The following is a 54,947-nucleotide window of genomic DNA, read 5'->3' as shown; positions in this document are numbered from 1 at the left end:
CAGCCAGAACGGCTGCAAATCCAACGGCATACATACCCAGAATATTCCAGAGATGCTGGGAGTGCGCGATCGGCTGACCGGAAAAGCTCAAATGGAAATTGCCAGTTGCAAGGTTAAAAATCAGCATGACTGCAAACAGTGCGCCGATAATGCTGAGCAGATCAAAGTTTTTCATCAGAATCACATCACGGATGCTACCTGCAAAACACATACGGCTCTTCTGTGCCAATGCACCAATCAGGAGAGCCGCAACCAGGGAAATCAGAACCGGTGCGTGCTTGCTTCCCGGTCCTTCCGTGCTGGCTGCGTATACGCCTGTTACTGCTCCAATGATAAAAAGCGCCAGAAGGAGCACCGGAAGCACATATCCGCTTGATTTCTGCGTCTCATACGCTCTGCCCAGCGAAAATCCCTTTTTCAGGAAGAACGAACCAGTTGCAATACCGCCTGCAAATCCAACCAGCGCTACATACGCATTCAGGTCACCGGCTGCCATACGCAGAACCATACGCAGCGGACACCCTAAGAATACCAGCGCGCCGATTACCATGATCGCACCCAGAACAAAGCGGATCATCGGTGAAGAACCTGCTGTCGCCTTATACTCGTTCGTCACCAGTGAGATTGCAAATGCTCCCACTGCAAATCCTACAATCTCCGGACGGAAATACTGAACCGGTGCTGCTGAGTGAAGTTTCAGCGCGCCCACCGTATCACGTACGAAGCACGCAATACAGATCGCCATATTGGCCGGATTTCCAAAATACGCCAGCAATGCTGCCAGCACACCCACAAGCGCGCCTGCCACTGCCAGCTTCCATGTCTTGTCAAATACTTTCATACCTGCCTCCTTTTTTATTTCATGTACTCTTAAAGTTTTTCTCACACTCGTCATTGTGGGTGATTTCACGCACCACACTCGCATTTCATCAATACATATCAGAAATTTGAGTGCATCTGGCAAAAAAATCATCTCACAAAATCAAACAAGAAAAATTTCAAGCGCGTACATTTCATGGATCTATCCATACTTTCCGCAGACAAGTATAACATCCTGTATTTTTATGGTAAAATCGTTTATATTGATATTTGCTATAAACTTATTGATATTTTCAATAAATAAAGCTACACTCTTCTTTAGAGATTGTTTTCACCTGTCTACTATTCATTTTAATTTTGGATTTTATCACAGAATCATTAAAAATTGATTTTATCTATAGAAAGGATTTTAAATATATGGACATCCGCCAATTAGAAGCTTTCGTGTACACCGTCAAATATCAGAGTTTTTCGCTTGCCGCCCAGAAGCTGTACATCTCACAGCCGACTGTCAGCGCCCACATCCGCAGTCTGGAGGAGGAATTTCACACCCAGCTTTTAAAGCGCACCACCAAATCGCTCTCCCTGACTCCTGCCGGGACAAAATTATATTCCTATGCCACGGAGATTCTGACCCTGCAGCAGAAAGCAATCGTGGAACTCGCCAACGAGACGAAACCGCAGCTTCGGATCGGCGCATCCTCCGTTCCGTCCCTTTATTTTCTGCCGGAACTTTTAAGCGCTTATCACGCAGTTCATCCTGATATCCGTGTCTATGCCTCCTGCTCAGACAGCCTGGACGTTGTACATAAGGTGGATGACGGCATCTGCGACATCGGTCTGGTCGGAACTACTACCTCGGACACCTCCTGCGAATTTCTCCCCTTTGCCTCCGATGAGCTTGTGATCGCCGCCCCCGCCACGCCACATTATCAGGCTTACCAGACTATGCCATCACCGCTGGATGCCCTCTTAAAAGAACCGTTTCTGCTCCGGGAAGATAATTCCGGCACAAAGCAGGAAACCCTTCATTTCCTAAAAAATAAAGGGCTTTCACTCGATGATTTAAATGTTATTGCCGTGATGGACGATGCCGCCGCCCTCAAGCAATGTATCATGCTGGGAATGGGCATCTCCATTCTCTCAAAAGCAACTGTGCAGGCAGATGCACGGCAGGGGAAACTGCTTCTCTTTCCGCTTGGGGAAGCTGCCTTTCTCCGGAAACTCTATCTGGTGTATTCGCCGGTTAAGTATATGGCAGAGGAAGGCGGGGTGTTTTTGGAATTTGCGAAGAGGTTTTATCAGCTATAACTGTCCAGCATTATCAACCCCCATAAAAGTGCTTTCTAAATTTCCTACACCTCTTCCCCCACCAACAATCCATACAATGTCGGCTTCACATGCAATTCCTTCATCATTGCCTCTAATGCCGCCCCGTCTGCTTTCTTGCCCTGGCGGATCGCACGGATCATGATGTTTTTCGGTGTGTGTTCCATGTCGATGAATTCGAGAATCTGCGTCCGGTAGCCGGACATTTCGAGGAGCTGCCCACGGATTCCGTCGGTCAGAAGCGCCGACATACGCTCTTTCAGAAGGCCGTACTGTAAAACCGGCGACAGAAGATCGTTCTGAATCTGCTTGTTAATCTCATGCTGACAGCATGGAACGGAAAGAATGACTTTTGCGCCCCATTTGACCGCTTTTGCCAGCGCATAATCGGTCGCTGTATCACAGGCGTGCAGCGTCACGACCATATCGACCTGATCGACGCCCTCATATCCGGCGATGTCGCCGTGCAGGAAGGTCAGGTTCTCAAATCCAAACTTCTTGCTCAGGCGGTTGCAGAGCGCAATGACATCTTTTTTCAGATCCAGACCGATGACACGGATCGAGATTCGGAAGTACATCCTCAATAAATTCCAGGAAACGGTTGATCTGGCGAAATTTGTCGTAGCGGGATTTCACAACTTTGCCTTCTGCCGTCATGACACCGAGATCTACCAGAAATGGGACTGGGACGCCTTCCTGAAGGACGTATTTTTTAGTACGGTTATGGGATAACGACGCCAGACGTTCTGAAAACGCTGCGGCATCCATGCCAGCCGACAGTCCTGTTCCGGCATTTTTCTGCTGTTTCGCATTGCTCTGCAGTTTACCATTTCCCTGTATTTTAGCACTTCTCTGCATCTTTCCGTTTTCGTGACTTGACTGACTCTGACCCGATTTTTCGAGCGAATTTTCTTTCACATCTGCATGACTCTTCGCCGGCATCTGCTTTCCAGCTTTCTGCACATCACCTGCTGCCACCGATACCGTCCGATTCTCTGCCCTTTTAACCCCCACCTTCTTCTCTTTGATCGTCACCGTCCCCTTCTTACTGATCAGAATATTGACAATCCCGTGAAGCGACGCGATCTCCGCATTGCGGTAACGGTTTTCCAGCTCTCCGAGCAGATACTCGGCGGTCTTTTCTGCGTTCTGATTTTTCTGAAATGCCTGTTTTTCCGTAAATTCTTCCGTCTGAAAAGCAAGCGCCCCCCGCAGAAGCAGAGGACGCACAGTTAATTTCAGATAGGATTCACGGGTTCTCGGGTTGCTGAAAATGATTCGCTCCAGATCGGCATCGAGATACCGCAGAAGCACCTCTCTCAGTTCCTGTGATTTATCCATATGAAACTCCTATTAGTTCTTAAAGCTGTGTACTGGTGCCGGGATACGTCCGGTACGTTTGACAAAGTTGTCGCAGGAGAAACGGTTGACCGGAATGATCGGCGCATAGCCAAGCAGACCGCCGAACTCTGCCGTATCGCCCACTGTTTTTCCGATGACGGGAATCAGGCGGACTGCCGTTGTCTTCTGGTTGATCATGCCGATTGCCGCCTCGTCCGCGATGATACCGGCGATCGTGGTCGCTTTCGTATCGCCTGGGATCGCAATCATATCAAGACCTACAGAGCAGACACAGGTCATTGCTTCCAGCTTCTCAATCGTAAGCGCACCCTCAGAAACTGCATCGATCATGCCCTGATCCTCGCTGACCGGAATAAACGCACCGCTGAGTCCGCCAACATAGGAGGACGCCATAATGCCGCCCTTCTTAACCTGATCATTTAACATTGCCAGCGCTGCTGTTGTACCCGGTGCACCACTGCGCTCTAAGCCGATCTCTTCCAGAATCTCCGCCACACTGTCTCCGACTGCCGGAGTCGGTGCCAGCGACAGATCAATGATGCCAAACGGAACGCCCAGACGTTTGGATGCCTCCTGTGCTACCAGCTGTCCAACACGGGTGATCTTGAACGCCGTCTTCTTGATCGTCTCACACAGCACCTCAAAGTTCTCGCCACGTACCTTTTCCAGAGCTGTCTTTACAACTCCCGGACCGCTGACGCCGACGTTGATGATCGCATCCGCCTCAGTCACGCCATGGAATGCACCTGCCATGAACGGGTTATCATCCGGCGCGTTGCAGAATACAACCAGCTTCGCACAGCCGAGGGAATCATTGTCCTTCGTTGCCTCTGCGGTTGCCACAACCATCTCGCCCATCAGACGGACTGCATCCATGTTAAGACCTGTCTTGGTAGAACCGACATTGATGGAGCTGCACACACGGTCGGTGCAGGCAAGTGCCTGCGGGATCGAGCGGATCAGAAGCTCTTCCGCCGGTGTCATTCCCTTGGAAACCAATGCGGAATAGCCGCCGATAAAGTTGACGCCTACTTCTTTCGCTGCCTTATCAAGTGTTTTCGCAATCTCTACAAAATCCTCGCTCTTCTTACAGGCGCTTCCACCTACCAGCGCGATCGGAGTAACCGAGATACGTTTATTGACGATCGGAACCCCAAATTCACGTCCGATGGCATCGCCGGTCGATACAAGATCTTTCGCATAAGTTGTAATCTTATTGTAGATCTTCTCATTCATCTTCGCCAGATCACTGTCCACACAGTCTAAGAGGCTGATACCCATCGTGATCGTCCGCACATCCAGTTTTTCATGCGCGATCATGTTATTAGTTTCCAGAACTTCCTGCATGTTAATCATTGGTTTTACGTCCTTTCTGAAAATATTTGCTTAGATTCTGTGCATACTGGTAAAAATCTCTTCTCTCTGACAGAGAATCTTTACGCCGATCTCCTGTCCCAGCTTGTCCAGCTCATGCGCCATATCATCAAAGGATGTCTTGGAACCGGAAATATCCACGATCATCATCATATTGAAATATTCCTGCAGGATCGTCTGCGTGATGTCAAGAATGTTCATGTTGTGGTCAGCCAGATAATTACACGTTTTTGCAACGATACCGACGCGGTCCTGTCCAACGATAGTAATAATAATCTTACTCATAGCTTTCATCCTCCTGTGTGCTCTCCGTCCTATGGCGGAAATATTTTTATGACTTACTAATTTCTATAAAAATTCAACTTCCATCCGGCTGCTGACTTTTATACCTAAAATGACATTTCGTTACTGTACACGGGTAGGCACTTTTGGAACCGAAAGTGCCGTAAGAAAACGTGGTGCCAGCAGGAATTTGCCGTATTTAAATGCGAAGCCACGGCAAATTCCGTTACTGGACACGTATGCGTGTACAGTAACGATATTTCTGTCAACCCCACACGTTTGTCCATGCCTCCAAGCCATAACCCCAAATATATCTTCTGGCTTGTTTTCAGACTTTGTATAACCAATTTTAATACTTTTACGCCTTCTACACCGTCACAATCTGCGACACTGCATCGCGTTTTGCCACTGTGATCGGGAAATCATTCGCCTTATACGGCGTATCTCCCTCTGTGATCTCCAGACGCACCGTCTCATATGCCAGCTCTTCGTAATTATTTTCCTTACTCAGATGCCCCAGGAAAATATGCTTCAAATTGTCATGCAGAATGGAACTTAAAAGCCGTCCCGCATTTTCATTGGAAAGGTGTCCGTAATCGCCTAAGATACGACGCTTCAGGTAATACGGATACGGTCCTGCCTCCAGCATTTTGACATCGTGGTTGGCTTCCAGCAAAATCGCATCCAGCCCCTGCAGATGGTCAATGATGTACTGGGAATAATGCCCCATATCCGTCGCCACCGCCACCGATCTTTTTTCATTCTGAACCCGGTAGGCAACAGGATTCGCTGCATCATGGTCGATCCGGAACGGTTTGACTTCCAGATCTCCTACCATAAAATCAACATCCGGCGTAATCGGGTGCATCAGATCTTCCGGAATCTCGCCAAGACTCTTGGAATCCTGAATTTCCTCTAATGTCTCTTTTGTGCTGTAAATAGGTGTGCCATATTTGCGCGCCAGCACGCCGAGCCCTTTGATATGGTCGGAATGTTCATGCGTGATGAGAATTCCATCCAGTTCCCGCGCATTCAGCCCCAGGTCATTTAACCCCATCTCAATACGCTTGTTGCTGATCCCCGCATCCACCAGAACGTGGGTGTTGTCGCTTCCTATATAAATACAATTCCCGCTGCTGCCGCTGGCAATACTAACCATCCGCATATGTATCCTAATCCTCTTTTCCTAAAAATGACGCTATCTGCTTCCGAATATCCTCAATCCCGCCGTTGTTGTCCAGCACACGCGTCGCAAAACTCCGGTAATCGTCCTCGGATGCCTGATTTGCCATGATGTCCCGGCATTTTTCCTCGCTGTAGCCGCGGCTTGCCATCAGACGCTTGATGCGGTTTTCCACCGATGTGTATACATACCAGATTTCATCAAACATCGCATTGTGGTCGTCATCATAGAGAGCTGCCTCCACAACGATGATCTCCTTGTCGGAATGGTTGATCGCATAGCGGATCTCCTCCCACGCCATCGGGTGGATGATGGCGTTCATCGTCTCCACCGCCTCTTTATTCTGGAAAATAAGCGCCGCCAGCTTTTTGCGGTCAATGCTGCCGTCCTTATTTAAAAAGGAATCACCCAACGCCTCTACCACATGCTGATAGCCTTTCTTACCCGGCTCCATGAGCTGGTGAGCCACTTCATCTGCCTTAATAATTTCCGCGTCAAATTCCTCCTGCAGCACACGCAGGACCTCACTCTTACCGGAACCAACGCCTCCGGTAATACTGATTATCTTCATGTTTATCTGTACCTTTCCATTATTTCGTTTCAAACCACGAATTTCCCATCTTCATATCGATTTCCAGCTCCACCTGCAGCTGCGCCGCACGTTTCATCTCCGTCGCCAGAATCGACTGCACCTGTTCCAGCTCTTCTTTCCAGGTTTCAATCAGGAGTTCATCGTGCACTTGGAGGACAATGCGGGAACGCAGTCCTTCGCGGCGCAGGCGTTGATCGACGCGGATCATCGCAATCTTGATAATGTCGGCTGCAGTTCCCTGAATCGGGGAATTCATCGCCACACGCTCACCGAACGAACGCTGCATAAAATTGCCGGATTTCAGCTCCGGAATCGGTCTCACACGCCCATACATAGTCTTGACCTCGCCGTATTTCCTGCCCGTTTTTACCAGACCATCGAGAAAACGTTTGACATCCGGGTAGGTTTCAAAGTAGCGCTCAATGTACTCGGTCGCTTCCTTGCGGGAAATACCGAGATCTTCGCCCAGCCCAAACGCGCTGATACCATATACGATACCGAAATTGACTGCTTTTGCATTGCGGCGAAGCTGCGGTGTCACTTCCTCAAGCGGCACATGGAATACCTGCGACGCCGTGATCGCGTGGATGTCCTCCGCCTGCCGGTATGCCTGGATGAGGTTCTTGTCATTCGACATATGCGCCAGCACACGCAGCTCAATCTGGGAATAATCAGCGTCAACCAGCACACAGCCCTCGCGCGGTACAAACAGCTTCCGGATCTCGCGTCCCAGCTCCATACGCACCGGAATGTTCTGCAGGTTCGGCTCTGTACTGCTGATACGTCCTGTCGCTGTGATCGTCTGGTTAAAGGTTCCGTGGATTCGTCCGTCCTCCCGGATAAATGCCCCCAGCCCGTCCGCATAGGTCGATTTGAGTTTCGCCACCTGGCGATAGTCTAATACTTTCCGCACAACCGGATACTCCGGCGCCAGTTTTTCCAGCACATCCGCCGCCGTCGAATAGCCGGTCTTCGTCTTTTTGCCGCCCGGCAGGGACATTTTTTCAAATAAAACCTCACCCAGCTGCTTCGGGGAATTAATATTAAATTCACAGCCCGTCTCGGCGTAAATCTCCTGCTCCAGTTTCTCTACCTGCGTCTGGAGGCGTTCGCCGTAGGCTTTCAATTCCTCCCGGCGCACCTGAATACCTTCCTCTTCCATATGGTAGAGGCTGTAAATAACCGGCATCTCTATCTCATAAAAGAGATGCAGCATTCCATGTCTTCGAAGCCGCCCCAGCAGGATTTCCCGCGATTTCCACGCCGTATATGCCATGTAGCAGACACAATTCAACGCTTTCTCCGGCATTGTCTCAAATGCATCCGACAGCGCCGTTTTTCCAAGCAAATCGACCTGTGACGGCACGGTCATATCCAGGTAATCGCGCGCCAGATCATCATATCCATAGGTATCCTTGAGCGGATTTAACAGATACGCCGCCACGCCTGCGTCCATAACCGCACGGTTTCCTTCTGCATTCCGGATGCCGTCCACGATCCGGCGGCTGTGATTTTTAAGAAATGGAAGCTGGATCTTGAGATCCAGAACCGTCACAGACGGAACCACCTCCATCAGGCGTTCCAGCTCCTCCGCCAGATACTGTCCGGTCAGGAACCCAACCGCCGGGATCGCATAGATCGATGTCCCGTCCAGGCAGAGTGCCAGTGCCACAACCTCTCCTTTTTCAATCACCAGCTGCGCGCCGATCTCCTCCGCCCGCTGTGCACGGTCAAAAATCACCTGTGCCTCGCCAAAATCATTTACCAGACGGAAAGATTTTTCCATTTCTGATGACGCAAAGGCGTCCTCACCAAATTTCTGCAGAATGGACTTAAATTCCAGCTGCTTCATATACTGATATGCCTCCGGCGTATAAAGCGAATCCAGCTTCGCCTCCTCCAGCGAAAAACCAATCTCGCAATTGATGCGGATCGTTGCCAGATCCTTGCTCATCTGCGCCATGTCATAATGCTCCCGAAGCGCTTTCTGTGCGCGCGGCGGCTTTACCTCATCAATGTGTGCATACGCATTCTCAATGCTTCCGTAGGTGGTAATCAGGCTGGTTGCCGTCTTTTCACCGATCGATGGCACGCCCGGAATATTATCCGAAGTATCGCCCATCAGCGCCTTTACATCAATAAATTCGATCGGCGTTACCTGATACTCCGCCTTCACATCCTCCGGGTAATAGTCGCGTATCTCCGTCGTACCTTTCGAAGTACGCGGCATCCGAATCTTAATGTGCGTATCTGCAAGCTGCAGCAGGTCACGATCTCCTGATACGATAGAAACCTCCACGCCCTCCGCCGCACAGCGTTTTGCGATCGTTCCCAGAATATCGTCTGCCTCATACCCCGCCTTGGTAAGAATCGGCACGCCCATCGCTGTCAGCACTTCCTTCATCACCGGAACCTGCTCATGCAGCTCCTGCGGCATCGGTTTTCTCGTTCCCTTGTATGCCGCATACATTTTGTGACGGAATGTCGGCTCTTTCAAGTCAAATGCCACTGCCAGATAGTCTGCCCCCTCATCTTCGATCACCCGGAACATGATATTTAAAAATCCGTACACTGCATTGGTGTGGAGTCCCTTCGAATTTGTCAACTCCGGCACCCCGTAAAATGCCCGGTTGAGTATACTATGACCATCTATCAGCACTAATTTGCCCATCTGTTTCCGTCTCCTGTTCTATCACTTGTTGCTTTTTTCTATGGTGCCAGCCAAATCCTGACCTGCAGCATCACCGTCACCAATACCGCCATCACGCCCAGCGTATTGACCGCATACTCCATTTTCCGGAAGCGCCACATCCGGCGCACACGGGCATATGACTCAGCGATCCGCTTCTGCAGTGCGCCCATGATATCAAAAGTACCCGATCCGGTGTCCAGCTGTTTCAGTCCGACATCCACCATAAAATAAATTTCCAATTCTTCCTGACAGTTGCGGCAATGTTCCAGATGCTCCAGAAACGCTTCCAGCTCATCCCCGCTCAGTTTATCCTGGATATACGGCGTCACAAGACGCTCCGCTTCCCGACAGGTCACAGACGCCACCTCCTTTTCCAGTCTGTCATTCCATATGAATTATCATTCACGCATGACGCGTTCATAAACCCATTTGAACCTAATCATACCTTATTTTAATGAAACACGCAAGCCCCTGCGAATGCTTCGCTTCTTAATTTCAAAACAAACAAAAAAACAGTTGCAATCTGTCTCCAATTTTGGTAAGATAAAAAGCGTCGATAGACAGCCGGCTTGTCGGAATGGCAGACGAGGTGGACTCAAAATCCATTGGTGGCAACACCGTGCGGGTTCAAGTCCCGCAGCCGGCAGATTTGAAAGCCCTTGAAAATATTGGATTTTTCCTTTATTTTCAAGGGCTTTTGGTGTTTTAGAGGTAAAACATGTAAATGTAAAAACAGGCTTTTTAAAGGTATTATGCAACACGAATGCAACACGAAAAAAGGACTATTTTTACATCACTTCACACATTCTGGATATGTCCGTCCTCTGCTATCCGATCTGCTGTAATCATCCAGCCGTCAGAATCAAACGCATACGCCTGTCCGTCAATCTGGCAGACTGTATCATGCAGATACGTGTAGTCGTTTGTCAGATACCACCAGCGTCCGTCCTGGCACACCCAGCCAGTAAGATACTTGCCAGACACCCAGCCGTCCGCAGTCTGGATCCACGGATCGCCGTCGGCAAAGCATTTATTAATTGGCTGCACACGCTGATCCTTGGTGTAGCGCTTGCCTGTGTCTGTACCTTTTGGAGTTGTTCGTATGATAAGTGAGGACGCAGTGACTCTCAACCCGCGTATGCCGCTCTTAATTTCTTTAAGATCGATGATCACCGTTTTTGGCTGTTCTGGTACCGTGTTGTTCTCCGCCGCCCAGGTCTTTTTAAACGCCTCAAATGTCCCATATTTCTGTTTCAAAATCCCAGTACCGCTGCCCCAATCCGGCAAATATACGTGTGGCTTGTCTACGATGCTTTTCCAATCGCCGCCCCATCCAAGCCCCAGCTTTTTGGCAAGCTCTCCGACTTTCTTAAAATAATCTCCTGATTCATTATAGGCGCCTTTTCCATCTGCCCGGTAGAAATCCGCTGCAATGCCCCATTGATGCTGGCTGCTATAGCTGCTGCCCCTAGCATTCGTGACAATACTGCCCGGCTGAGTCCTGCCCTGTGCGTACAGTGCATCCTGCTCGGTCACGCTCCGAAACGATTCTCCGATCTTGATCGGCAGTCCGGCATTCGCGCATTCGCTTGTAAGCTGTGCGATAAGTTTCTGGAGGCGCGGGTGGCATAACGTGATATCTCTCATGGTTTTGTCCTCTTTTCTTTAATAATATGAAAAAATATGAAATTTTGTCTTCCGAGGTATCTTGCAAAGAATTTTCGCATATGCTATAATGCCAATAGGCTAAGAGAAATAATTGCATCCAAGTTATGCAAAACGAAAACCCCAAGGAGTCGCAATCCTTGGGGTTTTCTATTCCATTCTTGCATGGTGGCTTATACCATAGGCTGGTTACCGACTACTTATTTCTATCCAGCCATTTGCAAATGAGATGGCTAATCACACCTGCCGCGATAGAAATAATAAGAGAAATAACTGCATCTTCCAAGCTATGCACCTCCTTTCCGTACCGGTATAGGAGGCGGTAACTTTGACATTATAGCATAGAAATCTTTTTCATTCTATCGATATTCGCTGATTTTCCCCGTTTGTTTCGCGATGGCAGCCATAACCCGGACTGCCGGCGGGAGATAGTTGGATCACCTCCTCCTATTCTTCTTTATTTGATTGTTTTAAAAGCTGATTTACGTAAGTGGATAATCCGGCTACAAGAACGCCCTGCGTCAGTGCCGTAAACACAGCCAGAGCAATATCCTGACCATTGGAACACCCGCAGGTGGCGAAGACATAGATCGCGCAAATCAGCACGCCGATACCGCCATTTATTAATGGGATATACTTGTCTTTTACCGTTTCGCTCTGTTTCAGCCACATTCCAATAAAATACAGCACGAGCGCCACCACCAGTAATTCCGGTTTTACATAATCTTTTATCTGCATACCTTAACCCTCCTTTCCATTTTCCAGATCCGCAATCCGATGATTCGCAACTTTGATCTGCTCTTCCATTACTGCCTGGTTCTCTTCTAATTTATATGTACGCTCAATCACCGTGTTGTGCTTTTCCACCTTTTTCTCGAGCTGCTGAATGCGATAGGTGGTCAGCTGCGCTGATGCAATCACACCAACAAAGGCTCCCAGGATACCACCGGCGGACGCTATCAGGGCTACTATAATCTCTGTATTCATCTTATTCCTCCGGATGTTCTTTTAACCATTTTTCTGCTGCTGCGCGCCAATAGAGCGGCACCTCTTCCAGTGTCATTTTCCCGCTTCTGATTCTTTTCCCATAAAACGCACCCATTACTCTACACCTTCTTTCTCTGCCAGTTCGCTGGTGGCTGCCCCCAGGTCACTGATCGCCTCGTCCTGCACTGTCTGTCCCTCTTCCAGAGCATCCAAGCGTTTCTCTGTGTCGGTTTTCACACGGAAAGAAAACGTGGTCTGTACGCCATCAGATACTTCCCGCGAGGTTTCAGATTCAAGAACCAAGTCCGTATATGTCCCGACAGTCATTCCAGCATCATTCTGGAATTTTACTTCTGCCAGATTTTCTGGGGTCAGTGTTTTCCAAGCCACCAGCATATCATCTTTGCTGTTAAACTTAGCCGTCACTGCCGACAGAGATGCGCCTGTCTGCAGTTCGATTGTTGTGTTGTCTTTCAGAATCATTTTGTCCATGTTCTTTTTCCTCTCTTTCTTTTTTGATATATAAATAAAGAGCCTTTCGGCTCAGTATTTTCAAATTCAGTTATTCTTTTAAATAGCGACCTGTTCAGTGCGGTACTTCAGTCTACGAAATGTTGGGTGGAAACACAGGCAAATAAAGCGGTTTCTATTAATGGTGCCCCCAACGGTCAACGCTATATCCCGGTGATCGTCGGGCATTCAAAAACACATGACTGTTTTGACAACGTATATTATGATTCTGGTGGATATTGGGTGATTTTTTCAACCGTGCAGCAAACGACATCGCTCGCGTTTTACAAGACATCTATTAAATAGCGACCTGGGAAAAGAGTATTGGGGTGGCACAGAAACCTATAATATTTCTTCTGTAAATGCATGGGTTAAAGGTGCTAAATCACTGGTGCTCCCAGCTGGCACTTATATCATAGGATATAGGGCTGACACGAATTGCGACAACGGTATTTATATTGATACTGGAATCAATACTTCAAACCTCGCTCTTCCATTGTTTGAAAAAAATATAAATATTCCTCCGTCAAATTTAAGCGTAAATATGGCAACATATCGTTCTGGCCACAATACAGTTATGATTACTCTTGCCAACGAAACCACATTATTTTTTTATTGTTGGTCAACTAGCCCTATTGTTATCCAATATGAGCTTTGGGCGATGAGAATTAAATAGCGAGGCTTCCACTCATCTAAAAGAAAGTGGTAGCGAAAATAGCTTTTGCGCTGCTTTTCAATCGAGATATCAATATTACACTAATGCTAATTACATGTTGGCGAGTGGAATCTACAAAACAGGCAAAACAGGTTTAAATCTTCCGTTTGAGGGCTATTGGATCATAATAACCTTTAACACATCCAACGACTTTGGAAATAGTTCGACCGCTTGGATCACGCAATTTGCCATTTCAACTGATTCGAGTGATAAAGCTATTTATTTTCGAAGAAACATAAACTACACCCCGACCACTTGGGAATCCTGGAATAGACTTGTAGCAAGTTAAATAGCGAGGCCTCTGCCCGCTGGAACAATGCCACACCTAAAACGCTATGGATAAATATAATTCCAAGCGCAATAAATACGGAATATAAATATCAGCACAATAGTTTAATCGGCGCAAATATGGTAAGTTTAGCTTTTGAATCTGCAGTATACGACATACTTATCTTAACAGGCAATGGTCGCGTATATGGAACTGCGGTGGCAAACACATTTACGGATGATCCCTATTGGAAAAGTACAATTCAGGCTTCATTTTATTCGAATACCGGAACCGTAATGTTTAGGATCTTGTTCAAAGGTAGTTCACAGACATTTAATAACTTGGCTTTAAAAGCTGTTACGTATTTAAAAATAGGATAGCTACCAAGAAATCGTAACTCTGCATCCACAACATTAGCTGGATGCTATATCATTCTCCCAGTGTAGTAACATGAAATCGTAATTTAACCGTGAAAATCTTACCCATATTCCAGGTCAAAATGCTGCCTGATCTCCTCTTCTCTCCGCTCTCCTATTTTTATGTACAACAAAAAAGCCGCCATTTCTGCCGACTCAAAAAACTACTCCTCTCCTCTTCTATGCTGCGTATTTACGATACGACTCTCTCACGTTATCCTGCTTGATATTGCAGTAAATTAATGTGGTCTCTATCTTTGTGTGTCCCATCAGCACCATGACCTCCTCGATCCGCATTCCTCGATTCAAGAGATCTGTCGCAAAGGTTCGGCGAAATCGATGCGGATGCACATTTCCGACCCCTGCCTTTTTCCCTAAAGATTTCACAAGATATTGTACTCCCGCCACTGTCATGCGGCTATACGGCTTCTTCGCAGATACAAAAAGCGGTTTCTGCGCCAGTTCTTCCATTGTCAACCCCTCTTTTGCCATTCTCCACCTTAGATATCGGTAGAGATGAAAGCAAGCTACATCTGAGACATATAATCTCCTCTCCTTTCGTCCCTTACCCATAACTTTGAACTCCTGTTTGTATAAATCTATGTCTCCCACATTTAAACTGCATAGCTCGGACACACGCACTCCCGTCGCATACAAAAACTCTATCAGCGCTCTATCCCGCGGACGCTCACAGGCGATCCGGAGAGCTTCCAGCTCCTGTGCCGAAAAGGCTTTTTTGATTGTGCTTTCGATCCGGAGTGATTCAATCCGCGCCACAGGATTATCTTTCACAAGGTTTTCTTTTTGTAGAAAGGTCCAGAAGCTATTTAGATACCGCATCCGCCCCTGCAGAGTGACCATGCTGATTTTATTCCGCTCCCGGAGCATTCCGAAATACCACCTCAGATCCATCGTGGTGATGTCCTCAATGTTCTTCCGGAGTGCATTCCGGCAGTTGGTAACCTCCCGGATGTACTGCGCCAGCGTATTGTCCTGGCGCCCAGACACCTTTTTAGACGCCACAAACAAACGCATCTTTACGGTATCGCTGTCTGTGCCCGTTGCCTGGAGCTCATTCTTCTCTTCTACTACTCTCACATCGTGGAAATTGATGTACAGGACATTCTGCAGCTTGTCCAGCTGCTCTTCATCCAGGCAACTACTCATTGCGTTTACCACATTCATTAATAACTCTTCTATCATATAAAATCTCTCCTTCCGATACTTTTAAGGTAACAAAAAAGAGAGATTCTGTAAAATTTTCTCAATGAAATTACGATTTAATAATAGATGAGAATATTTAAACTTAAGACCATGTAAGAGTATCCATATTTAAATAAAACATCTTTCCATAACATAACCCACATACTATCCAATCAAATGCAAACCAAAGCATAGTACCACCAGTAGAGGGCAAGATTTCAGTATTCTTCCAATCAATATAGCCAACCCAACATTCATATTCTTGTTGACAAAGTGTTTTTATTACTGATAAATCTGTAACTTTGCCATAAAATTTAATTTTAATATCGCTATTTAACTGAGTAACCGCTTTCTCCGCCGCCACCAACCTTTTATCCAGCGCCGCGCCCTGCGTTCCTGCCAGAACGGTGGAGGCATCCGTTGCCAGAAGGTTGTTTACAATCTTATTTTTGTTGATGAGCTCATTCATAACCTTATTGGCGATCGCATCGATCAGCGCCTGTGCTGTGCTCTCTCCCAGGGCACTCACTACCAAACCGTATGTATCGGTAGTCTTGACTTTCGCAGCCGTTCCGTCAAAATCGCCCAAACCCTGAGCAATCTTTTTTGCTTCCGCTGCCGATGCTGCCGCTTGTGTCTTTGAATTATCCGCTGCCGCTGCGCTACTTGCCGCCGCTTTCTTCGAGGTATCCGCTGCTGTTGCACTTCCGGCCGCCTCACTCGCTTTGCTTGTGGCAGTTTCGATCGCGGACTGGATATCATCAACCGCTTTCTGTGCATTCTGCGATGCGCTGGAAGCATCCTCGGACGCCTGATTAACATTCTGCACCGTATTGTTCACAGTTCCTTGTATCTTCTCAAATGCCGCCACATTTGCCGCCCTGACATCCTTGCCGTAAGCCGCATCTTTCCAGGCTTTAATCTCTCCGCTTAAATCAATGTTATCAACCGCCATCTTTAGCCCTCCAATCCATCTACAAGCTCCTGTGCATAGTTCGTCACTGCTGCCACGCTTTTGAGGATGTCTTTATCCACTATGATACGATCCAGACGGACGTTGTCCTTTGTGATAACTCCCTCATCGTTGATCTCACTGTAAACGATGCTCGCCCGCATTCCTGCTGCCGTCTCAAAGGTTGTGATTGCCGTTACTTTTTTCATTTTATCAAGCCCTCCATATATTTTTGATAATATTCAGTACCAGAGATTCCCAACGTCTCTTTCTGCCGCTTCTCTTTCCGGTTCCATCGGTCAAGACGCTCCTGCTCATGACCTGCTTGTTTTGCCTTAACCTCCCAGTCAAACCCAGCCCCCGGCGGTCCCTGCACCACAAAGCGCTCCGCTGACCGTTCAGAGACATAAAACAGCGCATCCGCATATCCTTGTAAAAACACTTGATATTCTCCGGATATGACCTGCGTAAGCATCGGATCCAGCCAAACATAAGATTGTCCATCCTCACCTATCTGCCCTCTGCCAACATCTCCAAACATCGGAGATGCGGTCTCATAAGCTGACAAGCAAAGTTTTCCATAGTTTGGCGTCTGCACAATCCGGTGCTTTTTTCCTGTTACATTCAGATCTCCGCCGACCGTAGCGTCTCCGGCAACATACATTTCATCCGGGTTGAGTCCTGCTGCCCTTTCTCCGTTTTCGCAAAATTCAATTCCAAAATGATATATTTCACAATAATTTCCGTCTAAGTTTTCTCCTAACCCATCAAATATTCTAATATCATCTGGCGTCATTTTGATACATGTACCTTTGTCAGCAATTCGAACAGCCGACCATACTTCATTATCATCACTAGAATCGCCTATATAATGAGATACATCAAAATCCACCGTTACTCCATCTCCACATAATGAAAATGCTTCGTTATTAAGTGAGCAGATCATATTGCCTGTTTTGTCGTAGGCTTTCAAAACCCCATTGCCATTACCTGATCCGCCCAGTGCCAGCGTCCCGCCCTTAATCCGGTCTGCGTACATCGTCCCAGATGTGATAAAATCTGCAATCAGATTTCCGTCGATGGTCCAGGCATTCCGGTATACGCCATTATATCCGCTGGTAGAAAATCCGATGCCGTTCTTGTTAAGCCGGATCACGTTCTTGGCATTGGCTTTCGTCGGCGCGTCCAAAATTAGAATTTCCTCCGGCTGACCGTTCTCTGAGCGTCCAATTACCACATAGCCGCCGAGCCCGCCGCTGATGAGCTGCGTTGCATTATTAATCTTCTGGTCGATGCCCTTTGTCGCCGCCTGTCCCACCTGCTCCACTTTCGCAGATAATTCCTTTTGGGATTTCGCCATGTTGCCAGATAACGTAGCAATTGTGCCGCCCAGAGAAACTGTGTCTTTTCCTGGCTCCTGCAGGTTTCGCGTACGTTCTTCCAGGATATACATAACGTCCACACCGTGAGGACGGGATATAACCTTTGTCCAGTACCCTGTTTTCAAACGCTTGATATCGACATCCACATTTGCCAGATCCACCGCCGTCAGCTTTAAAACATCACTCAAATAGATGGACTGCTCCAGATACGCCCGCGCCTTTTTGATGAGGTTTTCCGGCAGTGTGACATCCTCCCATTTGTGCTGACGGAAGATCCAGCCGTACCGCTGCACCGCATCCTCATCGTAAATAAAATCTTTGCCGCCATTCACGGATGTAATATCGACTGTTTTGGGGGTACTCTCTCCGCTGGAGGAGGTATCTTCCAGGTCTGCGCCGGTCGGAATCAGCGCAGTAAAAAGCTCCGTTGCATCCTGCGTCTTGCTGTAATCTGCCAGATTGACGCCGTACCGGATAACCTGATCGTTTGTCCCGCCGCCATCCGTCAGATAGTCCAGATAGCGCTTTCCAGCTTCGCACCGGGTCCTGAGATATCCGCCGTGGGTCTTTACCAGCTTATCCCGCAGGCAGTCCAGAGAGCACGAATAATCAGAGTTGCTACGATTAATATAGTTGTTACTATCTACCACATTGACGCGCCCCAGAAGGTATTGTTTACGTGCCTCTACCTGTTCATTGTGAACCTTCAACACCTGAGTCATAAACTCCACAATACTGCCCTGGAACTCAAATGGCCGTATGATGCTGTCGCAGAGGTATGCGAGATCTGATTCGCAAGTAATTTGATGTGTCCGGTTAAACTCTTCTTCGGTCGTCATGCTCCGCCCTCGGAAGATCTCCATTCCGTCCTCATAAACAAATAATTCGGAAGACAGTGGCAGAATCTTGTCATAATACGGATGCTTCGGCGTAATCTTAAATTTAAGATACCCCGGAGAGTTGCCGGCATATTCTTTCAGTGTTGGATTCTCCAGCCGGAGAACCTGGTTCAAAAGCGGATATTCCTTTCCATCTGTAACCACTGTAACTTTATACATCTACAGCACACCTCCTCTGAAATCAATCGACACGGTGCCGGTGCCAGTAAATTTCATAACGTTTGTTCCGGATCCCAGGATGATGTCATAGTTTTTATTGACTCCTTCTGTCAGCTCAAACGTCTTACCGCCTACCTCTACCGTCATGGCCGCGCTGCAGGTGATCTCCGGAACTATCGGCATATCAGATCCGGTCACATCAACCGACAGGGAACCGGAGATTGATATGCCACTATATCCTCTGACTATGCCGTTCTCGAATGAAAACGGATCCCACAGCCAATTTTCCGCCGCTGTGCACCGTTCCATTTTAAATGGCTGCACATCGCCAGTAATCACAAAATCCGCCAGCACATCATTGCTTTTTGTCGTCTGCAATGAAAAGCGCCCCTCATAGTAATAATTCGGATCATCCGGAAGAACGCATTTGATGACCTTCCCGTGCAACACTTTGGCGATCTTGCTGCTCAAATCATGCCATTCCGTATAATCATCCAAAAGAGAAAAATTCAATGTCAGCGTTCGATTTTTATAACAAATCTGACCGTTTACCTCAGACAGATCCAGGAGCCCGTTCGCTCCTGGAATATCTACCTGGTCGGTTTTGGCTTCCGGAAAAGATATACTCATTGATTCCAGCTTAAGCCCCCAGTCTGTAAAGGTTTTAAAATCAGCTATCTGCACATCTGGATACATCATCGTTCACTCTCCTTCCGCGCTCGTTCAATCTCGATATCCACTGTAGGCGCCACTAGTATGCCTACTTTTTCTCCATCCATTGTCACATCTCCGGTTATGCTGCCTTTTTCGAGGACAACCACTGTGTTTCCTTGTCCGCCGCCCGGCGTTGGTGCCGGCGGTACCTGATTTCCTGCTACCACAGTTCCGGATCTCTGTAATGCAATTCCCTGCATACTCTCCACCGCCCTTTGAGCAGAGCCAGCCGACGTTTTTTCCAGATTCGGTGTTTCTGCCACGATACCGCTCTCAAATCCGGCGATCATGTTTTTACCGATAACGTCCCGCATCAGCTTCGATGGGGAATGAATACCAAGGAAATCCTTTGCCGCGTCAAACGCTTTCTTCGCTGCATTCTTCGCCGCCTCTGCCAGCTTTCCAACCGAACCCGTGATTCCGGCTGTAATGCCTGTGATGATATTCTTTCCGATATTGCCCCACGACTGCCCTGTAAATCCCTTGACGATGCTCTGGGCGCCATTTTTCGCAAGACCTAAGAGTTTGGACGGCAGCGATGTGAGAGCACTCACAATGCCGGTCAAGATGCTTGTCGCAGCTCCCTTGATTGAACCGACCATTCCTTTCAGCCCGTTCAGGATTCCTGTGCCGCCGTTCTTTCCGATTGACAGTAACGTCTGCGGCAGGTTCTGGATCGCACCCTTGACTGCGTTAAATATTCCCGTTCCGGCTGACTGTACCGCACCGACCATCGACGTGATGCCATTTTTCAACAGCGTGATGATGTTGCTTCCCAGCGCCAGCCAGTTAAACGCCTGGATCGTGGCTGCAATCGCCTGGATTATCTGCGGGAGTGCTGCAATCAAGTCGGGAATCGCCTGAATCAGTCCTTTTGCCAGTATTCCGATCAGCTCAACACCTGCCATCAGCAGTTTCGGAGCATTGTCGTTGATGATTCCGGCGATATTAATGACAATCTGCGGGACATGCTGTAGCATCGATGGCAGCCCATCCATCAGACCCTGCGCCAGTTTTAGCATAAGGTCGATGCCACCATCTACCAGCTTACCGGCATTCGAACGAAGGTTTTCAGTAAACCCCTCTACCAGTGGAAGCCCCTGTTCGATAATCGACGGAAGATTCTCAGCAAATGCATTCGCCATCTGACCAGCGGCCTCAATCATTCCCATGACGCCGCCTTCACTGAATCCCTGCGTCAGATTTGACACCGCTTCAATTCCTACTTTGGTAAGATTTTTGAGCGGTTCCTGGATGGATTCATAAATCTCCTGTGCAAGTGCTTCTCTGGCCGAACGGAAGATTGTAAGCTGCCCTTCCAGGTTATTCTGCATAGTTTCTGCCATTGCTGCCGCTGCACCATCGCAGTTTTCGATCGAACCTGCCAGTTTTTCATAGTCTGCATCCGACGCATTGATGATCGCCAGCATTCCGGACATAGCCTCTTTTCCGAACAGGGTTGCAGCTGCCTCCTCCTGCATCGCCGCCGTCATGCCATCCAACGATTCTTTACCGAGGGAAGATGCAAGCTGATATAGCTCTTCCTCCGAGAGCTGTCTCTCTTTCGTCAGCTTGATTCCAAGTTTCTGCTTTGCCTGAGCCTTAATCTCTTCTTTGGTCATATCCTTGATAAGCTCAACGCCTTCAAGGTATGCGATTTGTGCATTCCGCTGCTCTCCACTTAACCCTGACAGGCTGTCTGCCAGCCCCTCCGTTGTAAGTTTCTGCTCCGCCATCGCATAGTTCTGAGCACGCTCAGCGTCCGTGGTAATCGCAAACTTGTCTCGCAGATCCCCGATCAACTCACCAAACGGCTTTATACTTCCATCGGCATTTTGGATCGATATGCCAAGCCGCTCCATGACGCCCCGCATATCATCCGTTGGCTTTACCATATTTACCAGCGCCGCTTTCAGTGAGGTGCCCGCCTGGCTGGCTTTGATACCGGAGTTCGCCATCAATCCGACCGCCAGCGCCACATCCTCCGCCGAATATCCCATCGCGCCAGCGACCGGAGCCACGTATTTAAACGTCTCACCCATCATGCTGACGTTGGTGTTTGCGTTGGAGGATGCCTGTGCCAGTATATCCGCAAAATGAGTAGAATCCTGTGCCGACAAGCCGAACGCGGTAAGTGCGTCTGTGACAATATCAGAAGTCGTAGCCAGATCTTCGCCGGATGCTGCGGCAAGGTTCATGATACCCTCGATGCCGTTCAGCATATCGCTGGTTTTCCAGCCTGCCATTGCCATGTACTGCATCGCCTCGGCGGATTCGGTGGCGCTGAACTTCGTCTTTGCGCCCATTTCTTTCGCTTTATCTGTCAGGGCTGCCAGGTCCTCGCCGGTCGCACCGGAGATTGCCTCTACTTTCGACATCCCCGACTCAAAGCTCATGCCGATATCAAGGACAGCCCCGGCGGCATTCTTGGCCTGTGATACAACGCCGGTCAGCATATTTCCGGCAAAAACAGACAGCGCATTCTTTCCAATCTCACTAAACTTTGAGAATCCTGACTGCGCTGTTCCATTAATCTCGTCTAAGCCTTTTTTGACTCCGCTACTATCCAGTTCCGTGCCAATCTTTACAGTTCCATCATAGCCCATTCATTTCACCTCGCCTCTCGGACAAGAGAAAATCATCGGCTCATAATGGCTCTACTTGATTTGCTCTCCGTTTCTTATCTTGATTTCAAATTCTTTTCCACAATTCCGCCCTTTGCAAGGGACGGTTACTCCATGACATTCTGCTTTTTTGTCAAAAAAAATAAGCATGGAATAACCGCAATAAGGGCACTTTACCCGTTTCGGCATTCTTCCATCCTCTTTTTCACATATGCCCGCATTTCTGCATTTCGCTTGGCAAGCCTCATCCGACTGTCCATCGTTGTCTGCGGCTCTTCCAGGGAATAAAGATTTCGCATCTGTTTGATAAACGCTTTCTGTTCCTTTCCCATCCCTTTCGTATCGCAGGTACGCCAGTACATAACCTTCGCCATCCGGGTGTTCTCGTCCAATGATTCGAACATCGCCAAAAACTCCCACCAGTGCAAAGAATCGTTCGGCGTCTGCCTGAGATTGATGTCGTACTGCTGCCGGAATGCCGCGTAGATAAGCGGGGCATCCTTCAAAAAACAGTATCCCCGCCGCGCTGTTCGTTTTTTTGCTCCGCTGCCCTTCCGGACAGACTCCCCGCCGCGGTGGAACCAGAGCATATAATCAACTGCCGCATCCAGATCCGGCGGGATATTGCGGGCATAGAACAGATTCAGCGCATTGAGCATCTTCTGTTCGTCGCTGATGTCCTGCCGGAACATTTCAATCTCCGCTGCCATCATGGTGCGGTAGCCAAAAGAAATGTCATAAACTATCCCACCAATGCGTGCCGTACCGGGAAGTTTGTCAAACGTTACTGACCATTTCATTTGATCTCATCCATTGAAAATCCGAGCAGCGTTTCTTTCTGTTTTTTGATTCCTAAAAGCATATCAATATAAGCGCCTTTCGCCTCTTCCAGATCATCACAGTCTTCTAGGACATCCTCGCCTGTTGATTCTTTAACAAAAGCACGAAACATTTCAATCTCTGCTGCAATAATCTCGCTGAGTGCCCCCTTTTTATTGACTTCCTTTTCCGTCTTGCTCATCTTGTCAAGAGCCTTTTCAAATGCTGCGGCATCCTTTAAACGCCCGATTTTAAAATCGACTTCTCTTCCTCTGATCTGCATAGTTCATCCTCCTATTCCGCTGAATATGTATACTCCGCCGGTTCTGCCCCAATCTTCTGCAGGTTGACATCGATGGACGATGATTCTCCCGCATTGCCGCCACCCTCTGAATTGACGATTACGGACACCTGACCTTTCTCACCTTTACCATTGAGCATACAGAAGTACACATAATTCGTTACCGCTGCGTTACCTTTCGCATATTTCATCGCATGGGACAGCATGAAATCCTGCGCCGGATCGCCGATATAACGATCGCCGGAAACTGCGAACGATCTGGCTGTTCCTGTCTTCTGTGTGGACTTTCCCGCACGAATATAGGTCTTTTCAGATGTGACCGGATTCAGGTTCGCGTCCAGACCCTCAACGCCCATCTGGACAACCTCATAATCCTTTACTTTCGTAGCTGCTTCTGCCGACGGCTTGGTATCAATCGCCAGTACCCAGTCATCTGCCGTTACCCAGCCTTCATAGGACGCGTTCGGCGTTACGCCTGCCATTAATTCACTAATTTTCATCGCTTGTCTCCTTTCTCAAAATAGACAATCCGGCACTGTACCATGTACCGCGCCATTCCTTCCTTTACATTGACGCCCGCCAGATTTGGCATATTCTGGAGCGTCTCCATCTTCTTTATCTGGCAACTATTCGGAAATTCCGGATAGTTGCGCCTCTTATCCTGCTCTTCCAGCCAATCCATGAAAGCCTGGGCGAAATTCATCGCCGTGAGGTTCAGATCGTCCGTATCGGTCGAATACGGCTGCACGATTACAATCGAGAAGCCATATTCTTTTTCAGCCCCCCAGAGATATTTTTTCAGAAGCTTGTCCGAATAGTTCGTTACCAGCGAAATGCCGCTGTAATCATCCGAAAAGTTAAATCCCAGATACTGACCCGCCAGCTCCTCGGCTTTTGGTTGGAAGAACGCCGTCACTGCATCATGCTTTGTCATGTCACTTACCTCCGAGATAGTTTTCCAGTGCCCGCACCAGATCGCCCTTGCGTGCCCTCATCATCGCCTTATCCCATTCGGATGTGGCCTGCGGGTGGCGGAAATGGCTGTATTTCAGCTTCTTTCCGGTGGAGGACTTGTGTGGTGGGGAATAATATCCCATCACAGCGCCGCCATCCATCAACGGATAGTTCGGACCGTATGCCACGCCCTTGTATTGGTAATGAGCATATGGCGATTGATACTCAATCACACCAGTGTCTCCCTCTACATGGACGCTGACATTCTGGGCAAGTGCCAGGCTGTCAGCCGGAACATACGGATCCATCAGCCGTTTTGCCTCGTTGGCGAGAAACAGAAGACCATCATTGCCCCTTGTTTTCTCTTTGGCAATCTGATCCGATGTTTTATTCCATTTGATTTCGACATCCATCATCAGCCCCCCAGTCTGTAGTGCTTCGCCATCCGATAGGCGGTGTTGTCTGAATATGCGCTGACAAGAAACGCGTTCGGCTTATTCCGGCGCAGGACTTCCGCCGCCGTGTTAGGGCTTTTTCCTGTGATCTCGTCCGCACATTCGCCCAACACTACTACATCCCCCGGAGACGCCGAAAAATCGCTTCCGGCCGCTTCCAGGGGAATACGTACTGTGTAGGTGTTCGTCTGCGATGCTTCGGTATCATTCTGCACCACGGTGATCCCAGACTTCCAAAAACATTGCTCGAACACACTCTTGCTCCACGCCGTTCCAACCTTCCGGAAGACTGTAATTATCTGATTGTAATTCGGGTTCATTCTCACACCCCCCGATAAAGCAGTGGCGTATTTCCCAGATACCGACAGATGATCTCCCGGCACTTTTTCTGTTTCCCCTCTTCGGTGTAAATCGACCGTGACAGGTCAATCGTGCCGGATTCTCCGTCGTTGGAATACGATGTCAACGGACCGCCAAAATCAGATGTGCTCTGCGAAGCCTTGTCCGCCCGATAGAGCAGTTCTGTCAGCTCACAGGTGCAATTTTTCACATCCTCCGTCAAAAGGCTGATATTCGCCTTGATTCGGTCGAATGTGCAGCTGTCTATGATTCGTTCCGCCTGCTTTTCCCAAAACGGGAAGTCTGTATCCGGCACTGCAGGGGAACGCCCCTGCAGATATCCGGAAATGTAATAGTCCCGTGTTACATAAGCCATTGCATCAGCTCCTTACTAGGCCTGCGCTACCAGAGTGATTGCCTTGTTTACGGCAGAAGCGTCAACTGTGAACGTCTCTGTTACCGGAACAAAGCCTTTCTTCGTGATCTTTGCCGCATAGGTGCCTTTTCTCAGGTTAAACTCCGCTTTACCAGCCGAATCCGTCTTAAGGATCGCACCATCTACATTGATACGGACATCCTCATAGGCCGTCGGGCTGGACTCTTTGCCATCCGTTACCGTAAAGGTTACCTTCTGGGTAACAGCCGGAGTGCCCGGCTCCAGATAAGCAAATGTGCAGCCGGTACGATCCTCATTGAGGCGGGTTGCCGGATTCGGGAGCGCCCAGCCCATGCGGAATACTACACGAAGCGCAATCATATCCTGCTGTGCCAGGTTATAAACGATATCCTTCGTATTCGGATCCTGGATGACGCCCTCTGTCAGCAGTTTTACGGTAATATCCTGGCGAATCGCGTAAACAGCCTTGGAGAAATCGCCGACAACCAGCTGTGCGATATCCGGCATGAAGGAACCGTTCTCCGGGAACTGGATCGGTACGCCATCCAGCGCATACTTGCTGGAATCCTGCATATTATGTGTGAAAATCGGCTGCTTGTTTGAATCACGCAGTCCTCTCAGCTTGGACTTGAACGTCATCGGGGCGATTGCTCCGGTTACCGCATAGCCATCATCCTCAACTTTAGAGAATACACCGCCCTCTCCGAGTGTCAGATCGTAGTAGTCCTTACCGGAAGATGGGGAAACATTGTTCCCAGCCTGACGCGCCAGGGTAATGATATCTGCCTGCCACTCTCTCGGTCTGTTATCGCCAAAGATAATTGCCGCATCGACTCTCTGACCGATTGCCTCATTGACTCTTGGGGTAATCTCGCCCAGAATATCAATCTCGGCATCATCAAATACAGACTCCGGGATCGGCACGATAACCGCCAGCTCTGCCGCAGTCAGATATACATTATCCCATGCCTGCATAGAAGTCTGCTTCATTCCGGTGTCGCCATCCACCCAGTATGCGGTCGGAAGGAAGTCCAGAACGCGGATACGGGTCTGCTTGGATGTCATATTTGGAAGCTTGCGCGCCATTCCCATGAATGCGGACTGTTTCGGTGCATCCTGGAAGATGGTAGATACAATCTGCTCACGGATTAAAGCTTCAACTGCTGATCTATCTGTGATATTTACTGCCATATTTTACTCTCCTTTTCCGAACAGGTTTCTCAGTGCTTCGTTCGCCTGTTCTCTCTTTGTCTGTGCATCGTTATTGATGCCTGATGTGCTGCTTACCACTCTCGGAACCGGCGCAGAACTGCCAAACAGGTAATCATTATCCTTTTTAACCGCTGCCAGAGCCGCGTCAATGTCCTGTGTCTGATTCTTCGATGCCTTTAAGCCATCCACATCCAGAAGCGCCATGATCGCGCGCTCGTTCTTGCCGGATGCCTTCCGGATCGCCTCCTTGACCGCCGCATCAAACGCATAGTCGGATTTGATTTTCTCGATCTCCGCATCCTTGCCCTTCATCTGCTCGGATAATTCATTGATTTTGGTCTGGAGTCCCGCTGCATCGATGCCCTCCATCGCTTTCAGGGATGCCTGCGCGGTCGCAAGCTGGTTTTTGTAACCATCCCTCTCCGCCGTCAGAGAGTTCACCTGCTTTCCAGCCTCCGCCATGATATAATCAATCTGTTCCTGTGTCAGTCCTTTTTCCTTGAGTGTCTCAGTCTTAAAAATTGCCATGCTGCTTCCTTTCTCGGCTTTTTGCGATGGGTAGCCGTCCATCTTAAAAGTAGGCTTTTACGGCAGCCACGCCAAAAGGGTATAAAAATAACACGCATTTCTGCGTGCTGATAACTGATTTTGGTTATAAAAATACCACCTATCTGCTGACGGGTGGTATTTAATCGTCCCTATGGTTCGGACATTGCAAGCATATTTTTTTATAATCTGGAGTTTCTAACACCTTCTCGGGAATTGTCCATTCTGGTGCCAGCCCTTCCACATTCATGTGGATGTCATAGCATATTCCTTCATCAATTTCCGTATCCATTAACGGACAGCTAAGTTTTTTTATTGCCATATCATTCTGCCACCACAAATCAATAACCATGCCACTTGCAATTCTTACATATTGTTTCCCAGTCGGATTTTTTCTTAAATCTTAACGGGACAGTTTCTTTCTTTATGATCCCATCTACCGCATCTGAGTTTTCAATACAATCAATATTTTCTATTTCTACATCCACCAATGGACATAATACAACATCAGGCGCCTCCATGCTTTAACACCTCCATCGCTGCCTCAGCAACATCATCGTATTGCTCTCTCTTAAACGCTGTTCTGATAGAATTGTTCTCGTTATTAACAAAAGCCGCACCTTTATCACTGTAATAATTCGTAAATGCTCCATTCCATTTTGTTGTCGAAAACAACGCATTCTGAATATAACTTTTAGCTTCTAATTCCGTCACGCCGTGGTTTCTTTCTTTGTTTACATGAGCATCATCAAACGACAGCTTACTAACATCCGGAATGCTTGGATTCAATGTGATTTCTCCCCTCATTCCGGCTTGCTTTATACCTGCCTTTATTTTATCATTTTTCTCCGACTCTTCAAGCCTTTTCTGTTCTGTCTTTGTCGGTGTAAACCGTCCGCGCAGACCATCTTGTGTGATCCGCTGCTTCTGCTCCGGCAGATGCATTGCCTTTGAAAAATCCGCGTATTTCTGCAACTGTCCCTGATACTTGGCTTTCTTGAGGATAACATCCTTTTCATCTGCACTGCCCGCCTGCAACAGCTTTACCTGCTGCCGAGTCGCCCGCATATTCCGTTCCATCTTACGCTGTTCCTGTAACGCCTCATAAGTGGTGTAAGACTTGCCGTAGTAATCTTTCGGAGTGTTTTCCTCGTCTAGCATCTCTTGCAGCTGATCGTCGGTGTATGTCCGCGTGGACACGCCAGGAATAAACGGGCTGTAATCATGATAGCAGTTTGCTCCATGCAGACCCGTCACGGTACCAAGCCCGCAAACGCTCTGTAGCTGCTCCATTGTCCAGACACGCCCTTGCCAGGGCTGATGCGACGGACGGGCGCCCACATGATAGGACACCTCATAAGTGTTTGTCCCGAGGTCTGCTGCCACCTGCTCATTTATCTTGCCTTGAACCTGCCGGAAGCCGGTCATAACCGCCCTTCTGGCCGCCACATCCACGCGGCTGTGAACACCGGAATCATAATCAATCCACCGAAGTCCTGAGTTCGTCATGTGGCTCACGGTACGCTTGAGGACAGCCCCATAGTCAAACCCGCCAGACTGCATATCCAGAACAGCATTATCCAGCGTGGAGCGGTAGAACGTCATAAGCGGCGATGCCTGTATGCGTCCATCAGGTCCGCGAATCGCGAAGCCCATTGAACCGGCGATATTCTTATATTCTCCCGAAAGCTGAGACTTGACCGCTTCGGTCAGCCGGATGAGCGGCGTGTTCTCTTCGAACGGCAGCATCTTGACGCCGGATGCTTTGTAGGCTCTGAAGTGCTGATAATACTGCTCATACACTTCATCCGAAAAAATGTGTTCCATTTCCTCGTCACTCTTCTGCAGGGTTTCCTGCACCCAGTCTTTTATTTCTGATTCTGCCTTTCCGAGTTCCTCCAGCCTCCGGATCTGCCAGTCAGACGAAGTGGTCGAAAAGCCTGCGTCTTTGATTCGCCTGGCAACATCCGACATGATACGGATCTCCAATTCTGAAAACAAGTTTCCGGTTTTCAGCGCCAGTTTTTCAATTTCTCCCTGCGTCACTCAATCACTTCCCCTGTGCTGCCGATTTCACTGATTGCAGCTTTGGCTTCCTCTTCGGTTTCTCCGTACCACTTCATTCGGTACTCATACAGAGCCATCGCACCCATCGCCACATCCGCGCGGTCATTATCTCGTTCGGCTTTCGCATCGACCACAATGGAATCATCCCACTGGAAGGACAGATGATAGGCTCCGGCAGGACATAGAGAATAAATGTCGCACCAGAATACCATCGCATCCACCAAATCCGTCAGTGCCTTCTGCAGTGCTCTCTGACAGTCTGAAATAAAATCATAGGATCTCTGCTTACTGGCTTTGATTTCCTCCGCCGTCTTATCCGTATTGTTCGGATCCGACAGAGTACCGTAAGCCAGATTACAGCGGAACTCAATCAGGCGCATCTGCTGATTCCATCCGTTGTAATAGGACGAATCACGGATAGCCGGGGAAAAGACATCCAGAAGCGGCTTGTCCTGTACACCAGCACTGTATTCAACGCTTCTGTATAGGCGTTTCTTCCCTCCCGGATATTCGAATGTATTCGTATCTGGATTGTATTTCAGAAGGCTCTGAGCGATATGTACCGCCGTTTCCTTGCTGTCATACTCCCAGTTAATCTGTGAATACCGCCGATCTGCATCCTCAATCTGTTTAATTGCCCGTGAATAAACAGAAACGCCCAGCGGACTGCCGGAATCTTTGTTATTTCCAAGCGGCACCGCAAAATACCCAATCGGCAGCTTGCTGACACCAGAAAACTGCATTTCTTCCGCCAGTTCCGACCATCTTGGAACGCTTCCGATCGGAATCTCCGAGCCTAAAGTTCCCTTTGTCCTCGCCACGAAGACCCGGTTCTTAATTGAGAGCGTGTCTCCATCCAGCGAATACAGTTCGATTCGGCTATAAATGGCATTGCCCTTCCGGAACTGATCCAAAAAGGCACAGCGCGTCATTTTCTCAGAGTCAAAATCCAGTGGGAAGAACATATCCGCCTGGATGTACTGGATCGCGATACCATTTACGGAAACATACGGTTTGAATACCATGCTGCCTTTCGCAAAGGCATATTCTGTCTGAACCCGGAGCTTTCCAAGAACGTTTTGATACATGCTGTTTAGAAAATCCGCTCTCGGACTGCCATCAACCTTGCTCTGTAATTCCAGGGTCGTAAGTCTGGCAATCTCTCCCGCCACCGTTGCCGGGATATTCGCGTTATCTATCTCATGGAGCCACGGCGATTTTTCTTCATACATCCGGGACCACAATTCAATTAAGGCACTGCTCCGCCCGGACATGGCAAAATCAATCTGCTCATTTCCAAGGACTTTCCGCAATGCCTCATACATTTTCGTATAATCCATTTTTCATCACCCATATTTAATGAGCTGGCTGATTCGCCGCTCTAGTGTGTACTCAAAACTATCCAGAGAGTCGATATCACTGGTTCCATCATCCAGCCGAACATTCTTCGTCAGTTCCTTCGGATCCCACACAGCTGTGCATAGTGCATTGACCAAGCTCTCGCATTCTCCCTCAACATACTGAAAACGCCCCTGCGCCATCAATATCAGTACCGCGTTGATTCGGTCATTGATGGGAGCTTTCAGCGCATTCTCGACCCGAATCCAACCGAGTCCGTTGTGCCGGAGACTGCTCCGGATGCCTGCAATCAGCGTCTGCTCTGCGCTATCTGCATAAACCGTCGTAATATAGCCGTACTGCCCTAAGACTTTCCGGACGAAGTTACAGAACATATCTCCCAGCATCTGAGGATCTATCTCTATCTGGTTGCCCGACTCATCCTTGCATCGAATCCACTCCGATGCAAGCGCCACCACATTGTGGTAACTTCTTGTAATGGCGGTAGCCGTGAACGAATGCCCCGATCCGCTGCCACCGAAGTCAATCCCCAGATTGATCTCCATGAGGTCCGTCGGTTTGCCCTGGATCCGGAATGTTCCGATTCCCGCAGTGATATCATCCGCAAAGCGTCGGTAAATCAGACCGGTTGCTACTACACGCATTCCCTTGATGTCACGAAGAAACCAAATCGAATTGACATCATACCGGCTTTCTATCTCATGCAGACGCTCCGGCGTGATGTTGATGTTATCGTAGATGGTACAGTGCATGTAGTTGTATCCACCAGGGAACTCCCCCGCTTCCTGCTGCTTCTGGTAGCGGTCGATGTATTCTGAATAGATAGCCGCCCGCGGGTTGTCCGGATTTAAGTCCCAAAATACTTTTAAGCGTTTCGCCGCCAGCTGACGGTTAAACGCCTCTTTGATGGTCTTGTCATGGTGCAGGTTGATCTCCGTGGCAATCCACATTCCGTAAGAGTTGCCTCGAATCTTCTTATAACTGTCTTCCTTGCCGCCACCTGCGAAGATAACAATCTTCTGCTGCCAGCTCGTCGAAGGTCCCTTTACAAACAGAGCTTCATTATCTTTGTATTTTCCCCAGTGGCATTGTCCCCGAAAAATCCATTCCAGTCCCAGACCATTGCAGTCTCCGATGTTCAGCTTTGCATTGCCGACCGTTGAACCGGTTGCCAGGTGGATTCGATCCGGAGTTGCTTTTAACTCATGCGCAAACGCAAAGATATTGTCCACCGTCTTGCCTGCTCGAACTGCGCCCTCTGCCACATTATAGGAGCACTGCTGACACCGCCGGATGTATTCCTTGTGTTTCTCTGAGAAGTGAAACTCTATGGTTTTCTTTTTGACTACCTTACCCGCCATAAATCTCGCCCTCTATCTCATCCAGATCCTCTATCTCCTGCCCCTGTCCGGTTATTTTATCGGTCTGGGCTTTCAGATGCTCCATTCGGCTCTTCTGTTCGGGTGTGGCTAAGTCCATATGCGCCGCCAGCCATTCCAGCGCTTTCATCCGGTCCGCCAGCTTGATACTGGCTCCGTCTCTGCCCTGCTTTACTTCCGTGACGATCGTACCATCAACCTCTCCAGACTCCCGGAAGCGAACTGTATTGACGACTTTGGTAACTGGAATCTTCTTTCCTGTCTCCTCGTCCTCCTGCAGTACCGGACCGAACGCGCCCATAACCTGAACCTCTTCTCGCCCAAACTCCACATAATCTGTGATGTCAGCAAAGGCAATATCCATGTATTTCTGGAAGATATCACTCTCGTCCAGAAGCTCACGGTTAAGGCGGGCTTGTTTCAACCTCTGAATCTCTGCTATTATTGCAGTATTTTGCAGTAGGGCATAGCCGTTTGACCCTGCCGTTTCATAGCTGCAACCATACGCTTTCTGATATGCCTTCGTCGCATTGAAGCATCGAACATAGTGCAAACAAAAAAGCTGCTGCTTGTCAGTCAGATTCGGGTTCTCTATAACCCGCTCCACTTCCTCAGCAACTGCTTTCTTTACTCTTTCCGAGCGTTCGTTCTTCTTTTTCGAACGTTCACTTTTCTTTTCCGAACGTTCGCCATCCCATCCATAGGTATGTTTCCACCGGCGGACGGTGCCTTCTGGCACTCCCAGCTGCGCCGATATCTCAACCAGCTTTTTACCCTGCTGATATAATTCTTTCGCCTGATCTACTCTGGCATCCGGCGCTCTGGCCATGCACCACCACCTCTCATTTCTCTAAGTTTTATGTAACCAAATACGATCCCGCCGGCACCATACAAGACAGCCGACTGCTGCCTTCTCGCAGGAGGTGGGCTGGTGCCGTGCGCGCCGTATGATAATAGGCAGAAGAAAAGCACCCATCTTGCGACAGGTGCCATCTCGAAAGGATATTTTATTATGTCTAACACAAGTAGACCGGCATGCTGCCCGCTCAACATGCCAAATCGGAACGGAAGGACTTGAACCCTCGACCCACCGGATATAAGCCGGCCACTCTACCAACTGAGCTACGTTCCAAGGAGCCCCGCCGGGAGCGATTTTCCGGCGGGATAAATACATACAGGATTCAATGCCAAATGAACCAGCATTCGCATGGAAATGCATGATACCATATTAGCACCTTTCATCGGGACATTGGGGGACATTTGCAAATTTTTCAAAAAATCTTTGTCTCCGCTTCTTCACGCTCTCATCCGTGTATTTCTTTTTTCTCTTGGGGAACATCCGATTCATCCGGTCTGCAACTTTCAGATCGCTCAGGCCATCTATGAAATACAGCCGGAACATAATCCTCAGCTCTGAGCTCTGAATCGTCTCTATGTATTCCTCTGCCTGTGTTGTTAGTTCCAGAAGCTCTGCCTCTTTCGCCGCCAGAAGCTTGCCATATCGCTCCCTGGCTTTCTGCTTCCGGCAGTAAACCGGATCCGGAATACCTGTTACCTTGATCGGCCCGATTGTTAAATCCCTACGAGAACCTTTTACCGTGTCCGCCACAATCGGTGGATGCTCCAGGAACCTGTCCAGCTCCCTGATGCGTCTTCTGATATCTTTTATCTCTTCCATAAGCTCACAGTACTGTATCAGGACTTCTTTGTCCAACGGTGCCACCTCCCTTTATTTCTATTTTTTTCTTCGATTTTATGCGAATCTTAATTGCCCTCCTGCATCTTCTCCCAGGCGATCCGCGCGGCAGTTTGGCAGCCTCTTTGCAACGCATAATTCTTTCAGATTTGCTTTTACCAGTGCCGTCGGTATCGGTTGTCTACAATCAGCTCTCCGTCAATCATGGCATCACCTCCGGGAAGTCTGTAATGCTTATCTGACCGGGAATTCCCTCTTCGATTTCTTCTAGCCGCCATCCAACACCGATGTAATCAAGCACCTTCGCCCAACCGTAATCATTACCATTCTCATCTTTGCAAAGATGGAACATCAGATAATCCCATTCTTTTGGGCTATCTTGGTAAAGCAGATCAAACCGGTGTGGACGTTTCTCCATGTGGATTCCGAAGCCACACATGGAGCAGCCTGTCCGCTGTGCCTTCGTAGTTCTCAACGCTCTAGTGCTATCATGCTCAATCGTTCCATATATCTCTGGAATAATGGTCTCAGGCATTTGAAAGGTTTCTGCGATCTTTCCCTCTTTCAATAGCTTCTCGTAATACTTCTCTTTCAGCCCAGCTCTCCACATGTCATCCATTTCAAGAGCAAGAGTTAAAATATCTTGTCTTCCGAAGATTGCAAATGGTGCCGATCGAATTGTGGACTTCCCGAAGTAATTACATCCATGCATTCTCAAACTCTTTGCTCTTCTCCCGCCCTCTGAAGCCATCAGCCCCAAAAACGGAACCGAATTATGTGCCTTACCCCAGTCATCACTGTTTTTTTCTTTGAGGTAGTAGCAGCATTTGGACGAAACTTTGAAATCCGGCTTCTGATAATTTGTTCCCTCGTTCTCATTCTCGTATCCACCAAACTTTTCAAGCCACTTCTGGCTCATCCTCATGCGGCTGTTTTTCTGCCAGCCGCCATATTCTCCTGTTTCTCCAGTTATGATTGCATGGCGCACGGTTTTATTCCTTTCAGATGGATTCTGCAAAAGTTCGATCTTCGCTGCAATCTCCTTGCTTAAGACCGGGAACCCGAATTCCTGAATAACCTTCTGTTTTGTCCACCTCGTACCATCTGCCCGTTCAAGTGGTGGAATATTGATTATTCCCAGTGCCTTATGCACCCTCTGTATGGATTTATCTTCCAGGAACGATGCGCTCACACCCGGAACTTCAATGCCGCACACTTCGTTGATGAACAAATACAAAACAATGCTGTCCAGTCCACCTACTGACACATGGCAATTCAATCCTCTGTTGTCACATTCCTGCGCAAATTCTTCCACTCTGATTTGTGCATATTTACGTTTGAACTCATATGGTTGTTTCTCCTTAACCATGAAGGACGCGATTTTTTCGCTCGTTCCTTCACGTTTCATTCTCTCTAAAACTGATTCCATTTTCTTAAAGGAGACCGCATATGCATCACTCTGGCCAGAGTCTCAGCTCCCTTCCTATAATTTATTGACTATTTAAGAAATCTAGTTAAACGGTAACCTTGTGCATTTTAATCGCTTCCGGATCATGATTGATCGCGATGTCCACGGAATACCCCGTTGCCATTTCGATCCCGGTGCTTGCTCCTCCACCGGCAAAGTTGTCTACAATCAGCTCTCCGTTAATCATCGACCTCATTCTCCTCTGGCATTCTCTTTTCTAACGCCTCTTTTAAAGCTGCAATAATCGTATAGTCAGAAAGTTGGTTGTTTTATTGTTTTCAGAATTCTTCACTCTTCTTCCTCCTGTATAAATTCATCACTGGCTTCCTTTCTCAAAACGAATATTTAACGTACATATACATATTGCTTCCCTCAATAGGATAATAATATGTGCCGTTTCCAGAATCCTCATATATCATGATTTGATCACACCATTCACCATCCGATTGTTCTTCCCCATGCACTTCCTTCGAAACTCCAAACGAATGTGCGTAAATGTAATCAAAACCGTTTTCGTTGGCCCATTCGTCAAGTTCCTCGAAAAGTTCATTTGCCTCATTCACTAATTTTTCATAACGAGCTGCTTTCTCAGCTATTTCCTTCGATACAGTCATTTTCTATTGCCCTCCTCCGGTACAAATTCTTCGCACGCATCCTCATCCCCCGCCGGATGCCAGTCACAAAACTCATCATACCAGCAATTCCAGCACGCTCTGTTGCATTTTTCGCTCATACTTCCCCCTTGCTTATTAACTCATTGATTTCATGCCCCTTCGGCTTCCAAAGATGCAGGCAGTTCTCCACAGCATTGACATATTCACTCTTTTTCGGATGGATCTGATAGGCTTCTTCCTCATCTTCGAAAAAGACGTCTTTCAGCACGCACATGTCGTCCCAAGTGGGAACTCTGAACTTTTTCTTCGGAGACACGGATACATGCTCCATTCCGTCCTCGTTTTCACTCCATATCACACTGCACGTCCCACAATCAGGAAGTTTGATCCATGCGCTATGAACCGGAAATACGATGGTGTGCCCCCAAATCCGCTCGCTGTTTAATATATCTTCGATTTTTTTCATTCTATGACCTACCTTCCTGCAACTTTTTCCGCGATCACATCACACGCAGCATCAAAGCCTTTCGAGAACTCATCCGATGCATCGCAACCGCCCATCTCTTTCACTTCCTCGAGGATTTCATCGCGGATCCGGGCTCTCTCCTTATTCAGCACTATCTCATCCATGCGCTGTTTAAAACGTCGGTTTTTCGCGTCAATCTGCCGCCAGTCAGTTTCCAGTTTTAATTCTCCGGCGCAGTGCTGCACATCTGTAAATTCCGCCGTCAGATTCATTTTTGCCTCTTCTAGTGTCACAGGCGTCGGATTTTCCGCTCTTAACACCCGCGCCAGCTTAAGCGCCGCCTGTGCCAGCTCCGCTGCTTCTTCTGCCATCTGCTCCAGCATGGCAGGCGTACCGATTTTCTCAATCATCATCGTTCTGACCTCCTTTTACCGCCAGTCTGGCTCGACTCCGCGGTCAAACATTACCAAATCCGCGTATGTAATACTGTGCCCGCCAGTAACCCGCACCAGATGCCGGTGCTTGCTGATCACTTTCACCTTGCGGTGCAATGTCAGCGATTTCTCGATCGTGTCCGACACCTGGACTGTGACCGTGTCGCCTACCTGCACCCGCTCTCTCATCTTGTCGATGTCGCTCGCCCAGATTCCGCCCGCGGCATCTGGGCTTTTCTTTTTAGCCTGGCATTCTGGTTCTGTCGATACTTCTGCCTTGTCCTGACTTTCTGTCTGTACTTCCAGCACTGGTGCCAGAAAATAGACTGCTTTAATTCCACGCAGTCCGCCGCCCTCCCGGTAGACCTGCCCGAGCTCACACATTCTCTCCAGCGCCGTTCTTGTTCTCGATTTATCCTCATCGATTGCAGCCGCAATCTCCTGGAGCAGCATCTTTTTGCCACCAGTGAGTGCCTTACGGATAAGCGCATGCCGTTCATCCATGCTTTTCATCGTCCTCTAACTCCCTTCATCCCGTACCGGGTTCCACAGCGCTTCCAGCCTCGCCCTGTGCCGCTGCGCCCACCATGCCCCACACCATCGCATCGTAGTCGTAACCATGTTCTTCCAGGTTGTGAAAGCGGTTCTTCTTGGCGACTTCGGCGGTCCCATCCTGCCTCTGCGGATTCTTTTCTCTCCTGTCCCAATTTCCAACCGCTGCTTTCCAATCCTTCATGCGATTCTTACCGACCATCCAGCCGTTACTGGTGTAAAAGTTAATAAAGCATACTGCATCCACGTTCGTATAACCCATTTCCCGGCAATATTCACTCACATTCTCCAGGGTGGGAGGCGCGAAGCGCTTTTCTTTTACACCCTCTAGGGTGTTTTCTTTTAAATCATTATCATACTCATTATCATTATCAGCTTTTTTTGCTTTTTCAGAAAAGCATTTGCTTTTTTTGCTTTCCTCCGAAACCATTTGCTTTTTATCAGAAGCATTTATTTTCGGTCTTCCGCCTTTCTTTCCTGCTTCCGATCTGGCTGCACACGCTTCTTTGTAACGCTGGCTGTCCGCATCCAGCTGCTGTTTAATAAGCTCGAACACAAACGCCAGCGCCGGATCCTCCGGAACAGCATCCGGGTCTTTCTGATAGGCGTAGATCGCTTTAATGAGTTCGCCCGCCTGCTCGTTGCTCATCTTTTCGATGGCAGCGCCCCAGCTCTCATACATGACAAAAGACTTCTTATCACTCATCCAAGCCCATCTCCTTTCCCGCCTGCCAGTCACGGTAATAGCAAATCCATGTATCCAGCAACAGGGTAATGATTCCACCGCGAATCTGCGCTTTCAGCTCATCGAAAATATCATCCGAATACATCCGCTGGAAGTTCTGCAGGTACATGGACACCCGCCACGGCTCATAGTTACGCCGGTGCATTACCACCGGAATCTCGCCCGCTCTGGCGTCCCTAGAGGACTGCTGCAGCGCTTTCCGAAGTTTCAGGTCTTCCACCCGCTTCACCTCGATATGTATGTTCGGCAGTCCGATCACATCCGCATCGCCGGAGGTCCCGCAATACTGCTGACCCCGGCGGCAATTATATCCATAGTCCCGCAGAATGCTCGCAAGTTCACGCTCGCCGCGCTTTCCTTTCTCTCTCTGCATCTTCCCCATCCTGTCCTCCGTCCCTGAACATACTAATCTGTCCATATATGCCCTTCGGCTCTTTCCATCCCGTCGCAAATTTAAGTGCTCCCGCCTGTGCGGCGCGGATTGCCTGCACGCGGCGATCCTGCCGCTTAGACCAGCGCTTTGCATCTGCCCGCCCCGCATCCGTTGTCTCCGGCAGGTAATAGCCCTTGCCATCATCACGGGTCAGAATCGCATAATCAAGCCGCAGAATCTCTATTCCCTTGCGGAGCATCCGATCGCTGCATCCGAGGCGCTTGCACAGCTCCCTGCGGGTCTGCGCGTTCTTATGTCCTACACCCAGCGCATTATATAAAGCACTGGTAAAGATTTCCATTTCTGTCAATTTCTTTTCCGACAAATTTCTTCCCCCTTCCGGAGCGGGAGGGTCGGCCTCCCTCCCGGTAAACCAATGGCATCCTGTAAAGGTTCGGTAATATATAACACGGTAAGACGTGCCAGGATGCTGTCTACGGGTTGCTATGTACAAGCCCTGCGGCTGTTGTACCGTTATAAATAACTCTTGCCAAACTCGGCAATAAACTGCTCTCTGGTGCCAATATGCTCCTCGTAATAGGTCTGAGCTTTCCGCTTCAGGCTCTCATCGAACTCTTGGTTCATGTGGACACTGTACGGCGTCATGTTATGCCAGTCCGGGCGGAGCGGAACGATAAAGCCATATGCCTCCGATCTGCTCCGGTTGGCTCCATTAAATACATGATGGATTGCCACCTCCGGGCTTCCCGTCACGATGCAATGCTGCAGATCATCCACCAGCACACTATGTATCTTCTTTCCTGTGGTTTTCTTCATACTCTGCCATCATCCGGGCCAGCTCATCCGGAGGCAGGGTTTCAATCCCCTGCTCTTTGCATTCAGATACCAGCCCATTTATCAATTCACTCATTTCCTTAGTGTCGTAGGTACTGGATCCGGCAAGCACCGTATATGTACGGTATGCTTTCCCGTCCTTACCCTGCTTAACCTGCGAGGTTGGACGGATGTGGAAGGTTTCCGCCTCCAGCGCCGTCTCTTCCGCTTCGGTCGTGTCCGGCACAACCAAATACGCCATCTGACCGGCAATCATGAGATTCTGACCGTACCTCCGAAGCATGAGATTGTGCGCCCGCGGCTTGGATATGCCCGCCACCTCTGCCAGACGCGAGAGAAGCACCCAGTAATACGCATTCGCGTCCAGGCTCCGCTTCTCCCGCCATTGCTTTGCAATGATCCGCAGAGGCTTGTCCTTAATCTTGTCAATCAACGACGATACATCCGATTCCAGCTCAAACGTCAACCGCATCCGACCGGTTTTCCAGTCCATCGACACATCTTTTAAAGTTCCTTTGCTCTCCACATTTAATCATCTCCGTACTTTGCCTTCAAAGCATTCAGCATGGTTCCTGCTTCATTTCCTGTAAGACTATCCCATGCACGATTATTAGATGCAAGCCAATACTCCATATCTACCTTATGCTTTTTACCTAAATTCTTAAGGGTCTGTATCTGCGCTTTGCTTGCTAAAGGCTCGTTCCCGGGAATAACATTGTCAAATGGCTTCTGTTCCTCTTTGAGCCACAAATCAAAACCAAGTCCAGTGTGAATTGCCACACACTTCACAAACGAACGCGTCATGCTATTCCAGACACGCTGTTGATTCATGCTGTTGTCCTTTACAGGATTGCTTCCGTTCATGACCGGTGACTGCATGATGTATTCCTTGCCATCAATTACAACTCTGATGCGAGTTTCGTAGCAACGATTTCTAATTCCGCTCTTATCTTCAAATTCAAGATCAGTATAATAAAGGCTTCCGCCTGTTTTGGGGTTTGGAATTGGTTCAAAATAAACCTCTTCTGCTCCGTATTCGCGCAGAATGTCAATGCACTTCGCCCAATTTAAATATTTAATTCCTTCTCGTTCCATGCAATATCGAGATATGTCCACTTTTCTGAGTTCACTATATGGTTTCAGCACGATCTTCCTCCTTAATCCAGTTGCCAGAGAAGAAGAACTCAACAAAGAGTTCTTTATCTTCCTGCGGCAGTTCATCCAGATGATTCTTCGCGTATTCGAACGCCTCTGCATCGTTCACTGTCTTTCCGGCTTCTGGCGTAAACATCATTCCTTTATACATTCTTCTGTCTTCCTCCAACAGCACCGCAGCATTCACATCTTTCCAGCATCCTGTAACTCCTTTTTCTTGTTCGCAAGCTCTTTCAGCAGTCGCTCCATATCTCCAGCGTGGTCGAGGAAGGCTTGAGCACTCCAACGTCCTTCCGCGCCGCGTGTAAAGCTCCATCCATTTTGATACATGCTAACATCTACGTCTGCTACGTGACCCGAAAACGAAAAGAACGCCGTAGGCTTGCGTCCAGTAAGCTCCTGACTTCTTACCTGTGTGGTATTGATCTCCAACACCATCTCCAGCGCCTCATGAATCTTCTTCCGGCGCATCTTCTCAATTTTCTTTGCCAGTCTCTTCTTCATCAGAATCCTCCCGTGCTACTTCCACAGTTGCAAGAAATGCTATATAGAAATCTGCATATGCTTTCGCCAGCTCTTCTCCCGAAAAATGCTTTTTCAGAAGCGCCGCCGCCATTACTGCCAGGGTTCTCGGAAGAAGTGAATATTTAACATCACCGATGATAAACACCCCTGAATCTCTGGTTGCATCATACTGGATCGTGGCACCAAGGATCATATCCCCCTCCAGCTCCATCGGCTCCCTTTTACCTTTAATTGTTGCTTTTACCATTGCATCCTCCCGAATCTCTTGATATAATCAAGCTGTTAATATTTTTATTGATTTGACCGTTCAGCTCTGCCAAGCTGGCGGTCTTTTTCTTTGGTTTCCCATAACCGGTGTACCGGCTGGCGTTTACCATCGCCCCGGCGCGGTTGGTTCCGTTGGTTCTCCTGCTCATCTTTCTTATTCAATGCCATTGCAGACGCTTTCCAGCAATTCCGCAATCTCCTTTCCGCTGTAAACAGCTCTGTTGTTTTCCGGTGTTTCATTCCCCAGATAGCCTATAAGGTAATGCGTCGCAAGCTTGACGCGTAATCCATCATCACGGTAATCTTCTCTGACTCTCAGATCTTCCCGTGGCATACCTCTGAGGATTTCTTCGACTCTCTTCGACATACTCCTGTCCTCCTTCCCCTGCTGCCAAAAACAGCCTTTACTGCTTCTCCAGCCTCAAACAGCTCTCGCCCCCCTCATCACACGGAACGCTGGGCATTTTTCTTTTAAGCATAATTCAAATCTCGTCCGTGTAACGTCCCCTTGTCCAACAAGTACGGCTGGAAATGTCTCCATCACAGTTCTGAACGGGCAAAACTCCATTTCTCTTTCTCTCATTTAGAACATCCCCGCCGCCTGCGCAATCGCCACCATCGCCCCGGTCGCCACCGCTGCGATCGTCATGCCTACATATGCCAGCCGCCACGCAAACCGCAGATCCGCCTGTGCTCTGCCAAGTTCTTTGTCCAGCACCTCAATGGTCCGCTGGTTCTGACTTCTCAGTTCCATGCATTTCAGTTCTCTTCTCATTACGCTTCCTCGCTTTCTTCTTATAATTTTTGCACGGGTATTCCCGATCGGATTCCATACACCGCCAGCAACTCCAGCAGATCTTACACGACTTTTCTTTCATTTTCATATTTTGCAATCACATTATTGCGAATCTCCAGAAGCCGCAGCACGTACGCCCCAGACACCTTCCACGGCGCAGATTTAAGATTATGGAGCGTTGACATCGATACTCCCAGCTCACCAGCAAGTTTTTCATTTGTCCAACTGGTTCGAATCTTAATTTCGTTTATCCAATCCGCCGTGCAATAGCTCCATGATGGCTTTTTCTTAAATGCAGTTCTTTTCATTTCTTACACCTCCTCCTCATCCTCTGTTGCGAACAGAATTCCCCCTACTCAGCTAATGACATCTGAGCATTGACATCCCGAATCAATCCGGTTCTATCGGCAAATCATCCGTCACACGCTTTTTGAACTTCTTCTGAATTTCTGCCGTTGATACTGGAACTCCTACAAGTTGTACAAAATGTCTCTCTCGCCCGCTGCTGTATGCAACATGGCACTCCTTGAATTTTCTGTCATATATCATGAATGCCATCCGCTTACTGGTAGCTCTCTGGTAAAGTTTAAGACATGGACTGGAGTCCGACCAAACCAGATAAAGGCATTCTTTTCCGCCGCCCTCCAACTCCGCATCCAGAAGCCAGTCCACTGATCTGTTTAAGACCTTTGACAGCTTTTCCAAATCATCCAAATCGATCCGGATCTTTACATTTTCAATTCCCACCAGCCGATGGGGTTTGATTCCTGACTGCTCTGCCAGCTTCTTCTGGGTCCATCCCATTTCTGCTCTGGCTTTGACAATGTTATTTGCAATGTCGCAATAAAAATCAAAGCCAATACGTTCCAGAATCTCGTTCTCAATAAAACGCATCTCTTTTGCCTCCCTTCTAGGTTCGCTCTCTTTATTGGAATACGCCTCTTTTTAATTGCCATCCCCATCCTTTTGCCCTATACTGTACTTACAGGCTTCCAAAAATGCCGAGTACAAAACAAAAGGAGACTCCCATGAGCATTAATTTTGATTCTCTTTTTTCGCACCCATTAGATTTATCGTGGGTAATTACAGCTGTTATTGCTATTGCTGCTTTTTTATCTCCCGTAGCTGTTGCTTTAATTAATAATCACCATGCATATAAAATGAAAAAGCTCGAATTCTGTCATGAAGAAAATATGAAAAAATTATCTCTTTCCCATGAAGCTGCTCAAAAGCAATTTGAAATTTATTATGCTGATAAAAAAACTGCTTTTAGTGAGGTACTTCGCTCCGCTGGTAACTTTACCGCTTCGAAGCAATCTCTTGAACGCTATCAAAATGTCCACTCCGCTGTCGATACAGCTCTTTTGTTCTGTGATTCCCAAAACCAAAAAACACTTATTTCGTTCATGGATAAAATCGACAACGAAGTCTTTGGTAGCGGATCCTCAAGAGAAGAACGAACAATGTATTCTTCCCTTATCGCATCTTTAGGTTGTGAACTTAATAAAGAACTAACTTCTACCAAGCAAATCGTAGAACACGAATAGCGTAAACATGATCGATATAAACAGAGCCCATACAGGATACACCTTGTTATGTGGCTCTATTTTTTTCATAATCAGAACGCATAATGCTCCTAAAAGCCAGCAGCCAATTAACAATACTATCTTCATCCCTCTCACCTCCCTACTCCAACAGATCTTCGATCGCTACGCCGAGATAATCCGCCACTTTCTGAACCTTGCGAATGCCGGGTTCACTCTCGTTCCACTTAGAAATACACCCGTTAGAAAAACCTACCGCTTTCTCCAGTGCAGAAACAGACACGCCTTTTTCTCTGCATGCCTGTTTTACGTTGTCATACAGCACCATTACCACCTCCATTTTAGAAAACTATGTCAGAAAACTTTCTATTTATATATTGACTTTTTACTGAAAATATTCTAATATGAAGTTGTCAGTTCAATAGAATAATTTCAGTAATTACCATTTGTATATTTTAGAAAGTTTTCTGTAACACACTTCTTATTATACCGAAACATTTCTATTTGTCAAGTGGTTTTACAGAATATTTTCTGTAATTAAGGAGGGATATTTTTGACAACATTTGAACGAATAGAAAAGCTGAGAAAAGAAGCTGGACTATCACAGGGAAAACTTGAAAAGGAGCTTGGTTTTTCGAATGGTAGCATATCAAAATGGAAGAACAGCACTCCAACCTATGAACGTTTACAGAAAGTAGCCAACTACTTTAATGTATCTGTTGAATACCTTGCATCGGGCGAATTACCGGAGAATACACCACCATTAACCCCTCGTGACGAAAAGGACATTGAGAAGATTCTAAATAATACCCGCGATCAGCTACTCTCTCAGGAAGGCTTAATGTTTGACGGCGATCCCGCCAGTCCCGAGGCAATCGAGTCGATTCTATCCGCGATGCAGATCGGCATGGAAATGGCGAAGAAGAAAAATAAAGAAAAGTACACTCCTAAAAAATATAAGAAGGAATAGCTTATGGATATTAAGAAAAGGGTCAACACGCTGGTGCGTAAGCATCAGACCAGGAATCCTTTTGATATCATCCGCGGTCTGAATGCCATTGTAGTATTCGCCCCCTTAAGTGGAGTCCGTGGATTTTACCAATATTTTCAGCGAAATAATATCATTTACATAGATGAATCTCTTCCAGAACACGAAAAAACATTTGTTTGTGCCCACGAACTCGGGCATATGCTGCTCCATAAAAAAGCCAATGCATTGTTTATGGATAGCAGAACCCACCTAAACACCCATCGTTACGAGGTGGAGGCAGATACGTTTGCTATGGATCTCTTAATCGATGATGATATGATCGCTGAATATGAACCATACACCGCAGATCAGATATCCCACTTACTGGGATATCGTAAAGACTTAGTCAAATTACGTTTCCAGCAAAAATAACAAAAGGAGAAAACTATGGGATTATTTGATACTTTTAAAGGGAATCAATATAAGGCTGAACTTGAAAAGTCTCAAGCTGAATGTGAACGGTTAAAAAGTTTATTCACACCCGAAATGCAGCATGCTGATGCCTTGCAAAGGAAAATTGAAGAACTCCAAAACGAAATTTCCACAAAAGAAAATGAAATTGCTTCGCTTTCTTCTGATATATCCAAGAAAAACAATGAAATCAATTCGCTGAATGATACAATACATAAAAAACATTCCGAAATATCATGGATGGACGATGAAATCATTGTACAGGAGTTTGGACTGTACCAGCCGCATTATGATTTTGCCAGTGCTTTAGACTATAAGGAAGAATTAGCAAAAATACGCGCTAAACAAAAAGAATTAATAAAGAATAAGAATGCGGTTTCCGGAAGTACCGAATGGACTGTAAATGGTAGCGTCTCTAAAGGCAAGAAAATGGTCTCTGATACTCAGAAATTGCTCATGCGAGCTTTTAATAGCGAATGTGATGATTTAATATCCCGTGTTAAATACACCAATTTTGACGCAACATTAGATCGTATCTATAAATCGGCTGAGGCTATTTCAAAACTAGGAACCATTATGAGTATTTCCATAACTCAACCCTATTTAGATGCCAAAGTTAAAGAACTCCGTTTAGCTTTCGAATATCAGCAGAAAAAACAACAGGAAAAAGAAGAACTAAAAGCTGCCCGCGCAGAACAGCGCGAACAGGCTCGTATCCAAAAGGAAATTGAAGAACAGCGAAAAAGAATCGAAAAAGAGCAAACACATTACCAAACTGCTTATGAGCATTTACAGTTGCAGCTCCAGCAAAAACCTAACGATGCGGATCTCTTAGAGAAGAAAGCACAGCTTGAGTCTCATATCAAAGATATAGAAAAAGCCATTGCAGATATTGATTACCGTCAGGCGAATATGAAAGCTGGTTACGTTTACGTAATTTCAAATATTGGTTCTTTCGGTCCTAATGTTTATAAAATTGGAATGACCCGAAGATTAGACCCTCAAGACCGCGTGGATGAACTTGGCGATGCTTCTGTTCCGTTTAATTTTGATGTACACGCAATGATTTTTTCTGATGATGCTCCTGCTCTGGAAGCTGCTTTGCATAGGGCATTTGAAGATCGTAAGATAAATATGGTAAATACGCGCCGAGAATTTTTCAATGTAACCCTGGATGAAATCAAAGAAGTAGTTAAGAAAAACTTTGATAAAACAGTAGAATTTATAGACGTTCCAGACGCCGAACAATTCCGCATCAGCCAACGAATGCATTCTGAAGAAAATGCTCATTAAAGCATAAAATGGTCGATTTCGACCCCTTTAAATAGCAAAACCGCCCGGTGCTACCAACACCGAACGGCTTTACATAGATTTTCTCTTACAGGATCACTCCCGGAAGATATAATCAAACTTGAACACTTTGAATTATATCATTCTTCCGGGTGCCCTGCAAGGGGTGTATTTCCTATACCCACCAAGGAGGATGATATCATTATGGCAAAACGCAAAAATTCACTCCCATCCGGGAACTTTCGTGTTCTGGCTTTAGATTACACAGATCCGGATGGTAAACGTCATTATAAGTCCTTTACCGCGCCGACCAAGAAAGAGGCGCGGATGCTTGCAGACGAATGAAAATTATCAAAGAAAAGGAACCGCGCCGAAAATATATCCGTTCGTGTCGCTGTCCAGCGATACAAGGACATGAAAGCAGCCGTCCTTTCCCCGTCTACCCTACGCGGCTATGCAGGACTCTTGCGGACGCACTTCCAGGGCGATTTCGGCAGCACACGCCTTAATGAATTGAACAGCCAGATTGTACAGATCTGGATATCTGATTTATCGAAAAGGCTTAGCCCTAAGACCGTCCGAAATGCCTATGCGCTTCTGACAGCGGCTCTCGATATGTTTGCCCCCGACCTTTCTATCCGCGTACAGCTTCCCGCCCGGAAGCACCCGGAGCTATATTGTCCGAACGACGCAGACATCCAGCGGCTCCTGGCTGAATCTGCGGGAACTGATCTGGAAACAGCCATTCTTCTGGCGGCATTTGGTCCGCTTCGCCGCGGCGAAATCTGCGCCCTGACTTCCCGTGATATCAAGGGGAACACCATAACTGTCAGCAAAAGCATCGTGCGCAGCGAAGACAATGAGTGGATAACCAAATCGCCCAAAACCTACGGCAGCTATCGGACCATACAAATGCCAGAATTCTTTTTTAAACATATACGCGGTAAAAAAGGGCCGCTGTGTAATCTGAATCCCGATCAGCTCACGCGAGAATTCGAGCGGGTTCTGGATCTCTGCCAGCTCCCCCACTTCCGCTTTCATGACCTGCGGCATTACTCCGCGTCCATCATGCATGCGATCGGAGTCCCGGATCAATACATTATGCAGCGCGGCGGCTGGTCCTCTGATAATGTGATGAAAACCGTCTACCGGAATGTCATTGATTCGGAGGCAGAAAAGCAGAGTCAGCTGATCCTTGAACATTTCCAAAAAGTTGCAAACGTAAAATCATGCAACACGAAATGCAACACGATGCCTGAAAAGCATTGATATTAAAGGCTTCTTCGCGGGTTCAAGTCCCGCAGCCGGCAGATTTGAAAGCCCTTGAAAATATTGGTTTTTTCCTTTATTTTCAAGGGCTTTTGGTGTTTTCAAGCAAATATCTATCAGCCTTTCTTATCCTGTTTCATCTCCCGCCTTTTCTTCGTCATCAGACCGCCAATCCGCCCGCTCTCCTTGGCAGTCAGGCTTCTCCAGCCATACTGCCGTACCTTGTCTGCCAGCCCAATTTCTTCCGCCACCTCATATTTCAGCCGCTCTGCCGGGGTCATTTTCTCAAAATCCACCTTATTTTCATCCATAAAAAATACTCCTTTCCACCTTGTGTACTCAGAGTATGTCCATTTTCTGGAAAACTATTCGCATTGTTTTTCTCTGTCCAGCTGCTCTTCCATCTCATCCAGCTCGTCGATCTCTTCCGGCAGCTGCTCTTCCATCTCATCCGGCTCGTCGATCTCATCCGGCAGCTGCTCCGTATCATCCCATATCTCCTCCGAATCACCCCAGTTATATTTATCCTGAAATTTTTTTTCCTGATCGATCAGAAAATCCAGTCCGGCAGCTGCGCCTCCAATGGCAGCCCCGATCGATGTCACACCGATTCCACCCACAAAGAGGACAGCGCCAATGATTGCCATTTTTTTCATCCATTTTTTCATTTTCCTATCCTCCTACGCCCTGGCTGACAGATAACCTGCCGCCTGACGGCAAAGCTGAATGATTCCCTTGACTGCCCACGGCAGAAATACACCGTAAAACAGGATACAGCCGCATATCAGAAGCAGACAGCTGCCCTCTGCCGCGATACCCAATCCGATGAACATCAGTCCCATCGCAAAATGTTCAAACAGACTCGCTGCACCCAGAACGAACAGCATAATTCCGCCAACAAACACCAGCACCGTCATCAGTCCCAGCACCACCAATATCGCTGCCAGTGCGACTGCCAGCCCAAAAACACTTCCCACAGTCCCCGTTACCAGCGAAAAGATAAATGGAAGAACTGCAAGCACTACCAGAACTGCCACAACCATTCCAATCTTGGAACCGGTTATTTTTTCTTTTAAGCAATGCAGCATCTCGCTCAGACGGCTTCTTTGATTCTCATTGGATGCCGCATTTTCTCCCGTTTCCTCATCCCGAAATTCCCGGAATGGGGCATCCTCGGTTCCAGCCTGAAATCCTGCTTCTTTTTCTCGTTCTCCCTGTTCTGCCCCACCGCTTCTGGATAAAGTCGTCCGCTTTTCTTCAAACCGGCTGTCATTGTACCCCCGGTCTGTAAATTCGCCGCCACTCCATTCACTCTGCAGCTCCGTCCGGATTACCTCGGCAATATGCTCCGGACTCTGAAATTCTGCAAGTACCTCTTCTTCCTTCTCCGGTCCCGCTTCCTCCAGATAATCGCGGTAATAGTCAATCGCATCCCGTTTTTCTTCTTCCGGAATATCCTGCAAGAGCGCTTCCAGCCTCTCTAAAAATGCTTCTTTTTTCATGATCTGCCTCTCCTTATCCCTCTTTCAGTATCTCTGAAATTTTTCCTGCATACACGTTCCACTCACCCCGGTAAAGATTCAGCTGAATCCGTCCCGCCTCCGTTATTTTGTAATACCGTCGGTTTCTGCCGTCGATCGCCCGGTCATATGTTTCCAGGCAGTCATCCTTCTGAAGCCGCCGCAACACCGGATAAAGCGTGGACTCCGATATTTCGATTGCCTGACGGACATCCTGCGTGATCTTATACCCATATGTTCCTTCTGCAGATTTTGATACAACTGAAAGGACGATCGCATCCAGAAGCGCAGCTCCTGTATTAAAAACCATCTTATCCCTCCTAAGATTCACTAATTCAAAATATAATATTTTTTCTTGTTTAATATTATATGTTATATAATATTGTATCTAAATTATATATCAGTGTACCTTCTTTGTCAATATTTTTCCAAATATCCTTATGACTCACTCCAATCCATCTTTCTGCTCCCACAACCCTTCACCACGCCGTATCCCGCTCCTCATCACGCAAAAAACAGACCGTACAACCTATGTTCCATCACATACGCCATACTGCCTGTTTTCATTTTTATCTTAATAAAATCACCAAATAGCTTTCTACAGCACCAGAAACAGCCAGCTCTTTCTTCCAATCCCAGAAATACCCAACTGCGTTCCGGTCAAGAATACCATGCCCCACGCCATCACAAAAACGGCTGCCACCTCCACATTCTTCCTGTGGAAGTGACAGCCTGATGATTCTTTCATCCTCCGTCTGACGCACTATCTGTCCGATGAGAAACTGGCGTCAACCGTTTGATTAGTTTTCTTCTGCTTCCTGATTCTCAAGAGCTTTCATGCTCAGGCTGATCTTGCGGTCTGCCTCGTTGAAATCAACTACCTTAGCAGTGATAACCTGTCCTACGCTCAGTACGTCGGATGGTTTGTCAACATGCTCTCTGGAAATCTGGGATACGTGAAGAAGTGCATCTACACCTGGCTCCAGCTCAACGAATGCGCCGAAATCAGTCATACGTGCTACCTTGCCTTCTACTACGTTGCCTACAGCATATTTCTCAGCTGCGTTTGCCCACGGATTGCTCTCCGGGAACTTTAAGCTCAGAGCGATCTTCTCGCCGTTGATATCTTTGATCAGAGCTTTTACTTTATCGCCTACTTTGAAAACCTTCTTCGGGTTCTCAACTCTGCCCCAGGACATCTCAGAGATGTGAAGCAGACCGTCAGCGCCGCCAAGGTCGATAAATGCACCGAAATCAGTTACATTCTTAACAACACCTTCTACGGTCTGACCAACAGCGATCTTCTCGAATAATTCTTTCTGCATAGCAGCTTTCTTCTCAAGCAGGATCTGCTTGCGGTCGCCGATGATACGGCTTCTTCTTCCGCTCGGATTGAACTCGGTAACTACGAACTCAATCTCCTGACCTGCGTACTTGGATAAGTCTTTATCATAAGTATCAGAAACCATGCTTGCCGGAATGAATACACGGGTTCCCTCAACCTCTACTACGAGGCCTTTCTCCATAACCTGTGTAACTTTCTCTTTCAGAACTTCCTTGTTCTCGAAAGCTTCTTTCAGACGTTTCAGACCCTTATCAGCAGCCAGTCTCTTGTAAGATAAAGCAGCCATGCCCTCTCCGTCGTTTACTTTCAGAACTTTTGCTTCCAGTTCGTCGCCGACCTGAACTTTGGTTCTAAGATCTACGCCCGGCTCATTGGTGAATTCGCTTCTTGTGATGATGCCTTCGGATTTGCTTCCAGCGATGCTGAGAATGATTTCGTCTTCCTTGACACCGATAACCTGACCGGTAACAGCCTCTCCTGTACGTAATCTCTTGAATGATGATTCTTCAAACATTTGTTCAAAACTTAATTCTGACATTAGTATGAACCTCCTCGATAATTTGATTTGGGGTCGATGCCCCGGCTGTAATACCTACGCTGCGCACAGTACCTGTTATCTCAGGCTTGAAATCTTCCAGTGTCTGAATGTAGTAAGTGTGTTTACATTCCCTGCGGCAAATCTCATACAACTTTTGTGTGTTAGAACTGTTCTTGCCTCCAATCACAATCATAACATCAACCTGTGAAGCTATCTGCCTCGCCTCAACCTGTCTCTCCTGTGTTGCATTGCAAATCGTATTTAAAACAAGTATATCATAATACGTTTTTGAAATTTTTTCAACTAAATCTTGAAATTTATTGTAGTTAAATGTCGTCTGCGCCACGATACAGAGCTTTTCATCCGGTCTGAGTGCCAGATTTTCAAATTCCTCCAGTGACTCGACTGCCAGAGTATACTCATTTCCCCAGCCTTTGATACCCTCGACCTCCGGGTGGTGCTCATTTCCCACGATAATCACGCGGCGTCCGGCTTCGCACTGTTCCCGGACAATCTTGTGGATCTTTTTGACAAATGGACAGGTCGCGTCCACAAGCTCCAGTCCCTGGCGTTCCAGGAGTTCATAGATCTCCCTGCCTACGCCGTGGGAACGGATGACGACCACGCCTTCTTTCAGGGCTTCCAGTTCCTCCTTCGAATTGATGACCTGTACGCCCTTCTCTTCCAGATCCCGCACCACCTCTTCATTGTGGATGATGGGACCGTAGGTATAGATCGGCTTCTTCCCCGTCGCTATCTGATCATATACCTTCTCGACTGCCCGCTTCACGCCAAAGCAGAAGCCAGCCGTCTTCGCAACTGTGATTTCCATGTTCCTGCCCGCCATTCCTCCTATTCCTCATCGTCTTGGATAAATAAATCCCCTCTGTCTCCTTCATAAAATCCACCTTTGCTCCTGTCTCTCATAGCATCCCGCGAATTCTCCAGAATAGAAATTCTTCCGCCTTTAATCGGCAACTCATTTACCCTCATTGTTATAGTCTATCATACTTTAGACTGCTGGTAAAGTCTAAATCGACGTAAAATTATATAAAATTTACACGATTAACTGATTTTGCAACCGCATTCCGGAATTTACGCCGCATTCAGTCCCTGTCTTCAGAAATTGCCGTTACTCCTTTTGCCTCCCGGCAGCCGGATCGGCGTCCGGATCATCCGACCGGATGCCTGCCAGACGCATAAACTCACGCATCGCCGCCGTCACATAACGCCCCCGCTTGACCGAAAATGTGATCTCCCGCTCAGACAACGGGTCGTCTATCTTATAATAGACCAGCCTCGGGTCCTCCGGACGCCACTGTACAATATCAGAACGCACAAACATCGCTCCAACCCCATTGGAGACGATATTTAAAGAAGTCAGCACCTGATCCACCATCATCACAGTTTTCATCGTAAAACCGCTGTTGCGGCACATTTTCGCGCCTCGTTTATACATATCATTGCCCGGTTTCATCGTGATAAACGGCACATCCTTAAATTCCTTTAACGGAACTGCCTCCACCTCCGGTTTTAAAAAGGACTTGGACAGAATCTCCTGCCTGGACAGTCGGTATGGCTGCAGCTTCCGGTTAACCGGAAAACTTTCCGGAACTGCCAGAATCAGATTTTCCTTCCGGAATAAATACCGTTTGATCGAAGTATCGTCCTTCTCCATCGCCGTCTCCAACACCAGATCCAGCGACTCATTTTCCAACCCCGCTTTCAGCTCCCGCGTATTTCCTTCTGTTAGGTCAATCGTAACCTGCGGATATTTTGTCTGAAAACGGGCAATCAGATCCGGATACACAAACGAGCAGAAATAAGATGCACCGCCGAGCGCCAGCGTGCCGCCCTGAAGCCCCGCAATATCTTGAAAATACCGTTCCAGATTCCGTTCCAGAAAAAGAATCTTTTCAACGGTACGGATGTAATACGCGCCCTCCTTCGTCACCGTCAGCGGAATCGTACTGCGATCAAAAATCGGCGCTCCCATCTCTTTCTCTGCCTTCCGCACCATGTTGCTGAGTGCTGGCTGGCTGATAAAAAGCTTCTTCGCCGCTTTGGAAAAACTCTTTTCTTTGTAAACCTCATACACGTACTTCATTTCATTCAGCATTTGTCAATTCCCCCTGTCCATTTTCCATCCTGCTTTGCTTAAACGAATATAACCGCCATATCTAACAGTTATTTTTTATTGTTATTATTTTATCATAAGATTTCTATATCTGCAAACAAATAAACTGTATTTTCCGTCCATTTGTCGTTTTTCAGACAGAATCCAGCTTGTTTTACGAAACTTCCATGTGCGTGAATCAGCACTCAAAAGAAGCTGCGAACGCCTGCGCTCTGCACATCTAAGGCAGCTAACCTGCGTCCACAGCTTCCATTTTTAATATGGAGGTTTATTCAATTCCTAAGCTTTTACAAATTTCTGATGTTTTATATTGCGGCTGCTCAAGGGGAAATCGCAACCGCAATTCATGCAGTCTTTCATTGGCAATTCGTTCTTGATACTTCTTAATATATAGCCATATTATTTGTCGCCCAAACAAACAACCTTGCCGTCTTTTACGATCAGAACCTCTTCTGGTGTTCCCTCGTCGAAGATAACGGTCGGATTGTACTGTACCATGTCGATATGTACGGTCGAACGTGCAGGCTGTCCATAGTAGAATCCGTTGCCCATTGCGATGTGGCAGGTTCCTCTTGCCTTCTTCTCTTCCTCGAAGTCTCCGTTGAACATACAAGCCGGGTTAAGTCCAAGTCCGATCTCTGCAATGTTGTCGGAATCTTTAACTTCTGCGATCTGACGGCGGATTTCTTTACAAATCTTCGGATCGCCGCCAACTACCTCTACGATACGCCCTTTTTCGATTCTTAACTCAACCGGTGTGGTCGGGCATCCATAGTAGCAGATAGGTCCATCAATTACCAGTTTGCCATGGGTTGTGTCGATCACCGGTCCTAAGGAAACCTCGCCGTCAGACCATGCCATTGCATCGCCCGGATTTCTCGCGATACCACATTCGATGATCGGCTCCATCTGATTCATTTCCATGTACAGGTCGGTACCAGCCGGTGTGGTGATGTGAGCCATCTTATGACCTCTCCAGATAGCCTGCAGCTTCTCGCCATCTGCGTAAACTGCTTCGTAGTCTGCCAGAGCGCCGCCTCGTGTGAAGTTATCAATACTTCTTAAGCAGATGGAAACCTCACGGAGTTTCTTCTGGTTGATGAGCTCTTTCAGATGGTTATTGTAGATAGCTGCACCGGATGCAGTTGTCATGCCGACAAATACATCGCAGGCATCCATGCCAAGCTCCAGGGATTTCGGGAAAATGGTTGCTTTATCTTTTCCACGAATCGGCATCATGTATACGCCGTACTCAGCGCCACAGTTTAAAGCCGCTGCTGCCATCGCCTGGGTCATTCTTTCGTCGGTCTGAGGGTCAACGACAATCAAAACTTCCTCGCCCGGTTTAACAGCCATCAGGTTGCCAAGAAGATACTGCGCACGTTCCATACATTCGATAATTCTGTTATCACTCATAGTTCATTCTCCTCGCTTTTTTTATTATTTGACAGTTTCCGCATCCAGCCGATTTAAGCTATCTGCCTGTCATTGTTCTCTGTTTCATAGCTGTTTATTTAGTTTTTCTGTTCCTCATGAGGTTTGACTATATACTATCAAACCCGCACACACTTATAAACAAATATACCCATTTGCGAATATGTTATAAATATTTCGTGATAAGGGGTTTACCATCCTGCTGGAAGCATTCCCAGTGCGCTGAAAATTGCGTAGAATACGGTACTGCCGTACAGCAGGACGATAATCGCCTGCATCGGCTTGCTTGCCATCCAGCCGCAGTTCCATACCAGCTCAATGTCACCTGTTTTTCTTGCTCGGGAGGCAGTGCTTCACATCCAAATCAGACTTAAAAACACCAAGAATCCCCGTTCAGCCGATACACTGGCTGAACGGGGATTCCTGGCGTCATACAAAACAGTAAGGTATATTTATATGGTTATAATTGGGGTGAACTGTCTAGTTGGATGCAATAGTTTTATTTGTCGCCCAAACAAACAACCTTGC

At 47.7% G+C, this 54,947-nt stretch carries 71 protein-coding genes, 2 tRNA genes and 1 pseudogene (1 of these 74 running past the window's edge); 8 read left to right on the top strand and 66 right to left on the bottom strand.

The window, feature by feature from the left end; translation table 11 throughout:
- Positions 1-895, bottom strand: the 5' portion of a protein-coding gene (yedE, locus tag DXB70_RS05000) for a YedE family putative selenium transporter (protein ID WP_347559598.1). Its footprint begins 254 nt before the window's first position; the window shows 895 of its 1,149 coding nt (coding positions 1-895); the start codon lies at positions 893-895; its stop codon lies off the left edge, out of view.
- 341 nt (positions 896-1,236) lie between these two features.
- Between yedE and DXB70_RS04995 the strand changes: the two genes are divergently transcribed.
- Entirely contained in the window at positions 1,237-2,130 is an 894-nt protein-coding gene (locus DXB70_RS04995) for a selenium metabolism-associated LysR family transcriptional regulator (RefSeq protein WP_118637455.1), read from the top strand.
- Positions 2,131-2,174: 44 nt separating this feature from the next.
- Here DXB70_RS04995 and DXB70_RS04990 read toward each other — a convergent pair whose 3' ends face one another.
- The 8 genes from DXB70_RS04990 to DXB70_RS04960 all read right to left on the bottom strand — a co-directional run bounded on the left by DXB70_RS04990 (position 2,175) and on the right by DXB70_RS04960 (position 9,989).
- Positions 2,175-2,726 (bottom strand): SAM-dependent methyltransferase, encoded by a 552-nt coding sequence (locus DXB70_RS04990; RefSeq protein ID WP_347559589.1) that lies wholly within the window; start codon positions 2,724-2,726, stop codon positions 2,175-2,177.
- Positions 2,632-3,489, bottom strand: coding sequence for a hypothetical protein (locus DXB70_RS14620; RefSeq protein ID WP_347559588.1), 858 nt, complete (start codon positions 3,487-3,489; stop codon positions 2,632-2,634). The genes DXB70_RS04990 and DXB70_RS14620 overlap by 95 nt, the downstream gene beginning before the upstream one ends.
- Before the next feature lie 12 nt (positions 3,490-3,501).
- The gene (locus DXB70_RS04985; protein WP_106999746.1) at positions 3,502-4,866 is read right to left on the bottom strand and encodes a PFL family protein; all 1,365 of its coding nucleotides are present in this window, start codon (positions 4,864-4,866) and stop codon (positions 3,502-3,504) included.
- 30 nt (positions 4,867-4,896) lie between these two features.
- Positions 4,897-5,169, bottom strand: coding sequence for an ACT domain-containing protein (locus tag DXB70_RS04980; protein ID WP_022360436.1), 273 nt, complete (start codon positions 5,167-5,169; stop codon positions 4,897-4,899).
- Positions 5,170-5,533: 364 nt separating this feature from the next.
- Positions 5,534-6,331: an MBL fold metallo-hydrolase gene (locus DXB70_RS04975; RefSeq protein WP_022360435.1), complete on the bottom strand. Its 798-nt coding sequence runs from the start codon at positions 6,329-6,331 to the stop codon at positions 5,534-5,536.
- Positions 6,332-6,338: 7 nt separating this feature from the next.
- Positions 6,339-6,953, bottom strand: coding sequence for a dephospho-CoA kinase (gene coaE / locus DXB70_RS04970; RefSeq protein WP_347559587.1), 615 nt, complete (start codon positions 6,951-6,953; stop codon positions 6,339-6,341).
- Positions 6,940-9,612 (bottom strand): DNA polymerase I, encoded by a 2,673-nt coding sequence (gene polA / locus DXB70_RS04965; RefSeq protein WP_118472285.1) that lies wholly within the window; start codon positions 9,610-9,612, stop codon positions 6,940-6,942. Before polA ends, coaE begins: the two co-directional genes overlap by 14 nt.
- Before the next feature lie 38 nt (positions 9,613-9,650).
- Complete coding sequence (locus DXB70_RS04960; protein ID WP_022360432.1) at positions 9,651-9,989, bottom strand: zf-HC2 domain-containing protein; 339 nt, start codon at positions 9,987-9,989, stop codon at positions 9,651-9,653.
- Between the two features lie 207 nt (positions 9,990-10,196).
- Here DXB70_RS04960 and DXB70_RS04955 point away from each other — a divergent pair.
- Positions 10,197-10,279 (top strand) — tRNA-Leu (locus DXB70_RS04955).
- 152 nt (positions 10,280-10,431) lie between these two features.
- Here the strand turns inward: DXB70_RS04955 and DXB70_RS04950 are convergent.
- From DXB70_RS04950 to DXB70_RS04730, 47 genes are all read right to left on the bottom strand, one after another.
- Entirely contained in the window at positions 10,432-11,280 is an 849-nt protein-coding gene (locus DXB70_RS04950) for a M15 family metallopeptidase (protein ID WP_118491319.1), read from the bottom strand.
- Between the two features lie 465 nt (positions 11,281-11,745).
- Complete coding sequence (locus tag DXB70_RS04940) at positions 11,746-12,036, bottom strand: phage holin family protein (protein WP_118524308.1); 291 nt, start codon at positions 12,034-12,036, stop codon at positions 11,746-11,748.
- Positions 12,037-12,039: 3 nt separating this feature from the next.
- Positions 12,040-12,285 carry a hypothetical protein gene (locus tag DXB70_RS04935; protein WP_118491550.1) on the bottom strand — a complete coding sequence of 82 codons (246 nt, stop codon included), beginning with the start codon at positions 12,283-12,285 and terminating at the stop codon, positions 12,040-12,042.
- A 1-nt stretch (position 12,286) separates the two neighbouring features.
- Positions 12,287-12,400, bottom strand: coding sequence for a CD1375 family protein (locus DXB70_RS14545; protein WP_270224226.1), 114 nt, complete (start codon positions 12,398-12,400; stop codon positions 12,287-12,289).
- The gene (locus DXB70_RS04930) at positions 12,400-12,777 is read right to left on the bottom strand and encodes a hypothetical protein (RefSeq protein WP_118672788.1); all 378 of its coding nucleotides are present in this window, start codon (positions 12,775-12,777) and stop codon (positions 12,400-12,402) included. The genes DXB70_RS14545 and DXB70_RS04930 overlap by 1 nt, the downstream gene beginning before the upstream one ends.
- Positions 12,778-14,374: 1,597 nt before the next feature.
- Positions 14,375-15,397, bottom strand: a complete 1,023-nt coding sequence (locus DXB70_RS04925; protein WP_118524310.1) for a tyrosine-type recombinase/integrase — start codon at positions 15,395-15,397, stop codon at positions 14,375-14,377.
- A gap of 103 nt (positions 15,398-15,500) precedes the next feature.
- Positions 15,501-16,352: a hypothetical protein gene (locus tag DXB70_RS04920; RefSeq protein ID WP_118672787.1), complete on the bottom strand. Its 852-nt coding sequence runs from the start codon at positions 16,350-16,352 to the stop codon at positions 15,501-15,503.
- A gap of 2 nt (positions 16,353-16,354) precedes the next feature.
- Complete coding sequence (locus tag DXB70_RS04915) at positions 16,355-16,558, bottom strand: hypothetical protein (protein ID WP_118522351.1); 204 nt, start codon at positions 16,556-16,558, stop codon at positions 16,355-16,357.
- Positions 16,555-18,789: a phage tail spike protein gene (locus DXB70_RS04910; RefSeq protein WP_118672786.1), complete on the bottom strand. Its 2,235-nt coding sequence runs from the start codon at positions 18,787-18,789 to the stop codon at positions 16,555-16,557. Before DXB70_RS04910 ends, DXB70_RS04915 begins: the two co-directional genes overlap by 4 nt.
- Entirely contained in the window at positions 18,790-19,488 is a 699-nt protein-coding gene (locus tag DXB70_RS04905) for a mtfA protein (RefSeq protein ID WP_118672785.1), read from the bottom strand.
- A complete protein-coding gene (locus DXB70_RS04900) occupies positions 19,485-22,109 on the bottom strand; it encodes a phage tail tape measure protein (protein WP_118672784.1) in 2,625 nt (874 codons plus the stop codon). The genes DXB70_RS04905 and DXB70_RS04900 overlap by 4 nt, the downstream gene beginning before the upstream one ends.
- Before the next feature lie 191 nt (positions 22,110-22,300).
- Positions 22,301-22,927 carry a Gp15 family bacteriophage protein gene (locus DXB70_RS04895; protein ID WP_118672783.1) on the bottom strand — a complete coding sequence of 209 codons (627 nt, stop codon included), beginning with the start codon at positions 22,925-22,927 and terminating at the stop codon, positions 22,301-22,303.
- Entirely contained in the window at positions 22,924-23,229 is a 306-nt protein-coding gene (locus tag DXB70_RS04890) for a hypothetical protein (RefSeq protein WP_118672782.1), read from the bottom strand. Before DXB70_RS04890 ends, DXB70_RS04895 begins: the two co-directional genes overlap by 4 nt.
- Positions 23,230-23,240: 11 nt before the next feature.
- Positions 23,241-23,747, bottom strand: a complete 507-nt coding sequence (locus tag DXB70_RS04885; protein WP_118672781.1) for a hypothetical protein — start codon at positions 23,745-23,747, stop codon at positions 23,241-23,243.
- Positions 23,744-24,181, bottom strand: a complete 438-nt coding sequence (locus DXB70_RS04880) for a hypothetical protein (RefSeq protein ID WP_118672780.1) — start codon at positions 24,179-24,181, stop codon at positions 23,744-23,746. Before DXB70_RS04880 ends, DXB70_RS04885 begins: the two co-directional genes overlap by 4 nt.
- 1 nt (position 24,182) lies before the next feature.
- The gene (locus tag DXB70_RS04875; protein ID WP_118472270.1) at positions 24,183-24,617 is read right to left on the bottom strand and encodes a minor capsid protein; all 435 of its coding nucleotides are present in this window, start codon (positions 24,615-24,617) and stop codon (positions 24,183-24,185) included.
- Positions 24,617-24,976 carry a DUF6751 family protein gene (locus tag DXB70_RS04870; protein ID WP_118522340.1) on the bottom strand — a complete coding sequence of 120 codons (360 nt, stop codon included), beginning with the start codon at positions 24,974-24,976 and terminating at the stop codon, positions 24,617-24,619. The genes DXB70_RS04875 and DXB70_RS04870 overlap by 1 nt, the downstream gene beginning before the upstream one ends.
- A 2-nt stretch (positions 24,977-24,978) precedes the next feature.
- Complete coding sequence (locus DXB70_RS04865; RefSeq protein ID WP_118672779.1) at positions 24,979-25,371, bottom strand: hypothetical protein; 393 nt, start codon at positions 25,369-25,371, stop codon at positions 24,979-24,981.
- A gap of 15 nt (positions 25,372-25,386) precedes the next feature.
- Positions 25,387-26,583 (bottom strand): phage major capsid protein, encoded by a 1,197-nt coding sequence (locus DXB70_RS04860; RefSeq protein ID WP_118472267.1) that lies wholly within the window; start codon positions 26,581-26,583, stop codon positions 25,387-25,389.
- A gap of 3 nt (positions 26,584-26,586) precedes the next feature.
- Positions 26,587-27,132, bottom strand: coding sequence for a phage scaffolding protein (locus DXB70_RS04855; RefSeq protein WP_182434335.1), 546 nt, complete (start codon positions 27,130-27,132; stop codon positions 26,587-26,589).
- 525 nt (positions 27,133-27,657) lie between these two features.
- Positions 27,658-29,196: a phage minor capsid protein gene (locus tag DXB70_RS04840; RefSeq protein WP_118672778.1), complete on the bottom strand. Its 1,539-nt coding sequence runs from the start codon at positions 29,194-29,196 to the stop codon at positions 27,658-27,660.
- Positions 29,193-30,557, bottom strand: coding sequence for a phage portal protein (locus DXB70_RS04835; protein WP_118672777.1), 1,365 nt, complete (start codon positions 30,555-30,557; stop codon positions 29,193-29,195). The genes DXB70_RS04840 and DXB70_RS04835 overlap by 4 nt, the downstream gene beginning before the upstream one ends.
- Positions 30,558-30,563: 6 nt before the next feature.
- Positions 30,564-31,937 (bottom strand): PBSX family phage terminase large subunit, encoded by a 1,374-nt coding sequence (locus DXB70_RS04830; RefSeq protein ID WP_118672776.1) that lies wholly within the window; start codon positions 31,935-31,937, stop codon positions 30,564-30,566.
- Entirely contained in the window at positions 31,927-32,784 is an 858-nt protein-coding gene (locus DXB70_RS04825; protein ID WP_118672775.1) for a terminase small subunit, read from the bottom strand. Before DXB70_RS04825 ends, DXB70_RS04830 begins: the two co-directional genes overlap by 11 nt.
- Positions 32,785-33,014: 230 nt before the next feature.
- Positions 33,015-33,087 (bottom strand) — tRNA-Ile (locus DXB70_RS04820).
- 96 nt (positions 33,088-33,183) lie between these two features.
- A complete protein-coding gene (locus DXB70_RS04815) occupies positions 33,184-33,669 on the bottom strand; it encodes a hypothetical protein (protein WP_182436544.1) in 486 nt (161 codons plus the stop codon).
- Positions 33,670-33,853: 184 nt separating this feature from the next.
- A complete protein-coding gene (locus DXB70_RS04810) occupies positions 33,854-35,080 on the bottom strand; it encodes a hypothetical protein (protein ID WP_118672774.1) in 1,227 nt (408 codons plus the stop codon).
- A gap of 85 nt (positions 35,081-35,165) precedes the next feature.
- Positions 35,166-35,306 carry a hypothetical protein gene (locus DXB70_RS14120; RefSeq protein WP_182448424.1) on the bottom strand — a complete coding sequence of 47 codons (141 nt, stop codon included), beginning with the start codon at positions 35,304-35,306 and terminating at the stop codon, positions 35,166-35,168.
- Between the two features lie 145 nt (positions 35,307-35,451).
- Positions 35,452-35,733, bottom strand: a complete 282-nt coding sequence (locus DXB70_RS04805; RefSeq protein WP_118672773.1) for a hypothetical protein — start codon at positions 35,731-35,733, stop codon at positions 35,452-35,454.
- Positions 35,730-35,852 carry a hypothetical protein gene (locus tag DXB70_RS14540; protein ID WP_279220374.1) on the bottom strand — a complete coding sequence of 41 codons (123 nt, stop codon included), beginning with the start codon at positions 35,850-35,852 and terminating at the stop codon, positions 35,730-35,732. The genes DXB70_RS04805 and DXB70_RS14540 overlap by 4 nt, the downstream gene beginning before the upstream one ends.
- The gene (locus DXB70_RS04800; RefSeq protein WP_118522327.1) at positions 35,849-36,199 is read right to left on the bottom strand and encodes a hypothetical protein; all 351 of its coding nucleotides are present in this window, start codon (positions 36,197-36,199) and stop codon (positions 35,849-35,851) included. The genes DXB70_RS14540 and DXB70_RS04800 overlap by 4 nt, the downstream gene beginning before the upstream one ends.
- 8 nt (positions 36,200-36,207) lie before the next feature.
- Complete coding sequence (locus DXB70_RS04795; RefSeq protein WP_118522326.1) at positions 36,208-36,612, bottom strand: hypothetical protein; 405 nt, start codon at positions 36,610-36,612, stop codon at positions 36,208-36,210.
- Positions 36,613-36,627: 15 nt separating this feature from the next.
- On the bottom strand, positions 36,628-37,146 hold the full coding sequence (locus DXB70_RS04790; RefSeq protein WP_118672772.1) for a hypothetical protein: 519 nt from the start codon (positions 37,144-37,146) through the stop codon (positions 36,628-36,630).
- Positions 37,147-37,162: 16 nt separating this feature from the next.
- Positions 37,163-37,891 carry a DUF6291 domain-containing protein gene (locus DXB70_RS04785; protein ID WP_118672771.1) on the bottom strand — a complete coding sequence of 243 codons (729 nt, stop codon included), beginning with the start codon at positions 37,889-37,891 and terminating at the stop codon, positions 37,163-37,165.
- On the bottom strand, positions 37,884-38,303 hold the full coding sequence (locus tag DXB70_RS04780; protein ID WP_347559586.1) for a hypothetical protein: 420 nt from the start codon (positions 38,301-38,303) through the stop codon (positions 37,884-37,886). Before DXB70_RS04780 ends, DXB70_RS04785 begins: the two co-directional genes overlap by 8 nt.
- Positions 38,269-38,688, bottom strand: a complete 420-nt coding sequence (locus DXB70_RS04775) for a hypothetical protein (RefSeq protein ID WP_243024541.1) — start codon at positions 38,686-38,688, stop codon at positions 38,269-38,271. Before DXB70_RS04775 ends, DXB70_RS04780 begins: the two co-directional genes overlap by 35 nt.
- A gap of 149 nt (positions 38,689-38,837) precedes the next feature.
- The gene (locus DXB70_RS04770) at positions 38,838-39,140 is read right to left on the bottom strand and encodes a phosphoenolpyruvate carboxykinase (RefSeq protein WP_118672769.1); all 303 of its coding nucleotides are present in this window, start codon (positions 39,138-39,140) and stop codon (positions 38,838-38,840) included.
- Complete coding sequence (locus DXB70_RS04765) at positions 39,109-39,684, bottom strand: hypothetical protein (protein WP_118672768.1); 576 nt, start codon at positions 39,682-39,684, stop codon at positions 39,109-39,111. The genes DXB70_RS04770 and DXB70_RS04765 overlap by 32 nt, the downstream gene beginning before the upstream one ends.
- A gap of 2 nt (positions 39,685-39,686) precedes the next feature.
- Positions 39,687-40,304: a DUF1071 domain-containing protein gene (locus tag DXB70_RS04760; RefSeq protein ID WP_118672767.1), complete on the bottom strand. Its 618-nt coding sequence runs from the start codon at positions 40,302-40,304 to the stop codon at positions 39,687-39,689.
- Positions 40,288-40,464 carry a hypothetical protein gene (locus DXB70_RS14115; protein WP_182448416.1) on the bottom strand — a complete coding sequence of 59 codons (177 nt, stop codon included), beginning with the start codon at positions 40,462-40,464 and terminating at the stop codon, positions 40,288-40,290. Before DXB70_RS14115 ends, DXB70_RS04760 begins: the two co-directional genes overlap by 17 nt.
- Before the next feature lie 32 nt (positions 40,465-40,496).
- Positions 40,497-40,817, bottom strand: coding sequence for a hypothetical protein (locus tag DXB70_RS04755; RefSeq protein WP_118538672.1), 321 nt, complete (start codon positions 40,815-40,817; stop codon positions 40,497-40,499).
- Positions 40,789-41,085: a hypothetical protein gene (locus DXB70_RS04750; RefSeq protein WP_118472891.1), complete on the bottom strand. Its 297-nt coding sequence runs from the start codon at positions 41,083-41,085 to the stop codon at positions 40,789-40,791. Before DXB70_RS04750 ends, DXB70_RS04755 begins: the two co-directional genes overlap by 29 nt.
- Positions 41,066-41,254, bottom strand: coding sequence for a hypothetical protein (locus DXB70_RS14040; protein WP_147354041.1), 189 nt, complete (start codon positions 41,252-41,254; stop codon positions 41,066-41,068). Before DXB70_RS14040 ends, DXB70_RS04750 begins: the two co-directional genes overlap by 20 nt.
- Positions 41,255-41,259: 5 nt before the next feature.
- Positions 41,260-41,472 (bottom strand): hypothetical protein, encoded by a 213-nt coding sequence (locus DXB70_RS04745; RefSeq protein WP_118472892.1) that lies wholly within the window; start codon positions 41,470-41,472, stop codon positions 41,260-41,262.
- A 216-nt stretch (positions 41,473-41,688) separates the two neighbouring features.
- Positions 41,689-41,880: a hypothetical protein gene (locus DXB70_RS04740; protein ID WP_118472893.1), complete on the bottom strand. Its 192-nt coding sequence runs from the start codon at positions 41,878-41,880 to the stop codon at positions 41,689-41,691.
- Positions 41,881-41,963: 83 nt separating this feature from the next.
- On the bottom strand, positions 41,964-42,209 hold the full coding sequence (locus DXB70_RS04735; protein WP_118472894.1) for a hypothetical protein: 246 nt from the start codon (positions 42,207-42,209) through the stop codon (positions 41,964-41,966).
- Positions 42,210-42,291: 82 nt separating this feature from the next.
- A complete protein-coding gene (locus DXB70_RS04730; protein ID WP_118472895.1) occupies positions 42,292-42,795 on the bottom strand; it encodes a helix-turn-helix transcriptional regulator in 504 nt (167 codons plus the stop codon).
- A 134-nt stretch (positions 42,796-42,929) separates the two neighbouring features.
- Here DXB70_RS04730 and DXB70_RS04725 point away from each other — a divergent pair, with 134 nt between their 5' ends.
- The gene (locus tag DXB70_RS04725) at positions 42,930-43,448 is read left to right on the top strand and encodes a hypothetical protein (protein WP_118672766.1); all 519 of its coding nucleotides are present in this window, start codon (positions 42,930-42,932) and stop codon (positions 43,446-43,448) included.
- Between the two features lie 139 nt (positions 43,449-43,587).
- Here the strand turns inward: DXB70_RS04725 and DXB70_RS04720 are convergent, their stop codons facing one another.
- Positions 43,588-43,773 (bottom strand): helix-turn-helix transcriptional regulator, encoded by a 186-nt coding sequence (locus tag DXB70_RS04720; protein ID WP_182434359.1) that lies wholly within the window; start codon positions 43,771-43,773, stop codon positions 43,588-43,590.
- Between the two features lie 225 nt (positions 43,774-43,998).
- On the opposite strand from DXB70_RS04720, the gene DXB70_RS04715 reads away from it, so the two are divergent.
- The 5 genes from DXB70_RS04715 to DXB70_RS04700 all read left to right on the top strand — a co-directional run bounded on the left by DXB70_RS04715 (position 43,999) and on the right by DXB70_RS04700 (position 47,445).
- Positions 43,999-44,415 carry a helix-turn-helix transcriptional regulator gene (locus DXB70_RS04715; RefSeq protein WP_182434360.1) on the top strand — a complete coding sequence of 139 codons (417 nt, stop codon included), beginning with the start codon at positions 43,999-44,001 and terminating at the stop codon, positions 44,413-44,415.
- 3 nt (positions 44,416-44,418) lie between these two features.
- Positions 44,419-44,847, top strand: a complete 429-nt coding sequence (locus DXB70_RS04710; RefSeq protein WP_118672764.1) for an ImmA/IrrE family metallo-endopeptidase — start codon at positions 44,419-44,421, stop codon at positions 44,845-44,847.
- 15 nt (positions 44,848-44,862) lie between these two features.
- Entirely contained in the window at positions 44,863-46,179 is a 1,317-nt protein-coding gene (locus tag DXB70_RS04705) for a DUF4041 domain-containing protein (RefSeq protein WP_118672763.1), read from the top strand.
- A gap of 201 nt (positions 46,180-46,380) precedes the next feature.
- Positions 46,381-46,521 (top strand): hypothetical protein, encoded by a 141-nt coding sequence (locus tag DXB70_RS14340; RefSeq protein ID WP_243099906.1) that lies wholly within the window; start codon positions 46,381-46,383, stop codon positions 46,519-46,521.
- 69 nt (positions 46,522-46,590) lie between these two features.
- Positions 46,591-47,445 (top strand): site-specific integrase, encoded by an 855-nt coding sequence (locus tag DXB70_RS04700; protein WP_243099905.1) that lies wholly within the window; start codon positions 46,591-46,593, stop codon positions 47,443-47,445.
- Between the two features lie 116 nt (positions 47,446-47,561).
- On the opposite strand, the gene DXB70_RS04695 is transcribed toward DXB70_RS04700, so the two are convergent.
- The 9 genes and pseudogenes from DXB70_RS04695 to DXB70_RS04655 all read right to left on the bottom strand — a co-directional run bounded on the left by DXB70_RS04695 (position 47,562) and on the right by DXB70_RS04655 (position 54,401).
- On the bottom strand, positions 47,562-47,756 hold the full coding sequence (locus DXB70_RS04695; protein WP_106999744.1) for a small, acid-soluble spore protein, alpha/beta type: 195 nt from the start codon (positions 47,754-47,756) through the stop codon (positions 47,562-47,564).
- Between the two features lie 54 nt (positions 47,757-47,810).
- The gene (locus tag DXB70_RS04690; RefSeq protein ID WP_118491223.1) at positions 47,811-48,113 is read right to left on the bottom strand and encodes a hypothetical protein; all 303 of its coding nucleotides are present in this window, start codon (positions 48,111-48,113) and stop codon (positions 47,811-47,813) included.
- A gap of 12 nt (positions 48,114-48,125) precedes the next feature.
- Positions 48,126-48,947: a DUF1700 domain-containing protein gene (locus tag DXB70_RS04685; protein WP_118472902.1), complete on the bottom strand. Its 822-nt coding sequence runs from the start codon at positions 48,945-48,947 to the stop codon at positions 48,126-48,128.
- A 13-nt stretch (positions 48,948-48,960) separates the two neighbouring features.
- Positions 48,961-49,275 carry a PadR family transcriptional regulator gene (locus tag DXB70_RS04680; RefSeq protein ID WP_022360428.1) on the bottom strand — a complete coding sequence of 105 codons (315 nt, stop codon included), beginning with the start codon at positions 49,273-49,275 and terminating at the stop codon, positions 48,961-48,963.
- Between the two features lie 291 nt (positions 49,276-49,566).
- Positions 49,567-49,659 (bottom strand): annotated as a pseudogene (locus DXB70_RS04675) (EamA family transporter); the annotation flags it as partial.
- A 106-nt stretch (positions 49,660-49,765) separates the two neighbouring features.
- Positions 49,766-50,848, bottom strand: coding sequence for a 30S ribosomal protein S1 (rpsA, locus tag DXB70_RS04670; protein WP_022360427.1), 1,083 nt, complete (start codon positions 50,846-50,848; stop codon positions 49,766-49,768).
- Positions 50,829-51,680: a 4-hydroxy-3-methylbut-2-enyl diphosphate reductase gene (gene ispH, locus DXB70_RS04665; RefSeq protein ID WP_118467777.1), complete on the bottom strand. Its 852-nt coding sequence runs from the start codon at positions 51,678-51,680 to the stop codon at positions 50,829-50,831. The genes rpsA and ispH overlap by 20 nt, the downstream gene beginning before the upstream one ends.
- 300 nt (positions 51,681-51,980) lie before the next feature.
- A complete protein-coding gene (locus DXB70_RS04660) occupies positions 51,981-52,967 on the bottom strand; it encodes a LysR family transcriptional regulator (RefSeq protein WP_106999740.1) in 987 nt (328 codons plus the stop codon).
- A 417-nt stretch (positions 52,968-53,384) separates the two neighbouring features.
- The gene (locus tag DXB70_RS04655; RefSeq protein WP_118524346.1) at positions 53,385-54,401 is read right to left on the bottom strand and encodes an aminopeptidase; all 1,017 of its coding nucleotides are present in this window, start codon (positions 54,399-54,401) and stop codon (positions 53,385-53,387) included.
- Positions 54,402-54,947: the final 546 nt, after the last annotated feature.

The organism is Clostridium sp. OM05-5BH (assembly GCF_003481505.1).
Classification (GTDB): domain Bacteria; phylum Bacillota; class Clostridia; order Lachnospirales; family Lachnospiraceae; genus Otoolea; species Otoolea fessa.
This window is presented reverse-complemented; position numbering and strand designations above follow the sequence as displayed.

Coding starts and splice junctions, on each gene's coding strand:
- DXB70_RS14120 (WP_182448424.1), bottom strand. CDS start 35,306: ATGATTAACGGAGAGCTGATTGTAGACAACTTTGCCGGTGGAGGAGCA.
- DXB70_RS04720 (WP_182434359.1), bottom strand. CDS start 43,773: ATGGTGCTGTATGACAACGTAAAACAGGCATGCAGAGAAAAAGGCGTG.
- DXB70_RS04695 (WP_106999744.1), bottom strand. CDS start 47,756: ATGGATGAAAATAAGGTGGATTTTGAGAAAATGACCCCGGCAGAGCGG.
- DXB70_RS04865 (WP_118672779.1), bottom strand. CDS start 25,371: ATGGCTTATGTAACACGGGACTATTACATTTCCGGATATCTGCAGGGG.
- DXB70_RS04825 (WP_118672775.1), bottom strand. CDS start 32,784: ATGGCCAGAGCGCCGGATGCCAGAGTAGATCAGGCGAAAGAATTATAT.
- DXB70_RS04875 (WP_118472270.1), bottom strand. CDS start 24,617: ATGATGGATGTCGAAATCAAATGGAATAAAACATCGGATCAGATTGCC.
- DXB70_RS04740 (WP_118472893.1), bottom strand. CDS start 41,880: ATGAGAAGAGAACTGAAATGCATGGAACTGAGAAGTCAGAACCAGCGG.
- DXB70_RS04905 (WP_118672785.1), bottom strand. CDS start 19,488: ATGATGTATCCAGATGTGCAGATAGCTGATTTTAAAACCTTTACAGAC.
- DXB70_RS14620 (WP_347559588.1), bottom strand. CDS start 3,489: ATGGATAAATCACAGGAACTGAGAGAGGTGCTTCTGCGGTATCTCGAT.
- DXB70_RS14540 (WP_279220374.1), bottom strand. CDS start 35,852: ATGAGCGAAAAATGCAACAGAGCGTGCTGGAATTGCTGGTATGATGAG.
- DXB70_RS04705 (WP_118672763.1), top strand. CDS start 44,863: ATGGGATTATTTGATACTTTTAAAGGGAATCAATATAAGGCTGAACTT.
- DXB70_RS04870 (WP_118522340.1), bottom strand. CDS start 24,976: ATGAACCCGAATTACAATCAGATAATTACAGTCTTCCGGAAGGTTGGA.
- DXB70_RS04990 (WP_347559589.1), bottom strand. CDS start 2,726: ATGTACTTCCGAATCTCGATCCGTGTCATCGGTCTGGATCTGAAAAAA.
- DXB70_RS04940 (WP_118524308.1), bottom strand. CDS start 12,036: ATGCAGATAAAAGATTATGTAAAACCGGAATTACTGGTGGTGGCGCTC.
- DXB70_RS04950 (WP_118491319.1), bottom strand. CDS start 11,280: ATGAGAGATATCACGTTATGCCACCCGCGCCTCCAGAAACTTATCGCA.
- DXB70_RS04805 (WP_118672773.1), bottom strand. CDS start 35,733: ATGACTGTATCGAAGGAAATAGCTGAGAAAGCAGCTCGTTATGAAAAA.
- DXB70_RS04915 (WP_118522351.1), bottom strand. CDS start 16,558: ATGAAAAAAGTAACGGCAATCACAACCTTTGAGACGGCAGCAGGAATG.
- rpsA (WP_022360427.1), bottom strand. CDS start 50,848: ATGTCAGAATTAAGTTTTGAACAAATGTTTGAAGAATCATCATTCAAG.
- DXB70_RS14545 (WP_270224226.1), bottom strand. CDS start 12,400: ATGGGTGCGTTTTATGGGAAAAGAATCAGAAGCGGGAAAATGACACTG.
- DXB70_RS04690 (WP_118491223.1), bottom strand. CDS start 48,113: ATGAAAAAATGGATGAAAAAAATGGCAATCATTGGCGCTGTCCTCTTT.
- DXB70_RS04710 (WP_118672764.1), top strand. CDS start 44,419: ATGGATATTAAGAAAAGGGTCAACACGCTGGTGCGTAAGCATCAGACC.
- polA (WP_118472285.1), bottom strand. CDS start 9,612: ATGGGCAAATTAGTGCTGATAGATGGTCATAGTATACTCAACCGGGCA.
- DXB70_RS14040 (WP_147354041.1), bottom strand. CDS start 41,254: ATGAGCAGGAGAACCAACGGAACCAACCGCGCCGGGGCGATGGTAAAC.
- DXB70_RS04685 (WP_118472902.1), bottom strand. CDS start 48,947: ATGAAAAAAGAAGCATTTTTAGAGAGGCTGGAAGCGCTCTTGCAGGAT.
- DXB70_RS04655 (WP_118524346.1), bottom strand. CDS start 54,401: ATGAGTGATAACAGAATTATCGAATGTATGGAACGTGCGCAGTATCTT.
- DXB70_RS04770 (WP_118672769.1), bottom strand. CDS start 39,140: ATGAAGAAAACCACAGGAAAGAAGATACATAGTGTGCTGGTGGATGAT.
- DXB70_RS04910 (WP_118672786.1), bottom strand. CDS start 18,789: ATGTATAAAGTTACAGTGGTTACAGATGGAAAGGAATATCCGCTTTTG.
- DXB70_RS04750 (WP_118472891.1), bottom strand. CDS start 41,085: ATGGTAAAAGCAACAATTAAAGGTAAAAGGGAGCCGATGGAGCTGGAG.
- DXB70_RS04780 (WP_347559586.1), bottom strand. CDS start 38,303: ATGCAGAGAGAGAAAGGAAAGCGCGGCGAGCGTGAACTTGCGAGCATT.
- DXB70_RS04900 (WP_118672784.1), bottom strand. CDS start 22,109: ATGGGCTATGATGGAACTGTAAAGATTGGCACGGAACTGGATAGTAGC.
- ispH (WP_118467777.1), bottom strand. CDS start 51,680: ATGGAAATCACAGTTGCGAAGACGGCTGGCTTCTGCTTTGGCGTGAAG.
- DXB70_RS04985 (WP_106999746.1), bottom strand. CDS start 4,866: ATGATTAACATGCAGGAAGTTCTGGAAACTAATAACATGATCGCGCAT.
- DXB70_RS04880 (WP_118672780.1), bottom strand. CDS start 24,181: ATGACAAAGCATGATGCAGTGACGGCGTTCTTCCAACCAAAAGCCGAG.
- DXB70_RS04890 (WP_118672782.1), bottom strand. CDS start 23,229: ATGCAGATCAGAGGAAGAGAAGTCGATTTTAAAATCGGGCGTTTAAAG.
- DXB70_RS04935 (WP_118491550.1), bottom strand. CDS start 12,285: ATGAATACAGAGATTATAGTAGCCCTGATAGCGTCCGCCGGTGGTATC.
- DXB70_RS04790 (WP_118672772.1), bottom strand. CDS start 37,146: ATGAAAAGCATGGATGAACGGCATGCGCTTATCCGTAAGGCACTCACT.
- DXB70_RS04725 (WP_118672766.1), top strand. CDS start 42,930: ATGAGCATTAATTTTGATTCTCTTTTTTCGCACCCATTAGATTTATCG.
- DXB70_RS04830 (WP_118672776.1), bottom strand. CDS start 31,937: ATGGCGGGTAAGGTAGTCAAAAAGAAAACCATAGAGTTTCACTTCTCA.
- DXB70_RS04800 (WP_118522327.1), bottom strand. CDS start 36,199: ATGAAAAAAATCGAAGATATATTAAACAGCGAGCGGATTTGGGGGCAC.
- DXB70_RS04735 (WP_118472894.1), bottom strand. CDS start 42,209: ATGAAAAGAACTGCATTTAAGAAAAAGCCATCATGGAGCTATTGCACG.
- DXB70_RS04930 (WP_118672788.1), bottom strand. CDS start 12,777: ATGGACAAAATGATTCTGAAAGACAACACAACAATCGAACTGCAGACA.
- DXB70_RS04755 (WP_118538672.1), bottom strand. CDS start 40,817: ATGAAGAAGAGACTGGCAAAGAAAATTGAGAAGATGCGCCGGAAGAAG.
- DXB70_RS04835 (WP_118672777.1), bottom strand. CDS start 30,557: ATGGATTATACGAAAATGTATGAGGCATTGCGGAAAGTCCTTGGAAAT.
- DXB70_RS04700 (WP_243099905.1), top strand. CDS start 46,591: ATGAAAGCAGCCGTCCTTTCCCCGTCTACCCTACGCGGCTATGCAGGA.
- DXB70_RS04810 (WP_118672774.1), bottom strand. CDS start 35,080: ATGGAATCAGTTTTAGAGAGAATGAAACGTGAAGGAACGAGCGAAAAA.
- DXB70_RS04925 (WP_118524310.1), bottom strand. CDS start 15,397: ATGATAGAAGAGTTATTAATGAATGTGGTAAACGCAATGAGTAGTTGC.
- DXB70_RS04860 (WP_118472267.1), bottom strand. CDS start 26,583: ATGGCAGTAAATATCACAGATAGATCAGCAGTTGAAGCTTTAATCCGT.
- DXB70_RS14115 (WP_182448416.1), bottom strand. CDS start 40,464: ATGTATAAAGGAATGATGTTTACGCCAGAAGCCGGAAAGACAGTGAAC.
- DXB70_RS04785 (WP_118672771.1), bottom strand. CDS start 37,891: ATGAGTGATAAGAAGTCTTTTGTCATGTATGAGAGCTGGGGCGCTGCC.
- DXB70_RS14340 (WP_243099906.1), top strand. CDS start 46,381: ATGGCAAAACGCAAAAATTCACTCCCATCCGGGAACTTTCGTGTTCTG.
- DXB70_RS04975 (WP_022360435.1), bottom strand. CDS start 6,331: ATGCGGATGGTTAGTATTGCCAGCGGCAGCAGCGGGAATTGTATTTAT.
- DXB70_RS04660 (WP_106999740.1), bottom strand. CDS start 52,967: ATGCTGAATGAAATGAAGTACGTGTATGAGGTTTACAAAGAAAAGAGT.
- DXB70_RS04745 (WP_118472892.1), bottom strand. CDS start 41,472: ATGTCGAAGAGAGTCGAAGAAATCCTCAGAGGTATGCCACGGGAAGAT.
- DXB70_RS04885 (WP_118672781.1), bottom strand. CDS start 23,747: ATGAAAATTAGTGAATTAATGGCAGGCGTAACGCCGAACGCGTCCTAT.
- DXB70_RS04855 (WP_182434335.1), bottom strand. CDS start 27,132: ATGGCAATTTTTAAGACTGAGACACTCAAGGAAAAAGGACTGACACAG.
- DXB70_RS04895 (WP_118672783.1), bottom strand. CDS start 22,927: ATGAAATGGTCAGTAACGTTTGACAAACTTCCCGGTACGGCACGCATT.
- DXB70_RS04920 (WP_118672787.1), bottom strand. CDS start 16,352: ATGGCGGTTGATAACATTGATTTAAGCGGAGAGATTAAAGCCTGGAAA.
- DXB70_RS04980 (WP_022360436.1), bottom strand. CDS start 5,169: ATGAGTAAGATTATTATTACTATCGTTGGACAGGACCGCGTCGGTATC.
- DXB70_RS04995 (WP_118637455.1), top strand. CDS start 1,237: ATGGACATCCGCCAATTAGAAGCTTTCGTGTACACCGTCAAATATCAG.
- DXB70_RS04795 (WP_118522326.1), bottom strand. CDS start 36,612: ATGATGATTGAGAAAATCGGTACGCCTGCCATGCTGGAGCAGATGGCA.
- DXB70_RS04680 (WP_022360428.1), bottom strand. CDS start 49,275: ATGGTTTTTAATACAGGAGCTGCGCTTCTGGATGCGATCGTCCTTTCA.
- DXB70_RS04730 (WP_118472895.1), bottom strand. CDS start 42,795: ATGCGTTTTATTGAGAACGAGATTCTGGAACGTATTGGCTTTGATTTT.